The organism is Janthinobacterium glycogeni (genome assembly GCF_051380725.1).
Lineage (GTDB): Bacteria > Pseudomonadota > Gammaproteobacteria > Burkholderiales > Burkholderiaceae_D > Janthinobacterium.
On sequence record NZ_JBNYXP010000021.1, the window covers coordinates 1 to 48,138 of the forward strand.

The window sequence follows — 48,138 nt, forward strand, 5'->3', positions numbered from 1 at the left end:
CATGCTGCCTGTTGTTTGAACTCAGGGGAAAACGTACGTCTTTGCTTGCTCATCAAACACCTCTCCATGGCGAGCATTCTCGCCTAAATCAGTGTCCGGGTACATTAAACCACTACACTCCATGCGCGAAAGTACTGACGACATAGTGCCTGTCTACGATACGGCCCGTCGGAAGAAAGGCTAATTATGGCAAATGGCTAGCAGCTCGGAGAGTAGAACGGATGATGATTTTCGGCTAATCGTCGTCCGTGGGGGGGGCCTATCTCCGTGCTTGTCTCATTAAGTTCATAACTTGTCGCACGGTCGTATCTCTTCCCACATATTGCAGCAAACTTCGAACGAAATATGAGTTTTTGTTATTGAGATAAAAGAAAAAAGAGGCCAACTTCCTGATGTAATCTCCTCTTTTCTAGAGCCTGTTACATCGACAACTTCGACAGAAAATATTGCCCTTCTTGCCTGTTTCATCAAGTTTATAACTTGTGGTACGGGGGTGTTAACGTCAAGGCCGGAAAAATTACAAAAGTCAGCTATCAACATATTGTGGAGGCGAGTTTGCTTTCTTCCTTCAGCATATTTAACTGTGGCATTCATTACTGCCTTCGCTTGGGACGAAATCCCTGCAGTATAAAGCTTATATGTGGTTTTTATGGTCATTGTTGCAATTTGCTCGGCCCATCGTCCGCATCTGGTTGATGCTTTAGCGGGCAACTCTATTGCTTGGAATTTTCGGCCTTAACGATAAGGCACGTCTCTGCTGGGACTGTTGATAAATGCAATGGCTCCTACTGCATGCCTTGCCGTTAGAGTTCAGAAATGCGTTGAGTGAGAATAGCGCATCCAAGTTAGAAAATGAAATGACAATTCTACGTTCTTCGTAGAGATTTTTCAAGCTGATCCTACGATTATCGTAGGATGGTGATGAAGCAACCGTCGACAGTATTCGGCAAACGATTGAAAAGCGCACGGCAGAGACTCGGTATCCCTCAGGACCGGCTTGGATGGGCGATTGGATTGGACGAGCACACAGCCAGCGCTCGTATGAGTCGGTACGAAACTGGTATCCACGAGCCCCCCTACTCTTTGGCACAAAAACTGGCAGAAGCTTTGGGTTTGCAGGTTGCGTATTTTTATGCAGATGATGATGAGCTTGCTGAGTTAATTCTGAGGTGGGGGACGTTAGGACAGATTGAGCGTACGCGACTGATGAGTTTGCTCCACACAGAGTTTGGTGACTGTGATGATTAACTGGCTTGCTTTCGACTCTTGCGATACCGTTCTGCGTTTTTATCCACAAATCTTGTATTTAAGGCATTCCAAGAGATCGGAAGCGATCACCTTTGATAACGGTAATCCCCCCACCAAATGATCGCGTTTAAAAGTAGAATTTTCCAAACTCAGATTTTTTGAAAGTTCTGCATGAAGACGTCCCGTTTTACCGATAGCCAGATCATCGCCATCCTCAAGCAAGTCGAGGGCGGCTCACCAGTCTCTGAGCTGTGCCGCGAGTACGGTATCAGCAACGCCACGTTCTACAAATGGCGCTCCAAGTCCGGCGGCATGGATGCCTCGCTGATGGCCCGCATGAAAGAGCTGGAGGAAGAAAATCGGCGCCTGAAGAAGAGATGTACGCCGAAGAGCGCTTGAAGGCCGAGATCGTCGCGGAGGCCCTGACAAAAAAATGGTAGCGCCATCTCAGCGGCGGGAGATGGCGCAATGGGCCGTGGCCCAGCGTTCAGCCACCATAGGACTGGCCTGTCAGGCATTTGGCATTAGCCAGACCTGCTATCGCTATCGCGCCAAGCTCGACGCGGAAAATGCTGTCGTGGCTAACTGGCTGGTACGCCTGACCAACAACCAGCGCAACTGGGGCTTCGGCCTGTGCTTCCTGTATTTGCGCAACGTGAAGGGTTTTAAATGGAACCACAAGCGCGTCTACCGGATCTATCGCGAGCTGGAACTGAACTTGCGGATCAAGCCAAGCCATCGGCTGGTGCGGGAAAAGCCGCTGCCGCTGGCCGTGCCTGCACAGATCAACGACACCGGGTCGATGGACTTCATGCATGACCAACTGGCCGACGGCAGAAGCATCCGATTGTTCAATGTGATCGACGACTATAACCGTGAGGGACTCGGCATCGAGGTCGATTTCTCCTTGCCGTCCGAACGCGTCATCCGCTCCCTCGACAGGATCATCGAATGGCGTGGTAAACCCCAGGTCATTCGCTGCGATAACGGCCCCGAGTACATCAGCGCCGTGACGCTGGCCTGGGCCGCCAAACGCGGCATTCGCATCAACTTCCTCTAGCCTGGCTAGCCGCAGCAGAATGCTTATGTCGAGCGCTATAACCGCGCGGTGCGCTACGATTGGTTGGCCCATCACCTGTTTGAAACGCTCGATGAGATCCAGGATTTCGCAACCCGCTGGCTGTGGACTTACAATCACGACCGGCCCAACATGGCACTTGGCGGCATCACACCAAAACATAAGCTTGCCTTGGCCGCTTAACCTCTACTTTTAGAGCGCTCTAAAAATGGGGGGATTGCCAGTGGCGAACGACTGGCACGTATTGATCAAATCGAGGGACGTGGAGTCACGCTGCATTGCCTATCTTTGAATCGAGCTCCATACGCTTGAGTTCCTCCTGCAACAAAGCCATGTATGCGTTGTTCATAGCTGTAAAAGCAGACTCAGGTTTGCAGTGAACTTGAAGTTTTCCCCAACGATCATTGATGCGTTTTTTCAGTTCAACTTCTCTCGCTTTCTCGGAAACTGCAAGATCTTGCATCGCTTCGACGAGTCCTGCAGCAAGTAACCTTAATGGCTCAAGTCGCTCCATACGATACTTAAAAAGTCCCAGCCTATTAAGACCATATATTGCGATCGATGCTTTACCGTAAGGATCCATTTCACCATCTCGAGTCTTCGGGAATAAAAAAGGAAAGACCCATTCGGACTCCCATAAATATGTGTCGGGTTCCCATTTGAATTTCCACTCCATATGGTCTTCTGGATTGCGAACAGATGGATTTATCAGAAGGGGGTCCTCGGCATCAATAGGACCTTCATTTTCAGCCCATTTTGCCCCATCCTTCATTGGGAATGCATTCCCCTTTCCAGAAGTTACATTACCTTCTACATATTGAAGTCTCGCGATGTCCTCCAACGTCATTCTTTCGTCGAAAATAGTGTGTGTACGTGCTTGATTGCACGCTAAGCAACTCGGTAACAGATTGGACCAAGTTCCAGCTAACCACCAATAGCCCCGATGGCCATCACATTCGTTCACGCCACCTTTGGGACGATAGTGTTCTATGTTTCTGGCAGCTAGCGCCTGATAATGGCTTTCACAATAGGCACATTTATTTTTGTAAATTTTGTCCAGCGCGGCAACCACCTTTCGGGTCTTGTATCGAGCAAACGAATAGCAAGTGGTTGGTGGAGGATCTGATTCATAGTATTCTCGTGCGTTATCGATCTCTGTCTTCTTGGTACCTCTCACTTTCCGCGCAAGTGCTCTGGTAATTTCCTCATCAGGCTCATCATCGCGTCCCACGAAGATCATTTCAGATGTCCAATTTTGTTCAGTTCAGAAATCATCGAAACCATTTTTGAAACGGCTTCTTTTTGAAAATTTTTACGCTCTATTGCTGGCTGCTGTCTAGCTTTCAGCAGAAGTTCCGTAGCTGCCTGATGAATCAGTTGTTCTTGGGGAGTGGAACCAAGTACTAGCTGTGATTTAAGTTTTCGCCCCAACGACTTCATTTTCGTCTTCCCCGCAGCGTCAAGTTCTGGTGCCATTACTAGGGCGCCGTATTCGATTAAGGTCTCTTCCATTTCGGGGTCTTCGCTACTGAGAAGTCCGAAAAAGTCGGAAGTAAGCAACTGCTGAACGCTAAGCCCTTGCACTCCGGGAAGATCTGCAGCTACGGCGATTTGTCCGTTGGTGTTACGTTCAAGTACTTGTACCTCGCCGTTTCGAGCCCCCCTGAGGCACAGCGGATCATGGGTTGTCACGATGAACTGTACTTTAGGCATTGCTCGCCGCAATCGACGTAAAATTCTCATTTTCCAGCGTGGATGCAGGTGCGTCTCTAGCTCATCGATCAGTACTACTCCTTGGGCTTGTTCAAGCGATGGCCAATACAGCAGTAGCTCATGGATCGTATCAATCGCAGTTGCCATCATTGATCGATATCCTTCGCTTAGTCGCGAGATCGGAGTGTTGATGTTATTTACACCTACGGATATTTCAATGCCACCACCTTTTTTGACCCGCCGACGCGTGACCAGTGATTCGCTATTTAATCCGAGAATCTCCCGCAATGCTCGAATGGCTGAGTTGTAATCCTGTTTAGTACAATGCGAAAGCCAGTACTCGGGGTCAGTAATTGTGTAAAGTTGGTCGAAGAGAGATTTTACGCTTTCACGTTTTCCTCTTCGATTTCCCTTCGACGCTGGAACGAAGAACCGGCGTGGTCCGTAGCCGAGGACGACCACCTGCATTTGATCAGTGCCACTAAACTCTCCCGTAGTAGCATCGATGTGAAGCGACGCGCCAGGTTTTTCTTCATTATCGAAATAGATCCTTACCTGTGCATCCCGCCGTATCAATTCCCATTCATTATCTCTGGACAAATAGGCTTCTGCATCCAGGTGCAATCTTTTGATCTCTTTTACCCCCATTAGAGTCATAGCTGTTGCTTCTAAGACCGTGCTCTTTCCAACGGCATTCTCTCCCAATAGTACCAATGCATCGCAACTCTGGCCTTCTTTGATTACGTTATAGGGCACATCAATTTTTAACGAATTAATCGACTTAAAATTGTTAATCTCGATACGCGAAATTCTACTGGTGGGCCGATCTGGCAACATACGGCGACCCTCAAATTTTCCCCACTTCGTTTCCGTGATCGGCAACCTTTCTTCGACAGTAGAGTCTTGAATCGGATTGCTCGCGGTTCTAATTGGAGTCCACTTTAGCGCATTGATTCTAGAAATGAAGTTTCGCATCAAGTTAGGTTGGTTACCAGTGCTAGCAATTTTTTCCATCTCAGATGAAAGATAAAATCGAGCGGCACCTGCATATGGGGCAGATGGCGACGTTAGCTGCAGCATTTGCTGAAGAAGCGCCTCTTGGCGGACGTGGGCAATTTCTGAGTTACTGTTCTCCGCAGCTACAAGCCGATCAAACGTAGCTTTAACCAAAAGGTAAACCTGGTTTCGTGCTCTTAATAAGGAGTCGCGGTTAAGCCCAAATACTCGAATGCTAAGATTGCCACGCAGCGTCGTTCCTACACAGTTTCCTGTAGGGAGAAACGTCAGATGTTCCGTGGGTTCGTCAAAGCAAGGATCAAGTAGCGTCCCAACTTCAGCGGAACGACAAGCGTGAACGGGAGCTAACAGCGGAGCCAAGTCTCCATCCACCGGAAACTGATTGCCTTTGCCAGCTCGAGTTCCATCTTGGGATCCGTGGGGTTGAGCACAAGATGGACAAGCCAAGTACAAATTATCCCAGTCATATGCTAGCCAGCCGTAATGTCGGTTTGAGCTTGCCCCCTTCGTTTGCGTAGCACCACGCTTGGGACGGAAATGTTCAATATTCCCGCCAACATTACTGTGTAAGGCAGATTCACAGAATGCGCACTTGTTCTTAAAGAGCTCAACTAGAGCTGGTTTCGTTGATGACCAAATGGCCGGTACAAATTCAATGCGCAACTGCTCAAGATGATCGACCGAACGTTCCTGGTACAGCACAAACAGTTTGGCAATTTCGGCTTTAGCTTTTTTTGTGCGCAAGCCTTCAGGAAATGGAACGGCATTACGGTCAACGAATATCAAAATAGAGCTCCAGATAGTATTTTTTGAAATTTCTAATAATCACGAAGTGAATCGCCACGAGCCTGCTAGAAACCCGCGAGCCGTTCAAAATTCCTTTGCTCAAACTCTGTTGGCGAAAGCCTGTCATTAAATCCGTGACGGCGCTTAGATGCTCTGGATACTGACACCAAGCCGTTCAGCGACCTCGCCCGCCGGGTGCCCACGCTCAACAAGCTGCTTGACTAATGCGACCTTAAATTATTCCGTGTAACGCCTCCCACTCATGATTTCTCCTTTGCCTGTATTATGGCTCAGGAGTGTCTACGATGATCGTGGCGATTCACAAGGAAGACTTGGCTAGACCCAGACAATTTTCCCATCGCGCACCCAAAAGTGCGACTTACATCCCGTCGTTTTCCATACAGAAGGGGCTAACGTTGGACGACGACGCGCGTCGACGCGGATATCCCATCGCGGTTTTACGTTGTGAAGTAGAGGTAATTCAATAGTGTCACCACAGCCACACGGACAGCGGAATCCGACCGACCAGTTTTCCCCATCATCCTGAAGCAGAACCAGATCACGTTTTGGCAATCTCGCTGGCAACATATCGCCGACCTGAAAAACGACCTTGCGTCGTAACGTGAGCCATTTCCTGATCGTAATCCAGCACTTCTCGATCCATCTAATCATCACTTGCACCCTTATTTATCGAAAACAGGCAATCCGAGAAGCGGCCATTTTGTACCACGCGCAAGCAGAGCATTCTTGGCCTTGTCCCAGTGAGCTTCAGAAAAGAACTCTTCTTCACACGCGGCCAGGCTGAACGACGCTCTGGCACGTTGAGCGTTGGGATCGTGGCGAAACGGAAAGGCGCGTGCAACGAGCTCCATCACACAAGCACTTGCTGCTCTCATGTTGAGCGCGATTACCGATGGGGCCTCCTCATGTGATCCAGGCATATAGCCTTCCTTAACCCGTTCAGCGTGTGCAGCCGCATCAACTTCGGCAAGACACTCAGCTGCGACAGACTCCGGCGTGAACACACCACGATCAGCGAGCGTTGTGCCACCCGGCCATACGTAGTCAATACGGCCGCAAACATCCAGGATCGCGAATTGGTCGGGGCCACACTGCCGGACCGGAATAGTGACACCAACATCGAAAAGCGGCTGCATAAACGCGCTAGCCATCAAATCGCATATCTGGCGCCCTATATGACTATCTACACAGCAAAATACGACGTCAGCCATCGCGACCTTCAATATGGCGTCAACGCAATCAATTTTTGAAGGTACCGCTTCGATGCGAACATCCTCACGATAGGCTTGGATTGATTCGCACATGACATCGACCTTGAGGCGTTCAGCTTGAGCATCGCTTAAAGTAGAGTTCAGAATGCGGTTCAGATTTTTCATGGCCATCCGATCATGGTCGACCAGGATGACATCGCCAAAACCTAAGCGCGCTACCTGTTCAGCAACGATACTGCCGGTACCAGAAACACCGACGACGCAAACAGAAAGACGGCTGAGTTCTTCGCGCATGCTTTCGGTAAACGCCATTGGCCGCGTAGGAGCGCTGCCTGGAAAGCTATCCGGGTTCCAGAAGAACACGATATCGTCGCCGTAAACACCGATCATGTCGACAGGCTCACACTGATGATGCTTGTCGTACAGGTTGGCACGCATGCTACCGTCTTCCAGCATGATCGCGCTGCCATGCCACGTTTGATCCAAGTGACGTGCCGCACGGCCAGCGAAGATAGCTGGGATCACCTGACTGTCAGATTCGCGATCAGCCTTGGAGAACTCGAACAGCCCGCCTGGATGGGAGTGCGCGAGTACGATCGACAGGTCATCCTGCTCCGACAAGTCGAGTGCGTGTTCAATGGAATCACCAGGCCAGCTCAAGAAGTCAGGCCATCGTTCACATGCGTCGTGCGGAACGAGCACAAAGTCACGCACAAGCAGCTTGAGACGGTCGCCACAAATTCGCGCACAGAGCAAGATCACGGCAGCCTCCTTACCATCCCCAGGAAAAAGATGCGCCTTGAGCGTTGCATGCTGCTGTCCGGACAAGGACAGGCTGACACGCGGCTTCATTGCACCACCTCGCGCTGCAGCGCCTCCTCAACCAAGCCGAGATGAGTGATTACCGAGTCACATGCAGGCGACCACGCCTGACTTTCGCGATGACGGGACCAGCGTTGATAAATCGCGCCCAAAATGGTCTGCTGGAACTCGGTCTGCGGGATGGCAGCATCTGTGTTCAACGACAGTGCGGGAGCGCAATAAAACATGTCCAGCTCTGCCGTGGGGTAGAGAGCCGGGATGTCGATCGCCAGCGTCGTTGTCGTCTGATGGTAGCCGGCTGGCAACTGGTAGTCATGCAGCAACAACCAGCGGCGGTCAGCATCGATGATCGTTTCCCAGTGATAGGCCGCAGAATTAAGAAAGCGTGCATCGTTTTCCAGCAGCGAGAACTGACGACGGGGGCCAGGGCCCTCACCGTTGTTGATGACCTTCGGCATAACACGCAGGCGTTCAATGCCTGGCTTGGTCAGGTCGATAACTGTGGTCAACTCAACCGACTCCTTTTTGCCATCAATTTTCAGGATGAAATTCCACGGCCGATCGGGATCAATTTTTGCGAGCTCGAGTGCTTGCCGAACGGTGATGCGTGGCTGCGCCGAAGTCACTATGACGCCTTGAACATCCAACTGCCAAGTCGGTAATTTGGTGTAAAAGCGCTCGATGCCATCGCCTTTCAGGCTCACGTTCTGACCAGGCTCAATCTGCTTATCGACTTCGCTACGGCGTTCCATCCAGATCTGCGCATATTCAGGCACGCCTGCCAACATACGCAGGACAGACTCGTTTACCACCGCTGCCCAAGGGTACTTATTGTCGTTCAAAAGGAAGTAGAACAAGCTATCAGTTTGCAGCGCGAAGAAGCTTGTTTCGGCCTGGTTCATTTGCGCAACTTCCTCTGGTGAAATTTCTTCCAGACTGCGATCAGGGAGAAGCTGCAGCAAAGAAAATTCGACCGTTGGATGGCATTGTGCTGCGTTGAGGATCTGACGGCCAGTAGGCGTTGTGTCACGCAGCACGATTTCCTGTCCGTTTGCTTCAACCACCAGTTGTGCAGCATGCGCAACGTCACGCTTCACCTTGATTTGAATAAAGTTGCTATTATTCATTTTATATACCTCGGGAATAAGTAAGTTTTTCGAGAGCACATCGTGAAGCTGCACGACATGAGCCCACCTAAAGAGATAGTCTGAGCTGGATGAAATTTCGGACACATCGGATAGAAATTTTTTCTTGAACAGCTTTTTTGCGAATAAGTGTCCGAATTTATGTTCTGCCCAGACAAACTAATAGGGGGGTGCGTATACGGCGTATCCACTGACAGAGAGGTGGGTCTTGACGGATAGAAATCATATGTATGCGACCCAAGAAGAGGTAATAGCAGCTCTGACTGCTTTGACGCCGGATGAAATTCGTCTTTTGGACTACAGGGCCAAGCGACTAGCATTCGGTACGATTTACGCCACAGGCCCCGCGCTGTTCAGCGAAACCGTTGATCGTACGCTGCACTTGCAGCGCCAATGGTGCCCCGCGCAGGTTCCGTTCGTCGAGTTCATAAGTAATGTCATGGCAAGCATTTCGAGCAACGACCGTACGAGTTTTCATGCTCGGAAAATCACTAACGTTTCCGCTATGGCAGCAGCAGGTGATGACGATGAAATTGACCACGATGCCCTGCTCGATACATTGGGCGAGCTACCGAAAAACAGTGTGACTGACGTTCTGATCAAGGCTGAAGAAGCTGAGGCAGTATTACGTGATTACGATGCACTGTATACATTCTTCAGTGATGACGAAGAAATCTGGAATATTCTGGACGGTATAGAACAAGGTCTATCAGGTGCAGCCATCAAGGCGCACTGTAGGCTCGACGATCACAGCTATGACGCGGCACGTAAGCGGCTCAAGCGTGGGGCAGCGAAGTTGAAAGGCCAGAGGATAAAACAATGAACAACCAAGACACAAAACGCCTAGCGGCAGCGATGGCATTGCGGTCTGCATTTCGTACTGAGGCACTCAATGAAGTGCCCAGTAATGAAGATATTTCTACAATGCTGATGGCGAATGGTGAAGATCCCGATGCCGTTGCCCGACAATACCAAGCGCTTATCGCGGAGAGAATCCGTGCGGCCAATAAACAACGCATGCAACGTTTCAGGAGAGCAGAGGTACAAGGCGTCGGCTTCGCGTTACGCGGCACAGTTGCACTAACTCCCGCCCTGCCAAGTCCAGAAATTATGCGTAAGCGAATAGAGACTATCAGCTCGTCACCTGATTTTGATAAGAGTAGCCTTGCGATCGCGTATAGGAACGGAACAAGTCAATCGGATAGCGACATCATCTCTCTATATCAGGATCTACTGGACTTAGGAGTCATACAAGATGATTCGGATTGACGAATCACGTCTATCGCCAGGTGAGAAACTGCTGTGGGCGTATGGTATCGACTCCCCGGAAGAGATTGATCTGGAGGCGATAGCCGCGGACCGCGGCATAACTGTCAAACGACGCCACCTCGACAGCGCCGATGCACGCTTAGTTGCTACAACAACTGCAGGCATTATCACCGTCAACTCATCAACCAGTGAAAAGCGTCAACGGTTCTCAATTGGCCATGAAATCGGCCACTGGGAGCGAGATCGGAAACATGGACTGATCAATCTATGCACCAAGTCTGATTTGGCACAACATAATCAGCAGGCAAAAAACAGCGAAGCGGAGGCCAACGTTTTTAGTGCGGATCTGATTCTTCCACCCTACCTGTTCGCCCCAAAAATGCACGGAAGGGAAGTGTCAATTGATCTCATCCTTGGTCTATGCGAAGAGTTTCGAGCCAGCCGTGAAGCTACCAGCATCCGCGCGGCCAGACTGGCGCAATGCCCAACGATGGTCGCAGTATTTGGTCAGCACGGTCGCAAGTGGGCAATCAAAAACTCAGCGTGGCCCCACTACGTCAATCCAGCCAATGCTGTACATCATGACAGTCCGTCGATGGATCTACTATTTGCTGGCACCAAAGGGGCAAAAACACGAGACCAAAAAGAACCAGCTGTACGGTGGCTTACTGGCGATAACTTACGCACGGTCGATGTCAAAGTTCAATCCGTCAAATTGGCAAGCAACGACATTCTTTCCATCGTACGGTTGTGATCTAAGCCAAGCCCCTTTTGCTCCGTCACATTGAATTTGCCCTAACGATCAGCTCTCCCTTTGTTCACCAGCCTGCAGGCGAACCTCTTGACGAATTTCGACGGGCTGCAGCGTTTGATAGCGTTGCCGAATATTGTTATAGATGCCCGGCGTGTTCTCAACAGAAACTGTCACGATCATCGCGTAAGGTAGTCGCGGCAATGTACTGTTGTCAACAGCCTGGCCATCTTCACGGGCCCCGTACGTGATATCGAACAGCGGATCGTTGAGCGTTGTCGCATTAAACTGATGCTCATGTCTTAGAGTCGTTTCCCATTTGTGCTCACCGGTTCGGGCCTCCAGTTCCGTGGTGTACATTTTCGCAGCACTGAAGAACGACACGGTCTGTTTGACGTTCTTCTTCGGGCGCAAAACCACGGTCAGTCCCGCACGAGTATAGTTCACGGCATGCTCGGGATCGGTATTGCTCGCAAAACACAGCGTGGCACGCAGGGTTACGCGCCCGTTAAGCGGAATGGTCGGAAACGGAATCGGCGCCCGCATATTTTCGCCCGCCTGCAATGTCCCCTGATAGATCACTCGCACCTCGTTATCCGAGCAATTCAAGACCTCATCTACAGTTTGAGGAAATCGGCCGTGGCCAACCTCGCTCATGGGCATATTAGGGCTACGATAGGCATGATGACTCATCAGGGCGCGCAGAGCCAACATTTTCATTGGGGACGTCAGCGAGGCCTTCACACCTATTGCCGTGCGCATGGTTGCCGGCGCGCTAAAACTTGTGCCTTGCACCTCCGTGAGCTGGCCTGAAAGGGCGTTGTATACAACAAACGGCTCGGCATTAGACCCACCAAAGCTCAGGCCGTCAGGTTTGATTAGTCCTGGACTACGGCCGGGACCGAAAGAACTATATGCTGCCCGTTGCCAATTATCGGTCACGCTATCACAAGCCCCTACAGCAAGTGCGTTGACCATATCGGAAGGTGGCTGCACGCGCGACATCGGCCACGGTTTATCACCATCATTACCGACTGCTACCGTAGCAAAAATATCTCCCGTTGCCAGATGCTTGTCGATCAGCGCAGTCCATGGATGGACTTCATCATCGTCCATCGGCATGTATGGTCCCAAACTAAAATTGACAAAATCAAGAGGCTGATTAGTGAGGACGGTATCAATATTCTGTAATACGTTGTAAAGGTCAATATCCGGCACCCCTTGGTCCTCAGTTATACCTGGACTAATGCACCGAAAATGACGAACGTTTGCGTAAGGACGTGGAAACGCTGCTCCCTTGTCCAAAGGACCAAAGAGCACAGTGCTTGTCACGCCATTACCGTGCCCAAAACAATCTGCTGTCGTGTTGTGCGTGCCTGGCAAGACAACTTCACTCACCCAAGGAGCAAGACTTGTATGGCCCACGCCTGCATCGAAAATACCGACTCGCAAACTTTGATCAAGCGCCGGCTGAGTTGGTAGCGCGAAGCTCGGAGCGCCGATGGCCCGCATGGGTCGGCCGCCCATGCGCAGTGATGGCATAGCACGAACTACACGCACGAACTGGAATAGTCCTAAAGCATCAACCTGGCTTGCATCTAGATTAACGGGTATGAAGGTCAAACCAGAGACGACAAGCATCCGCTGCGTGTCGGCTTTTCCGCCCAGCGAAGCTACGTAAGCGATGAATGCAGCAATGATGTATTGGTCCTCCTTTGCCGCATGCAACACCACTTCAAGCCGTGACTCACCCTGCGCCTCGTGACCGAGGTAGTTTTTTTCGATAGCCGAAAACGGAGCAATTAACTCCAATTTTCGTAACGCTTCCTGATGTATCTTGGCTGTGCGCTGTGAGCCGAGAAGCGAGCTTATATGATCAAAATCTTCTTCACGCCCAGCCACAAACAGCACCGCAGTGTAAGTTGGCTCGGGCAGTCTGTTGGCCCGCGGCTCCTTACGTGGCGTAATCGACGTGGATCTGCTTCCGATACAGCGTAATCCAGTTGCCGCGAATAAAGCATTCGGATGGTGGCTTTTCGCCAGGAAGGTCGGATGCAGGGTAACTTTCACTACATTTTCCCCGTGCGGCTTAGCAAGCGCTGGCACAGCATTCGAACTCTGACGAAGCTCCTTCAATTGAGCTTCTAACCAGGGTCGCTGCTCCTCAATGCTATAAGGGTACTTTTTGTCCCCCGAGCCACGTTTGAGTTTGTGCTCATGTGTAAGCGTTTCTCCGTAGCCGAGAATTATATTCGTACCCTGCATTGTCCTACTCTCCTAAGTAACGTTTGACGACACTACTGATAGTGGGATGCGTTTTACCGAAATGCCCAGCGATCTCACGCATGGAGGCACCGTTCAATCGCATGAGCAACATCTCTGCGTCGAGTGGTTTTTCCATTTGACCGCGATCTAGTACTGACCGAACAACTAACTTGATGAACTGCTGTGAAAACTTCGACTGTTCCAGCAATGCGCGCTTACGCGCTGACATTACCAACGCTCCAATGGCACTGAATGACTCTCCGACCAGCATCTTTGCCATCGCCAACCTGGCCGTATCGTTGAGTGACGCCTCCTGCAAGTACTCGGCAATCAACTCAGCTCCTGGCTTTTCAAAATTGATGACACTGTCAAAGCGACGCCAAACTGCAGGGTCAAGCAATTCACCATGATTTGTAGCAGCGACAAGCATTGAGTTTGCAGGCCAGTCATCGAGCGCCTGGAGTAATACATTCACTAGCCTTTTAAGCTCACCGATATCGCTCCCATCATCACGCCGTTTCGCGATCGCATCGAACTCATCAAGAAGTAGGACACAAGGACGGGTATTCGCATGATCAAAGACCGCTTTCAGATTATTCCCTGTCTTCCCTAAATAGCTACTCATTACAGTAGCCAGATTGAGGGTCAACAACGGCAGCTTCAGCTCTTGGGCCAACCAGTGTGCAGCCATGGTCTTACCAGTGCCCGGCAGACCACAAAAAAGCAACATGCGCGCCGGCGCCAATCCGGCCTTGAGAAGGATGTCCATGCTAGCCCACTCTGTTAGACACTCATCAAGCATCTGCTTGACCTTAGGGGCCAACACCGGTGCCTTATCCAAAATAACTGGGTACAACACCTCAACTAACTGCATACGCGAATCGTTATCGACTGGAGCTGGAGCGAATGAATCGCCACTCCTTAACGCACTGCTACTGGGCAGCAGTGCGGATATCTCTTGCGCGAGTGCAAGATCAACATGCTTAAGCTTTGCAACCAAACGCCCAACTGAGAGCGCAAAGGCACTCGGGGAGCCATTGAGCCCAGTCTGAACAACTCTTGTCAACTCTTTATTGGGAAAATTTTCCACCAAACACCTTTTAAAACAGCAACTTATCAACGATGGTAAATTTCATTGATATCATTTTAATTTATATTTACCACTGAGGTAAAGTACTATGTTCAACCGTGCCGCAGTCCATCGCGAATCGGCCACACATGCACCTTCGTCCGAGCGCGACACGTCAGGGCTGCGTGGTGACGCGCAAGTACTGCATCAAGCGATGACCATATGGTCCCAGCTCAGGCGGGAGATGCACGTCCTCTTTGGTCAATGACAGTAGCACATCGCCAGACGCAATTTGCAAGTGGTCGATCGATAAATTTTTAACCTCTCGCTTTGACAGTCCCAGGGCAGTCGTGACAATTTGCTCAACAACTGCCCGCGTAGCATTTTCCAATCGAACGCTCTCTACTTTCCTGATGAGCACCGTGAGCTTTTCGGCCGATTTGAGCGGATCTCTGATCGGTGCAATAACCTGACCTTTGAAAGGCATTGAGACGTCCCACAGCTTGATTTCCTACAGAAGGTGACAAAACGCGAAAGGTTATTTCGTGTACTTGGATTTGCCTCCAAAAATGACTCAATTTGACCCTGCTTCCATGAAGACTCAGCGAGCTCCACTGAACGTGCAAATTGGCTGGCTGTTGACAAGTACATTCGAATGCTACGCAGTGACAGATTCTCGTTGTTGAGTTCTGCTAGGTAGAGGGAATCTTTAATACGCTTTGCTCAGAGAGGCGGGTAACCGGCCCCAAGCCTGTGGACGGGAACCCGGGCGAGCCAAGTCCCCGGTGCGGGGAGCGTGTGTGACCGATGCAATCGCCGACTCTGGTACCCACAAATCTAGGTTGTGAAACCGCACCGGCACGTAAAGCAGCCTTGCTATGGTAACTACCAACATTCTGTCGGCTGGGTACGCTCGAAAATGGCCATCAATCACTCATGCGCAGCGCGCTACCAACAGTTTTTAGTACGTATAAAAGATCTGGAGCCTCATTACCTGCGGCGTATAAACCACCAGCAGGATGATCGAGGCGCGCCGGATCAGGACCGGCTAGCTTTTGACCGCCGATCCCGCTTCGTCAAAATCGCTTGCATGTCCGTCGTTAACGCACAATGTAGACTACGCGAGGTCTTCGCTAGGATGAAACCACCCGATCTTCAAGGATAGGCCGATGCAATAGTCTGTTTGGGATCGTTGCCGTGGCAATTTTCACGCTAGTGCGCTTTAATCCGAAATAGAACCAGGGTGGAAGTCGTCAGCATGGCTATACCCAGATCGGACTTTTTTCGCGAAAATTTCCCATAGGGATCGACATTGGACTAAAGTAAGCTTTTAGATTACGTGAGGCATCATGAGTAAACCGAAAGTATTTATAGCATCGTCAGTCGAAGGGTTAAATGTTGCTTATAACACTCAATCGAATCTTGAGCATGACTGCGATGCAACGGTTTGGCCGCAAGGGGTATTTCGCATTTCGGTATCCCCACTCGACTCGCTCGTCAGACAGGTTGAAAATTCGGATTTTGCCATCTTCGTTTTTACTCCAGATGATGCAGTGACAATGCGGAAAGAAAGTGTCAATACAGTTCGGGATAACGTCATATTTGAGTTGGGCCTATTCCTTGGTCGACTTGGCAGGGAGCGTTGTTTTATCGTGGCACCCAATGTACCCATGCATATACCAACCGACCTGGTTGGGGTGACGCCTGCGATTTACTCCGCAGAACGTGATATTGCAGAAATAGCGGCAACCTTGGGTCCAGCTTGTAACGAAATTCGTATGGCTATGAAACGACTTGGTCGTGTGCATCCTGCATCACCCGAGTTGCATGTGCCAGTAGCAGAATCGGATAACTTTACCGACGATGATAAAAATATCCTTCTACGTGGTTGGCTAAACACTGCCCAGCCCGATATCGCTTACAAATTTGACGATGTTGACAAAGAGTTAAAGGTGGATCGTGGTACAACAAAAAGATTGCTGACAATCGTGGTCCAAAAAATGAAGTTGATGAAAATTAGCGATCAAAGCAATTATTTTTTTTCGCTTGAGTGGCCAGATAGCGAGACATGGTGATGAAGGACGCTAATGTTGGATGTGAAAAAACGGATACAGGTAATTTCTGCTCTGCTTGAGCAGGGCACACCTGAGAGTACCTCCTACGCTGCTCTGGAATGCCGGCTAGCGATCGAATACTTGTGCTATGAACGGATGCAAATGGCGCTTGACTTGGCGTCATATGCAGACATGGGGGGCTGGCAACCGAACAAGGTGGTTCGGGCAGTTGAGGAATTAGTGGATGAAGATATTACAAGTTTAGTCACGCTGTCGATTGCACGCGAACCTAAGCTGTTACCAGGTCAAGTTCTGAGTTTGGCAGAGCGTGAGAAATTGGAGTATCACCCAATCGGTACCCAAGCTCCATTGGATCTCAAGAAACTCACCAAACTATGGAATGCTCTTGCGAGTTCAGCCTTACATGTACAGGTGCCGAAACTGCGTACCGATCATCTGTCCATCTATGGAGACGTTTCGCGGATAACAGAGAAAGTGCATCAATGCCTTACAGAGTTGAGGAAGATTGGTGACGGCTCACTGCTCTCCAATGGATTTGGTCCGGAGGTGTCGATCACTTGCTATGGTTGCGGCCATCCTGTCAGACGAAGGGCGGAGCGACTTACCGATAAGCAAACCGTATCATGTGTCAATCCTGACTGCCCGGAGAGCTATACCGTTGAGAAAGTTGCCGTGAATGATTTCACGTTTGATCGGAGATTGGTATTTTTCGATTGTGTGGACTGCGGAACGCTAAACAATTTACCGTGGCGTAAAGTTGAAAAAATGAAAGTGTTCGAGGTTTCCGATGTCGCCTGTTCGGGTTGCAATGTACTCCATAAAATAGGCGCTCAGCTGGGAATTGTAAAGGCCGAGGTTACTGGCACTGGGGACTGAGAAAGATGGCAAGGCGGTGAGCCCGCGCTACAATTGGGCCGCTCGACTTGGAGCACTTGTTGCCGCGTCTTTTCTGCTTGATGACGGTTGTGACACAATTGGCGCGTCACCAGGAGCAGGGGGGGGCTGACGGGCCGATTGCCTGACAGCTGCGGCCTGGTCTTGCGCCGCTGATGCTTTTTCAATTGGAGGGCGACCATACTGCTGTCTCATGGGTTTGATCCGGAGGTGTCACCTGCTATGGCTGCGGCGTACGTTGTTCCGCTGGACACTCTTCAACATTTTGATAGCAAACAGTGATGCGCATCTGAAAAACTTTTCACTGATGGCAACAAAGGGGGGGCTAAGAGCTCGCAGCGCACTATGACCTACTGAGTACTGGAGCGTGGTCGCGGCCGGAGATGTTTGGCGCAGGAGAGGCGCAGTGGCCGGACATAGCTATGTCGTACCCGATTTCAGATGTGCTGCATTATAAGGACCTTCGGCGGGAGCATCTCGCTGAATTCGCGAAGCATCTCGGCATGGGCCCCACTAGCTTCAAGCGAGAATTTAACAAGCTCGTCGGCGGTATTGAAGCAGCAGCAGAACTAGCAGCGGCATATGAAGCACGCACAGATGGCCCTCCCAAGATTCGCGGATCTCAAATAAGGATGTTGCTAAGCATCCGCCACCTGCCGATTTCGACAATGAGTAGACAGCTGCAGCAACTGGGAAATAGGTTTGGCCGCAGCAAGCTGTGTGGCACAGATTGTGCGAGGCATGTAGAGTGGCGTTTCTAGCCCGTTGGCCAAGCGGCAGTTGGTGCGCGTCTTGGTCGGTGGGCGAGATGCGGTTCTTCACTCATCGAAACAACATCTGACCAACAGCTTCCGCGCCCCAGTTTGTGTGAAAACTTCAAAACTCGAAATATTTGCGGGTAGGATACCATTTCCGGCATCGAGAAAGCCGACTAGCGCACGTTTTGAGAGGCCACTTTTTGAGGGGCGAATTTCTCTTCGTTTTCACACTGCCTCGGTCGATCTCTGCCGCCCAGAAGTCAATTGGTGACTATCTAGCATAGACATCTTTGGGGCAGCGTGAGTGGTTCGAGATTACCCAGCCCCTCAATACTTAGGGGCAAGTCAAATGGCTGGTTTGGCTTCAGTACCATGCTGAATAATCGGGAAATGGATAGAGAAACACACACCGCTTTCGTCGACTAGGTCGGCCGCATTGATGGAGCCTTGCATTCGGTGGATATTGCGTTGAGCTTGCCATAACCCGATCCCCTTACCGTACCCTTTTTCCGGACGAGCGGTAGTTACTCCATATTTAAACAAGGACTCCTTCACTGACGGCTCGATGCAGGGCCCGTAGTTAGTAACAGTTATAGTCGCGTGCAGGTGTTCTGTCCGGAGTCCAATAATGATCGATGTATTTGGGTAACGGAGGCGATTGGCATTTTGGATGATGTTGTCCAATGCTACTGCGAGCAGGTCCGGGTCAACACGACAGATTACGTTGGTCGCCTGCATATCGAACTCGACGTTCTCAATGATCGTCCCAACGTTCTCCGCGATTTCCTGCAACAGTGCGTCCATGTCCGTCTCTTCTAAGGTCATGTCTCGTGAATCTACAGCTTGGTCGGGCGTGAGACCCAGTTGTAAATTGGGGAGCGCGACCAAAATGCGATCAATGAACGGCCGAGAGTCGCTGTCAGGTCCGTGTTTGTTGATTAGGCTTTGCAGCGGTGAGCGGATCTCATGACCTAGAATAGCGAGGTTTTCTAGCCAATTCTTTCTCTCGTTCTCAAACCTGGCCGCTTCGGTAGCAAGCCTAAATTGTCGTTCTGCATTTTCTTTTGCAATGTGTGTTCGCAATCTCTCGATCAGGTCATTGATCGTCTGCGCAAGTACCCCGATCTCAAACCGATAAGTTCTAAATGGGGCGCGTTCGAGGTCTGTTCCTTGGGCTGCAAATATCCTCGCTTCTCGCGTTAAACGGAAGACTGGGCGTAAAAGCATCCACCACGCAAACCCGATCCCAACCACACCACATATAGAGAGTAGCCCTAACAGGGCTGCAACGACCAAAGCCCCTTTCTCCACGACAAATTGTGGATGGACAGCTTGTGCTACCAGATCGGTGTCAGGAACATATTGAGATCGAACGATTGGTGCTCCCCAGATTACAAGGTCTTTTATCCAATCGGAATTGGAAGAAACTTTTTCACTTGGCCCAGGGAGTACATCTATCGTAGTCGATAGGTCTTGTGCTTTCGCCAGAACTTTTAATTGGAATTTGGCATATGTCTCAAACACCGGCGCAGCAAGTACTGCAATGGATAACGGGTTTCGAGCTACCTCGCTGTAGCTGATATGTCGCGGCAAACGTGAAGTATTTGTGTAGTCGTTCCTTGCCAGCGTAATTTGTAACCTATCCCAACCAGAAGCGGGCCAGACTTCATCGCTGCTCTTGTCTAGAAAATCGCGTACATCCAGCCGTGCGTAGATTCGAACTAATTGACTACCATCGTTCATTGATCGCACCACAGCCCATCCGTCGAGTCGGCGATCCCGCTCTTTGATTCCTTTATCTAGGATTCTGAACGCGCTCAACTCATATCGGTCACTAGTTCCTCCTCGAAGTAATGCAATGATCCACTTCCCAGTTCCAGTAGGAGCTCGCACAGTGAGCTCAAGGCTATCTCCAACAATTCTAGGATCTCCGTACTTGATAGGAACAATTGTCGGATCGTTGTATTCGACATTGAAGAACATGTATCTGCCGGGGAGCTCCGATTCGAGAAAATAGGAACAAAAGCGATCAGGGCTACTAGTGAGGACGCCTGTCGCAGAGACTTCCATAAGGTTCAAGTAGCAGTTTCGAGGCGGTTGACGCGGAAGGGTCTGGCTACGTGAGGCAGGCATGGGTTGGAAATATGGTCGAGGCAGCAAAACTGGTGTGATTTTCCGCGTTGCCTCGATCATCCTGCTGAGATTATTTTGAAGCACAAAGCGCTCATCGAGATCAAAGCGACTGATCAGGTCTCGCAAGTCTCTATCGCTTAATCCTGTTCGGATGCCTTGGGACTTGCGAATCGACTCGTTAAAATGAATTTGAAGCGTGAAAATAGTGACAGCTGTAACGAAACATAAGACAACGAGAGTAACGAAACTGATTCGATAATTTCGAGCAAACCGCTCGCCCTGAATGACCTTTCGAGCCACCGAATGAAAAAAAAGGTTACTCACCCCAGTAGTACCCCAACATATACTTATTTTTTATCTTATCAAATTCGTGATCTACATCACGAAAAGAATTTCGCATCTCACGTATATGAACGCGTAGGTTTTCCTTGTTCTTTCCTGAATCAACTTGTTCAAAAAACTGATCAAATGAGACTACTTCTCCGACCTTTTTTATCAGGAGGTTGAGCAAAAAAATCTGGGTAACAGAAAGGCTCACACGGCGCCCCTTCCATTTGACGACATCTCTGCTGTGCATATCGACAACTAGATCACCTATACCGTGTGATAGCGCTAATGGAGGCTTTGAGTTCAAATACGCTTGCCGAAACGCGATTGCTCTCTGGCATTGGGTGATAAAGTCAGCTTCGGTGACAGGCTTTTGTAGATAATCCCATGCGTTTAGGGCACGGAAGGTGTCCCGCTGTAAATCCGCCTGCGCGCTTCCTGACACAATGACAATTGGGGTATTGGTTTTTGAAACGGCAACGGTCACCCGTACGCCGCCGGCTCGCTCGCCTCCACCAAGGTCGATATCCGATACGACGAGATCGAATTCATGTTCTGTGAGATCTTTGGCTATTTGTTCGTAACTAAAATACTGCTGAACGTTGGCGTCTGGCCACGCCTTCTTGATAAGACGTGCGAATTCATCGTTATCCTCATTAACATCTTCAACAATGGCAAACTTGTACATGGCATCCCTCACTGTATAAGGAATTGTACATAACTCATAGATGATAGAGATAAGTCTTTGCTTATTAAAAATAAATGGCGGGGAGAGGTCTCCCCGCCGCTGGGGTTACGCGTAGCGTACCAGCTTCCACACGACGGCCTTACCGTTGTGTGGCGGCATTACATTGTGCACAGCAATCGGTGCGGTGGTCGAAGGGGTATCCTGCGATTCCCACACACCGCTTTCTGGGCAACGTTCGCTGGTGCGGGCAGTGGTTCCAATTGGCTTTTTCATGATGCTGTTCCTTATGAAGTTTGAAAGATCGGCTCGGTGCTTCAGGATCTGCTGTAACTGCACTTAACCTGGACTCTATGTTGCCGAAAAACGCATAAGGGCACATCCACGAACCCGGTAAGACTTTACTCATGCAACGAAGAATACATAAGAAACAACAACCTTAATTGAAGAGAAAGTAAGCATTGGCTTTTAATTTGAAGACTTCCCCACTTTGCCGGGGAGGCGATTGATCAGATTCAAGCATCGGTGCGATCCATTAATTGTTGCATTCGAAAGGTGTCGTCCTTGTACGCAAGCAGACCCGCCAAGCAAGACCACAAGATTGACGTGCCGGCCGCGTCGTCGTGCTCCAGTTTTACTGCTAACTTGGGGATCGTGGTGATGTAGTCGCGACGGAGGGGTTCTGGACGCTTGTCTTTGTCGAGAACTATGATCGGGCGGTGAGGCGTACGCATCGGTAACATCTTGAATACGAATGAATTTTATGACCTATTTGTAGTGGGCCTAGTTAAAAGTCCGATTATTATTCCCGGGTCGCTATGCGGCATTGCTTAAATTTTATTCATTTCTCCACTACCTCTTGCGGTATGCCTCTTGACCAAGTTGTCTACTTGAACTGACCACGAACAGTTCGTCTTGCAGTGTGTGTATGGCGACGTCCGCGCCCCCCATTCATCTGTACAGACATGCACCGCCTGACGGCGAGACATAAATTGGATCAGACCGCTTTTGCCACTTGCTAGCCACAACCTTCACCTGTTTTCTACTGCAGGATTCGTGCTTTCGGCGGATTTCGCTTTCAGACATGGCCGTGTCTCAGGGGGAAGAACGTGTGCTGCTGTGCGAGAGCGTGAAGTGGCACAATGAACTCAGGCGATGAGAGAAAAAATGTAAACAACTGCGTGAAAAACGGCTATTTATTGACATTTTTTCTCTATGATTCTGTGGAAGCCTTTAGTGCAAATGCTTACAAAGCTGTTTACACTTTTTGTTGCGCATAACCCTTTTAAGCACGCCGTTCTGACGCCTGCCGTCTGATACTGTCGATAAAGAGCTTGCTTCATCCGTGAAGCAGACTTTTTTTATGCGCACCGGTGGTAGAAGGCAATCCCGGGCCGCATTGTCCCATTCCGCAGCAAGAAGCGGATGGCGGCGCTGTCCGGATGCTGGTCTGATGGTGTTTTTGACGACACCGGAGAACAGCATGGATTTTCGTATTACGGGGCTGTTGCTCGAGCCTTTTTTGCCCTTTTTTTTCCTATCCGATGCCGAGTTAACGGCGCTTGGCATACGGCGCCAAGTGGTCGACCAATACCCCGGATTTCCTGACCGTATCACCCTGGAGGACGCCGCGCCGGGTGAGACCGTGCTGTTGTTGAACCACGTGTGCCAGCCCGCCATGACGCCTTACCGGGCTTGCCATGCCATCTTTGTCCGCGAGGGCGCCACGCAAGTGTACGATGCCATCAATCAAGTACCGGAATCGATGCGGCGGCGTTTGTTGTCGCTGCGTGCCTATTGCGCCGACGGCATGATGCTCGATGCCGATGTGGTGGAAGGCACTGCCGTCGAGGTCGTCATTGCACGACTATTCGGCAATGCGGACGTCAGTTATATCCACGTCCACAATGCCAAGCGGGGCTGTTATGCGGCCCGCATCGACCGCGCGGACTCCCTTGCCTAATCGCGCAAGCCCATCTCCAGACTGTAGCTGGCCGCCGCATTCCTGCGCGCCGCATTGCGCATTAAATACACCTGCACCGTGTACTCGCCATCGGCCGGCAGTTTCGCCTGGTAACTGTTGCCGCTGGTCGAGCCGATGAACAGGGCTTCATCCTGGCCGGCCTGGAGGATGTTGAAGTAATTCGATGCTTGATTGGTTTTCAGCTTGACGCTGAGGGTCTGGCCGGCCTTGCCTGCCAGCGTGTATTCGGCCGTGGCGTAGCCCTTGATCTTGCCTTTCACGCTGTGCGCGGTTTTGCCGGCCGTCAATTCCACTGTTTCCTTGTGGACAGGATCGGCGCTCCAGGCGGGCGTGGTCAAAACGAGGGCCGCCAGCAGCAGGCTGGCGCGGATGGGCAGGTGAGGATGCTGCATGGGGACTTCCCTTGAAGTGGTGCCAGCGCGTTTGCTGACGATGCTGGCGATGCTGGCGATGCTGGCGATGCTGGCGATGTTACGCCAGATGCCGCGATTGGCCAGTACGGCAGCGCTCGTATAGCGTATGCCGGTGCGTTTTTTTCCTCCTATCTTGACCTGTGCGTTTTTTTCGGGTGCGCACGTTTCAAGACGCGGAAAAAGACGAAATTCAGGTAGGCTGAAGCGTCTCTTCTCACAACACTGAAAGGAACGCAGAATGGGTATTTCCGGAAAAGTCGCGCTGGTCACAGGTGCCGCGCAAGGTATCGGCAAGGCCATCGCCTTGCGCCTGGCCAAGGATGGCGCCGATATCGCGCTGGTGGATTTGAACCAGGACAAGCTGGACACGGCCGCCGCCGAAGTGCGCGCGCTGGGGCGTCGCGCCGTCACCTTTATTGCCGACGTGTCGCAGCGCGATCAGGTGAGCGAAGCGGTGGCGTTTGCCGAGCAGGAACTGGGCGGCTTCGACATCATCGTCAACAACGCCGGCATCGCGCAAGTGCAGCCGCTGCTCGACGTCACGCCGGAAGAGGTCGACCGCATCATGCGCATCAATGTGCAGGGGACGCTCTGGGGCATCCAGGCGGCCGCCAAAACCTTCAAGAAGCGCAAGCAGAAGGGCAAGATCATCAATGCCTGCTCCATCGCCGGGCATGACGGCTTTGCCCTGCTGGGCGTGTATTGCGCCACCAAGTTTGCCGTGCGCGCGCTGACGCAGGCGGCGGCCAAGGAACTGGCGGCCGACGGCATCACCGTCAACGCGTATTGCCCTGGCGTCGTCGGCACGGACATGTGGGTCGAGATCGACAAGCGCATGGCCGAAGTGACAGGCGCCGAGCTGGGTGCGACGTATAAAAAATTTGTGGACGGCATCGCACTGGGACGCGCCGAGACACCCGATGACGTGGCGGGGCTCGTCTCCTTCCTGGCGGGGCCCGATGCCGATTACATGACGGGCCAGGCGCCGCTGATCGATGGGGGATTGGTGTATCGCTGATGGCGTTAATAGGGGGCTGACCCGGCGGGACTTGGCGTCCCTGTCAGACCCCATCGATTAATTGACGCTGACTTCCTTGCGGTTGTCGCGCGGGACCCTGTCGATCATCTTGTTGTACGGAACGACGCCCACTCGGCGTCTGCCGGTAGCCCTGACCCTGCCGATAGCGTTTCAGGGCCTGGTTCAGGGCTTCTTCGCCAGAACCGAGGGTGGTGCTACACTCGCCAACTCAGCGACGCCATGCGTCGGAAAGACAGGACCATGCCGATAGCTCAGAACATGATATTACGCGCCGTTGCCCCCGGCGAAGAAGGGGCGCTGGCGCGGCTATTCCAGCTGTACTGCTATGAGAATACCGCATGGAGCGGTGAAGACGTGCTGGCCGATGGCCGCTACGATGTGTGCGATGCCGGGCTGGCCGAGTATGTGCATGCGCCCGCGCATACTGCCGTCTGGATCGAGGTCGACGGCGCCCTGGCGGGGTTTTATATCACCGAGCCGGGCATGGCGGGGGAACTGGCGGTGCGGGAGTTCAGCGACTTCTTTATTCTGAAGAAATACCGGCGCCGGGGGCTGGCGCTGGAAGTGGTGCGCCGCGTGCTGCTGGGCAGCGCGCAGACGTGGCTGGTGGCGATGTTCCACGCCGATACCGCTGCTTGCGCGTTCTGGCGGCAGGCATTTGTGCGCCTGCCGTTTGCCAGGATCGAGGCGTACGAGGATCCGGACTTGCCGCAGTTCCAGATGACTTTGCTGAAACCGGCGGCCTGAGCCAGATTAGAAGCGTACTTTTACATATGCCGACGGTCCCGTCAGGCGAATGTTCAGGTCGGCATCGCGTTCGCTGTCGCGGTGCAGCTTGATTTTCGAGATGCCGTAGTCGGCCACGAAACCGATATTCTTGAACGGGAACCACTCCACGCCGACATTGCCGCCGTAGATGTGGCCGTTGATGCGTCCGCCGTTTTTCTTGATGCCCGACGCTTCCGCATACATGCGCAAATCCGGCGTGAAGGCATGGCGCCAGCCCACTTCCAGCAGCGGCGCAAACGCGTGCTCGCCGATGGAATCGCGCGCCGTCGCCGTTTCGCCATTGACGACGCCGGTGGCCGTGCCGTTCAGGTTGGCATGGTAGTAGGCGGCGCCCAGACCGATGCCCAAGGTGTCGTTGCCGCTGCCGAGCCACCATTTATAGGCCAGCTTGGCCAGGTCCAGTTTTAAATCGGCATTCGCCGTGGCCGTGCCCGTGACGGGCTGGCCATTGATGATGGTCTCGCCCGTCAAGCTTGGCGTGTAGGATTTGTCATAGCGGTAGTAGTCGAATGCCAGGCCATGGCGGTCGCCGATCAGCAAGTCCGCCTTGATGCGCGGGATGGTCGTATGGCTTTGCTTCGATTCGGGCGCGTCGATGCGGCCAAATTGCGTGTCGGCGCCGATATTGATGCGCGGATCGGCGGAAAACGCGCCCACCGAGATGCTGACACGGTCCAGCGCGGGCGATGGCTCGGCCCGCGCCGTGGCCGCCGCCGTGGCAATGCCCAGCACGCCCATCATCATGGCGCCGCGCAAGGCGAGGTGGTGCGGGCGTGGTGGGGACAGGCGGGTGGACACGGACATGACAGACATGGGGTAACTCCTCAAAATAAAGTGAAAACTGTCGCGACGTTTTGGGCAACAGTGCAATGAGGAAATGGTAGCAATTGTTACTTTTGGATTACGTAGCCGCACGGCGCAAATTACCGTCGGATTTGTCCTACCGTATGTAAGACCTGGTTAGAGGAGAAGAAAACGATGCAAGCAATCATCGAGCTGGCGACACCGCGCTTGCTGCTGCGCCAATGGCGCGACAGCGACTTGCCGCCATTTGCGGCCCTGAATGCCGATCCCCGCGTGATGGCCTGTTTCCCGGCGGTCCTGTCGCGCGACGCCAGCGACGCGATGGCGCGGCGCTGCAGCGGATTGATCGCCGGGCGGGGCTGGGGTTTATGGGCGGTAACCTTGCGTGAAAACAATGCCTTTATCGGCATGACGGGGCTGCATAGCCCCGACGCACAATTGCCGTGCTCGCCATGCGTGGAAATCGGCTGGCGCCTGGCATTCGATTACTGGGGACAAGGTTACGCGCAGGAAGCGGCGCACGCCGCCCTGCAGGCCGGTTTCGAGCGTTTGCAATTGCCGGAGATCGTCTCGTTTACGGCCTTGCCCAACGTGCGCTCGAGCACCCTGATGGCGCGCCTGGGCATGCGTCGCGATGCTGCCACCTTCGAGCATCCGGCCCTGCCGCCAGGACACGCATTGCGCACCCATTGCCTGTATCGTCTGACGCGCGCAGAATGGTACGCACAGGAGGGAACATGAGAATCGCCGCCATTTCCGATATCCACGGCAACCTCGATGCGCTGGAGGCCGTGCTGGACGACATCGCCCGGCGTGACGTGGACGTGACCGTCAACCTCGGCGATATCGTCTCGGGCCATCTGCAGCCGCGCGCCACGGCGGCGCGCCTGATGGCCCTCGGCTTGCCCACCATCCGCGGCAACCACGAGCGCCAGCTGTTCGGCGACCCGGCCCGCATGGGCTTGTCCGACGCTTTTGCGCGCGCGCAACTATTACCGGAGCAACTGGACTGGATCGCCGCGCTGCCCGCCACCTTGCGCCTGCGCAAAGACGTGCTGCTCGTGCATGGCACGCCCAGCAGCGACCTCGTGTATTTTCTCGACAGCGTCACGCCGCAAGGCAGCCGCGCCGCCACGCCGCAGGAGGTAGCGGAACGCGCCGGCGAGACGGATGCGGCGCTGATCCTGTGCGGCCACACGCACATGCCGCGCCAGGTGCGTCTGGCCGATGGGCGGTTGATCGTCAATCCGGGCAGCGTCGGCTTGCAGGCCTACGACGACGACCACGGCTATCCGCACGTGATGGAAAACGGTACGCCGCACGCGCGCTATGCCATCGCGGAACAGGGCGCCGATGGCGCCTGGACGGTGCAGTTGCATGCGGTCAAATATGACTGGGACAAGGCGGCCCGGCTGGCGCTGGCCAACGGGCGGCCCGACTGGGTCGTGCCCTTGCGCACGGGATTCGTCGGGCCGCCTGATGTTGCTTAGCAGCTTGGCGCGCGCGTGATGGGCACGGGCACCAGTTCCGTCTTGCCGTCCTTGGCGATCACCCGGTTGATGCTGATGCTGCAGCGCTTGCCTTCCCACGAGAACGCCGCTTCGTAATCTTCGCCCGCGCGCGGCGTGAAGGTGATGTCGCCACTGCAGCTGGGCGAGACGGTTTCATAGTTGATGCCGTTGACCACATAAAATGGCGAAACGTCCTGGAAGCCGATACGCAGGCTGCTTGGCTTGTCGGCTGGAACTTCATATTCGCGGAAATAAGCTTTCGAGAAAATCCCATCCTTGCGCGACAGGTTTTTCGACGTTTCCGTCTCCGGGATGCCCAGGCTGGTATTGCTGACACTGCCGATCAGGGAACCGAAGGCGGAACTCATGCCGCCACTGGCCTTTTCCACGCCATCGCTGAACATGCCGCGGATGCAGCTGCTGTCGCGGTACAGGAAGGCCGTGGCGCCATTCTGGCCGAACAGGCGCAGGCGGCTGATGGCCGATGTTGCCGGCGCCGCTGGCGCGCTGGCCGCTTCGGTGGCGGCGGCAGCGGCGGGTGCTTCGGCGGTGGCGGTATCCTGGGCAAAACTGGCGCTGCAGAGCAACAGGGAAAAGAGGAAAACAGGTTTTTTCATTGGTTTTAATAAATTATCAAAAAGAAACAATATATACCATGCGGCAATATTTTGTTGCTTTTTTGAATCGCTTCGCCTCCCTCCAGACGCCTAGCGGAATTCTTCCGCCACCAGGTTGTACTTCTGCATCTTGTGATACAAGGTTTGTTTCGGTAATCCGAGCACTGTGCTCACTTCGCTGACGTTGCCCGCATATGCGCGCAGTTCCTGCTCGATCAGCGCGCGTTCGAAGCCGTTCACTTGCTCCGCCAGCGACAACGGGCTGGACTGGGCGCTCGCCAGCAGGCTCGAGGCGCCGCCGGCGATGCCGAGCACGAAGCGGTCGGCGATATTGCGCAGTTCGCGCACATTGCCGGGCCAGGAATGGGCCATCAGGTTGCGCATCTGGGCGCTCGAGACGACGGGCGCGGCGCGGTTGTAGCGGGCGGCGGCGGCCAGCACGAAGTGTTCGAACAGGATGGGAATATCCTCGCGCCGTTCGCGCAGCGGCGGCAGGTGCAGCACGATCAGGTTCAGGCGGTAGTACAGGTCGCTGCGGAATTTCTGCTGCTGCGACAAGTCTTCCAGGTCCAGCTTGGCCGCCGCGATGACGCGCACGTCGACGGGCGTGGGCACGTTCGAACCGAGCCGTTCGATATAGCGTTCCTGCAGCACGCGCAGCAATTTCACCTGCAGGGACAGGGGCAGGCTTTCGATCTCGTCGAGGAAAAATGTGCCCTGATCCGCATGCTCGATCTTGCCCACTTGCCGCTTGGCCGCGCCAGTGAACGCGCCCGGTTCGTGGCCGAAGACTTCGCTTTCGAAAATGCTTTCGGGAATCGCGCCGCAGTTGACGGCGACAAAGTTGTGCTTGCGGCGGTGGCTGAAGTCATGCAGGCAACGGGCCACCATTTCCTTGCCCGTGCCCGTGTCGCCATAGATCAGCACATCGGCCGGTTCATTGGCAACGTCGAGGATCAAACGCCGTATGTCGCGCATCGCCACGGAATTCCCCAATAGGCGCGCTTCGATGCCGCCGCCGTCTTCCAGCTGGCGGCGCAGGCTGTGCACTTCCAGCGTCAGGCGCCGGGTTTCCAGCGCGCGCAGGATGACGTCGACCAGCTGGTCGGATGAATATGGTTTTTCGATGAAATCGTAGGCGCCCGTGCGCATGGCGTGCACAGCCATGGTGATGTCGCCGTGGCCCGTGACGAGGATCACGGGCAGGTTGGCATCGAGCGTCTTGACCGCTTGCAGCAATTCCAGGCCGCTCATGCCGGGCAGACGCACGTCGCTCACGACGATGCCTGGGAAATCGGGTGTCAGCAGTTTATAGGCCAGCTCGGCCGAGTGGAAGGCCAGCACGTCCAGCCCGGCCAGTTGCAATGCCTGCTCGCTGCCTTCGCGTACGGTGGGGTCGTCTTCGACCAGCAAGACCTTCAAGCCGTCAAACATGTTTTTCCTCCTGCGTTGCAATCTGTAGTTCGATGGTGAAGATGGCGCCGCCGCCGGGGGCGTTTTCGGCGCGCAGCACGCCGCCGAACTGGCGCGTGATCTGTTCGGAAATGGCCAGTCCCAGCCCCAGCCCCAGGCCTTGCGGTTTGGTCGTGAAGAACGGTTCGAACAGGTGTTCATACACTTCCGTCGACAGGCCCGGCCCCGTGTCGGCCACGTGAATCAGCACCTGCTCCTGCGTGCATTCGACGGACACGCGCAGGCTGCGCACCTCGCTGCCGTTCATGGCGTCGAGCGCATTGGCGTACAGATTGACCAGCACCTGCTCCAGGCGGTTGCTTTCGCACATGGCGAAGATGTCCTCGGGCGGCAGTTGCAAAGTAAAACGCACATTTTCCACCTGCAGCCGGCGTTCGACCAGGAACAGGGCGTTGCTGATCGCCGTGGGGATCGAGACGGAGGTCAGGCTGGTCGTCGATTTGCGCGCAAAAATCTTCAATTGGCCCGTAATGGTCCCCATCCTGGCCGCAATTTGCGAGATCTTCGCCAGGTTGCGCCGCGCATCGTCGAGCCGTCCCCGCTCGAGCAGGATGACGGCATTGTCGGACATGGTGCGCAGCGCCGTCAGCGGCTGGTTGAGTTCATGCGTGATGCTGGCCGACATTTGCCCCAGCACGGCCATCTTGCCGGCCTGGAACAATTCGTTTTGCGTGATGTGGAGTTTTTGCTCGGCCTTGCTGCGCACCTCGATTTCCTGGCTCAGGCTTTGCGTCATGGCATTGAGTTCCGAGGTGCGTTCCTCGACCATGGCTTCCAGATTGTCGTAGGCATGCTGCAAGTCTTCGCGGGCGCGCAGTTTTTGCGCCACGGCCGCGCGGCGCTGGCGCAGGTAAAAGAACAGCAGCATGAAAAAGCCCAGCAGCACGCAAGAAAAGGCGGCCGCCGCGCGCGCGCTGGCCTTCGCCTGCGCCAGGTCGGACAGATAAATAAACGTCCAGCCTTGCGGCGACTTGAGCTTGATCTGCGTCATGACGCTCGAGCTGATCTTCGGTGGCGTGTCGGCATGTTCCTGCTCGCGCACGCTGATCACGCGCGCGCCGTTGCCCAGCTGGCGGTCGGAAACGAAAGGGATGGCTTCCAGCTGCTTCGAATAGTACTGGCGCGTGCGGTTGAGTTCCTCGACGATGGCGGGCGACAGCGGCGCCAGGGTCTTGTATTTCCAGTCCGCCATGGAACTGAGGAAGATCACGCCGTGCTCGTCGGCCAGCATCACCTTGTCGGCGCCTTGCACCCAGCGTTTTTCCAGGTTTTCCAGGTTCACCTTCACCGTTGCCAGGCCGAGCATGTGGCCATTCTGGTAGATGCCGTGGGCAAAGAAGTAACCGGGCTCCAAGCGCGTCGTACCCACGCCATAGAAGCGGCCCGGCGTGCCGCGCAGCGCATCCTGGGCGTAGGGGCGGAACGAGATGTTGTCGCCAATAAAGCTGTCGGGCTGCTGCCAGTTGCTGGCGGCCCGCGTGTTGCCGTCGAGGTTGCTGATGAAAATGGTCGAGGATTTCGCCTGAGCATTCATCTGCTCGAGGTAATGGTTGACGGTGTCGACCAGCACCGGGTCTTCCGGGTGCTGCAGCAGGCGGATCACGTCGCGGTTCAGTTCCAGCGTCTTGGGCAGGAAGTCGTATTTTTCCAGCGCATTTTCCAGGCTGCTGACATACACCTCGAGGCGCTGCGCGCCGCTCGCCTGCAGCTTGCCGATGGCGATGCGTTCGGTCCAGAAATACACGAGCCAGACGGTGGCCAGGCAGGCGGCCAGCACCACGCCCCAGGCCAGCGTTTCGCGGCCCGACCGTTGCGACAGGCGCTGGCGCCAGGAAAGGGTGGGTTTCGTAGTACTGCTATTCATAAACTCAGCTGCCATCTTGCAAGAACCCACAGTATCGCATTTAAGAGCCTATCCCAGTAGGGAGCGTCTTCTGCTGGCAGCACATCAGGAGCGCGGACAAGGCGTGAGGAGGATGCGTGGCGCGCCACGCGACGACGATCAACGCAGTCCCCGCTTCTGAGGGGCGCTAGCAGCGGATGTATTCATCTACTGGGATAGGCGCTAAGTAATCGCGGAAATAAAAAAGCCGCCGGATATGCATCCGGCGGCTCACGCCTATATTTCACGGACTTCACGACGTCCGACAAAATCGTAGCGAGCGGCAGTGATTTGTGGCCGAGAAGCGCAACCGTACTCTAGTACGGTGAGCATCGCCGGCCGCAAAGCGCGCCGCGCAGTAGATTTTGGCCGACGTCCTTAGAACGTGTGGCGCATACCTAAATTGAAACCGCTGGTGCCGGTGCCATCGTCGGTGGCATTGCCAACCTTGTAGGAAGCGCCGTTCTTGTTGCTGATGTGACCGTAACCTGTGTACAGGTCGCTGCGCTTCGACAGCGCGTAGAAGGCGCCGATGGCCCACTGCTGGGCGTCACGGTTGGCATTGCTCTTGTCGTTGTGGCGGATGTACGACGCGACCAGCTTGGTGGCGCCGAACGGGGCGCTGAAGCCGACCAGGATGTCATTGCTCTTGCTGTCGTCGAGGGCGCGGTTGTCGGCGTAGCCGAAGTTGCCTTGCAGCACGCCAAAGTCATAGCGCGTGGCCAGCAGGGTATTGCGGGTTTGGTGGGTCGCCAGCGCATTTTCCTGGCGGTGATGCGTCAGGGTCACGTTCAGCGGGCCGTCGATGTAATGCACGGCGCCGCCCATGCTGCGGTTTTTCGCATTGTCGCCGGCCACTTCGCCAAAGCCATACGCCAGGTCGGCCGACAGCTTGCTCCAGGTCGGCGTGCTGTATTGCACCATATTATCGATGCGGTAATTCGTCGCCATGATGTTCGACGCCGTGCCGGCCAGGCCGATGACAAACGGATCGGCCACGTCGCGCAGGGCCAGGTAGTACGGCGTATATTGGCGGCCCAGGGTGACGGCGCCGGCGCTGCCGGTCAGGCCCACGTATGACTGGCGGCCGAACAGCCGGCCGCCCTGGCCCGAGGTGCCGGTGTCGATATTGAAACCGCTTTCCAGCACGAAGGTGGCGGCCAGGCCACCACCGAGGTCTTCCTTGCCTTTGAAGCCGATGCGCGAGCCCGAGGCGACGCCGGAGGCGACGCGGTTCAGGCGGTCTCCGGCCGCATCCTTGTCGAACACCAGGCCGGCGTCAGCCACGCCATACATGGTCACACTCGATTGAGCCATGGCGCCGGTGGAGGCTGCGCCGAGGGTCAGCAGGGTAAACAGGACTTTTTTCATGAAAATCTCTCTAATAAGTTGGAATAACTACTGATCGCACTACCTGACTGCTTGTTACTCAACATCGACAACAAATAAATAGCCCGCTTGTGGCGGGCCATGGCGCTATCAGGCTTTGCTAGCGTGATCCGCTTCGCCCCAATGGCTTTCCGTGTTCTGGTTGGCCGCGTTGGCCGCAGCCGCTTCTTCCTCGGTGGCAAGGCCGCCTTCCCACTTGGCGACGACAGCCGTGGCGACGGCATTGCCGACCGCGTTGGTGGCCGAACGGCCCATGTCGAGGAATTGGTCGACACCCATCAGCAGCAACAGGCCCGCTTCCGGAATATTGAACTGGTTCAGGGTAGCGGCAATCACCACCAGCGAGGCGCGCGGCACGCCGGCCATGCCTTTCGATGTCAGCATCAGCAGAAGCAGCATGGTGATCTGCGTGCCGATCGACAGGTCGATACCGTAGGCTTGCGCGATGAACAGCACGGCGAAGGTGCAGTACATCATCGAGCCGTCCAGATTGAAGGAGTAGCCCATCGGCAACACGAAGCTGGAAATCTTGCGGTCCACGCCGAACTGGTCGAGCGCCGTCAGCAGTTTTGGATAGGCCGCTTCCGAGCTGGCCGTCGAGAATGCCAGCAGGAAGGGTTCGCGGATCAGGCCGACCAGTTTGAAGATGCGCGGGCCGATGACGACGAAGCCGGCGCCGATCAGCAGTGCCCACAGGCACAGCAGGCCCACGTAGAAGCCGCCCATGAACTTGGCGAACGTGACCAGCACGCCCAGGCCGTGCGTGGTGATGACGGAAGCCATCGCGGCGAACACGGCCAGCGGGGCCAGGTTCATGATGGTGCCGGTGATGCGCAGCATGACTTGCGCCAGCTGATCGACGACGGCCGTCAGGGTCTTGCCCGACTCGCCCAGGCCGGCCAGTGCGCCGCCGAAGAAGATCGAGAACACCAGCACTTGCAGGATTTCATTGTTGGCCATGGCCTCGATCGGCGACTTCGGCACCAGGTGCGTGAAGAAATCTTTCAAGGTGAAGGCGGCCGTTTTCAGGTTGGTCGAGGCGTGGATGTCCGGCAATGGCAAGCCCAGGTTGGTACCGAGCTGCATCAGGTTCGACAGCACCATGCCCAGCGCCAGCGAGACCAGCGAAGCGACGACGAACCAGCACATGGCTTTTAGGCCGATGCGACCGGCCGTCTTGCCGTCGCCCATGTGGGCGATGCCGACCGTCAGGGTGGAGAACACCAGCAGCGCAATGATCATCTTGATCAGGCGCAGGAAGACGTCGGTGACGATGGAAATATTGCCAGCGATTTGAGCGCTGAGCTTGGCATCAGGGAAGGCGGTGTTGCATCCATAACCGACGGCAATGCCGAGGATCATGGCAATCAGGATGTACAGGGTTAATGGCCGTTTCTTTTTCATTTTGACTCCTCCGGTGAAACGCCGCTGTGAGCGGATTATTGATAGCGAGCAACTCAAGCTTGGAGTCAATATTTCTCAAAAACAAGCCCTTGCGTGCCAGCGATTATTTGCAGCAAAACCTGTACATAGCAAAGGATATGCCTGAAATGGGAATTTGGAACCTAACTTCTTAAGTTGTTGATTTAAGGAAGCTTTTTTTGTTGTTTAGATGTCGCAACTTGGCGTGCTTGCGCGAAATATTGGACGCGCAAGCACATCGCTGTATGACTTTTCATACGCTGGTCGCGGCAGGGCGGCGGTGCGCCAAAAAGACAAGATTATCAGGACAATAAAAAAGCCCCTCCGAAGAGGGGCTTGCTGTGACGCGATGCGTGTTCTCTTGATGTCAGAACTTGATATTCGCCGTCAGGCTGAACGAACGGGGCTGGCCCGGGGTGTAGCGGAAGCCGGACTTGTTGATGGCCGCCACATAGGTCTTGTCGGCCAGGTTGTAGGCGTTCAACTGCACGTCGAGGTTCTTGTTGACGGTGTAGGTTGCCATGGCGTCGAAGACCCAGTAGGCATCCACGCGGGCCGGCGTGCCGACGGCGCCATCGGTGCCGCGCAGCATTTCACCCACGTAACGCGCGCCGCCGCCGATCTTCAGGCCGAAGGGCAGGGTGTACGAAGTCCAGCCGGTGAACGCCTGTTTCGGTGTGTAGCTGAGGTTATTGATGCCGCTGGCCGTGACGACCTTGCCCGACTCGACCTTGGTATTCATGCGCGTGTAGCCGGCGCTGACCAGCCAGTTCGGCATGATCTCGCCCACCATGCCGATTTCGACGCCCTGCACGCGTTTCTTGCCATTCTGATAGTAGATCAGGTCGACGGGATCTTGCTCTACTTCATTTTTCACGTCCGTCTGGTAGACGGCGGCCGAGAACGACAGTTTTTGCTTCAGGAAATCCCACTTGGTGCCGATTTCCTTGGTGGTGGTTTCCTGCGGATCATAGATTGGGTTTTGCGCGCTGCTGGCGCCCGTGCTCAGCGTGAAGTTGGTACCCGGCGGCGCCTTCGAGGTGGCCCACAGCGCATATACGCTGCTGTCCGGCGTCGGCTTGTACAGGGCCGAGATCTTGCCGTTGGCGAAGGTGTCGTTCAGGGTGATGTGAACAGGAATAGGCGTGCCCACCGGCAATTTTTGCACCTGGCCTGCGGCGACGGCCGTTTGCAGGGTGACGGCGTCATACGTGGTGTTGAAGTGATCGAAACGCACGCCGCCGTTGAAGATCCATTTGTCGCCGAACTTGACGGTGTCGAAGACATAGACGCTTTGCGTGTTGACTTCGCCTTGGCTGTAGGCGCCGCTGCGCACGGGCTGGTAGCCGGTGACGGGGGCGCGCGGGTCCGGATGGTACAGATTGGCGTCCGGCATGGTGCCCAGGCTGGCGGGCACATAGCTGTAATTGGTCTGCTTTTCGCTGGTGAATTCGGCGCCGGCCACCACGGAGTGCTTGAGCACGCCCGTATCGAATTGCGCGCTGACCACGGTCTGGTTGGTCAGAATCGTGTTTTCCTGATCCTTCACGGTGCGCAGCGAGCGCGCCAGGGTCCAGGTCGACGGATCGGTAGCCACCGGCGTCTTCAGGTTGGCGGTGCTGCCCATGAAGGCCGTCAGCAGGTAATCCTGCTGGGTCTTGCCGTAGCGCGTGGTGTTCTGGATCTGCACGTTGGGCAAGAAATCATGATCGATGCGCAAGGTAGCCATATCGGCCTTGACCTTGTCGTGGTCCGCGGTGGAACCGTAGAAATTCTTCGGATCGACCTTGGCGGCGCTATTCAGGAAGGTGCGGATGACCTTGTTCGTCGGCGTGATACTGTCCGGCGTGCTGTAGCCGGGCAGGCCGATGGTGGGCACGAAGCCGTCGGGCACATTATTTTGATCCACGTGCAGGTAGCTGGCCGTGATGCGCGTCGGCTTGCCGATGCCGAAGGTGACGGTAGGCGCGAAGGCCCAGCGCTTGTTCTTGACTTCGTCGCGCGCCGGATTGCCGCTGTCCTGCGTCATCAGGTTCAGGCGGAAAGCCGTGCCGGAATCGGCGTCGATGATGCGGTTCCAGTCGGCCGTGGCGCGTTTCTGCTTGCCGCTGCCCGCCGTCAGCAGCGAATTGAACTTGTTTTCCAGGGTGGCCGTCTTGCTGACCAGGTTGATCGAACCGGTCGGCGAACCGCGGCCGCTGTCGGTGCCCGCCGGGCCTTTCAGCACGTCGATCTGTTCGATGTTGAAGACGTCGCGCGAGATGGAGCCCACGTCGCGCACGCCATCGACATAGATACTGCCCGACGCATCGAAGCCGCGCATGTAGACCGCGTCGCCCGTGTTCGTGTTGCCGTTTTCACCGAGGAAGAAGGTACCGACGCCGGGCGTGTTGCGCAGCGCATCCGTCAAGGTCAGCGCGCCTTGCTGTTCGATCAATTCCTTCTTGATGACGACGATGGTTTGCGCCGTGTTGACGAGATCTTCCGTGTATTTCGGCGACGAGGCTTTTTCGGCCTTGAAGTCATTTTCCTTGGAGCCCACGACCTTGATTTCGTTCAGGGTTTGCTGCGATGCCGGCGCGCTTTGCCCGACGGGGTCGGCCGCCTGGGCGGCGACGGGCAGCAGCATGACGGCCAGGGCGGCGCCGATGTGCTGGTTGAAACGGGTTGGGGCGTGTTTGCGGCTCTTGATTGCCATCTTGCTCTCTCGAAAAGGTCAGGGTAGTGGTTCCTGGCTGGCTCTGCGCCGCAGTGCTTGGACACGCGGGCATGTGGCTGGCGATGGAGACGGAATAGGCGGTATTGTAATAACCGGGCGCTATTTCGTAAATGAGAATCGTTATCAGTATCGTTTACGCAACGGATTGGACGTAACGCAAAAAAAACACGCTCATGGCTCATGAATGCTTGCTTTGCGGCCCGGCCGCTGCTATGCGCGCAAGCCTACGGCGGCGGGAGTATGATGAGCAACCTTTACAAATTTCTTCCCAGCATGCTGCGCACTCCCCTTGCCTTCGTCCCCCTGATCGACACGCCCGAACCGGCCCCGGCCGCCACCGAGACGCTGACGCTCGTCTTTCACCGCGGGCGTTTATTGTTGCGTACGCCCGAGCTGACCCTGCCCACTGCCGCCGAGGCGGCCGCGCTCGATATCGACCTGAGCCGCGCCCAGCCCGTGGGCTGGTGGCAGGGCCGCTATTGCCAGACGGTCTGGACGGATGCGGAGTTGTTGCCCGCCGATAGCGGCCTGGCGTATCACGGCCTGCGTTCGCTATTCAACGCCGTCGACGATGACTTCCTGGGCCTGGCCAGCCGCGCCGCGCAGCTGGCCGAGTGGGCGCGCACGCACCGCCACTGCGGCGTGTGCGCCACGCCCATGCAGCGCACGCGCGGCGAACGCTGCTTTACGTGCGCCGCCTGCGGCATGCTCGCGTACCCGCGCATTTCGCCCGCCATGATGGTGCTCATCCGCAAGGGCGACCGGGTGTTGCTGGCGATGCATAAAAATTCGCCATCGCAGCGCTTCAGCCCGCTGGCCGGTTTCCTGGAGGCGGGCGAATCGATCGAGGAAGCCGTGCACCGCGAGGTGATGGAGGAGGTGGGCTTGCGCGTGCATAACTTGCAGTACTTCATGAGCCAGTCCTGGCCGTTTCCCCATTCGCTGATGATCGCGTTTACGGCCGATTACCTCGACGGCGAGATCCGCCTCGACGAGAACGAGATCGCCGAGGCGCGCTGGTTCGGCCCCGGCGATGTCTGGCCGGAAGCGAGCTCTAGCGTGTCGATTTCGGCGCTGCTGGTCGGCGCGCACCGGCCGCCGGCGCGGTACTAAACCAGGGGCTGCCCAGGCAGCCTGCCGCATTTTCTATATACTGGCGGCAATTGAAAATTTTAGGATGGTTTAGCATGTCTCAAGAAGAATTCTCCGAAAACGACTGGCGCCGGCTGATCAGCAGCCTGGGTGAAGATCCGCAGCGTCCCGGCCTGCTGGAAACGCCGGCGCGCGTGGCAAAAGCCTGGAAACATTGGACCTCCGGCTATGGCCAGGACCCGGTGGACTTGCTGAAAGCCTTTGAAGATGGCGCGGAACAGTACAACGAGCTGATCGTCGTGCGCGGCATCCCCGTCTACAGCCACTGCGAACACCATCTGGCGCCGTTCTTCGGCAAGGCCACCATCGGCTACGTGCCCAACGGCAAGATCGTCGGCCTGTCGAAACTGACGCGTCTCGTCGATTGCTTCTCCAAGCGCCTGCAAGTGCAGGAACGCATGACGATGCAGATCGCCAATGCCCTGATGGAAGTGCTGGAACCGAAATCGGTGGGCGTGGTCGTACGCTGCCGCCACCTGTGCATGGAAAGCCGCGGCATCCGCACGCCGGGCGAAGAAACCATCACCTCGGCCATGCTGGGGGAGATGCAGCCGAACCTGGCGCTGCGTACGGAATTTCTGGCGCTGGCGCGCGAAGTCTGATTTTCGAAGACGATGCGTGACGAAGGCGGCATATGCCGCCTTTTTTCATGCGCGTCCGGATTCCCGTTCCGCCAGGTAGCGCGCCGGCGGCTTGCCCACGGCCTTGCGGAACATGGTGACAAAACCGCTGGTGTTTTCATAACCGAGTTCGAGCGCCACCGCTTTCACGCTGTGGCCTTGCGCCAGCCGCTGCAAGGCCAGGATCACGTGCAGTTGCCGGCGCCAGCGGCCCACGCTCATGCCCATTTCCTCCAGCGACTGCCGGGTCATGCTGCGCTCGCTCATGCCGATGCGGCTGGCCCACTCGGCCAGCGTGCTTTTATCGGCCGGCTGCGCCAGCAGCAGGGCGGCCAGGCGGCGCAGGCGCGCATCGCGCGGCATCGGCAGATGCAAGTCTTCCACGGGCGCGACCGCCAATTCGTCGAGCAGGGTGGCCACCAGGCGCTCCTGCGCGCCCTGCAGCGCGGCCAGGGTGGGAAAACCGGCCGCCTTGGCGATCAGTTCGCGTAGCAACGGCGAGACGGCCACGGTGCAACAGACGGCCGGCAGGGCCGGCGCCATGGCCGGTTCGACAAACAGGCAGTAGCATTCGGCCTCGCCCACGCCTTGCGCCGAATGCATCAGGCCGCCCGGTATCCAGACGGCGCACTGGGGCGGCACGATCCACACCCCACTTTCTACTTCACAATGGATCACGCCCCGCGTGGCGTACAGCAGCTGCCCCTTGCGGTGCTGGTGCGGCGCCTGTTCCGCATCTTCGGGCACGCTGGCCAGGCCCACTGCCAGCAGGGGCCGCAGCACGCCGTCGACGTCGAAATCGATGATGGCGGCGCCGGTGTCCAGACCCAGGTGGGCCGTCAGCATGCTGGGCAAGAGGGGGTGGGGCATGGGAATACTTTGGCTGGATTGAACAATATTGTGGCTATTGTATGCAATGACGTCGGACGCCGTCATCGGTATCGTATGGCTATCCGCAGCCCCGCTTCAACGGCAACCGCCGCCGCCAGAGTTCTGATGAAGGCCAGGAGGAACGGCAACCCCCTTGAAGGAGTCTCTCATGCAACTCGATATCACCGATTTCCCCCTCGTCTGGATGCGCCGCGATCCAGCCGCAGAGCGCCACGACGAAGCCTTGTTCGCCCAGTTCGAATCCCTGCTGGCGCGCCAGCAGGCGTTTGTCATTCTCAGCGAAGAAGGCCTGGACGAGGATGGGCATGAGCATCCGCAGGAACAGCGCAAGCGCGCCGTACTGTGGATGAAACGGCACAAGGCCGCCCTGCGCGCGTATATCCAGGGCATGGTGCTGGTCGAACCGAGCGCCGCCAAGCGCCTGGCCGGCAAGGCCTTTGCCGTCATGTTCGGCCAGTTCTGGGGCTACCCCCTGCATTTCGGCACCAGCCGCGACGACGCGCTCGACATCGCCCAGCATTTGATCAAGGCGTGGCTGCCGCCAAGGGAGGGCTGGGAAACTCAAGAGCACCTGACAAAACCGTAGCGAGCGGCAGTGATTTGTGGCTAAGAAGCGCAACCGTATTTCTAGTACGGTGAGCGTCGCAGGCCGCAAAGCGCGCCGCGCAGTAGGTTTGGTCAGGTGTTTTAGTGGCGATAATCGTTGACAAAGTGTTTTGTAAAGTTGTACTTGCTGCCGCCGTCGAGCAAGTCGACCAGGCGTTTCGGCGCCGAGGCCGACATGAAGGCGTCGGCGGCGCCGCCCGTGCTGCGGAACTTCATGCCCGGGCTGAGGATCTGGTTGGCGCCGATCTTCAGGTGCTGAAAGCTTTTCGTTTTCTCATTGTTGAGAATGAAGTGCAATTCCTGCTTGAAGGTCAGGAAGGGGATCTTCAGCCACCAGCCTTCGTCCGTGCCATAGCTGGCGACGCTGGCAAAATGCGTGTTCTTGTCCGTCAGCGTGGGTTTGCCCAGGCGGTCGTTAATGCGTTTCATGGCTTCATTCTTGGTCATGCTGTGCTTTCGTGATTCGATCTATGCGGCGTGCATTCTGACACAGGCGCGCCGTCGCGTGCCATGGAATGCCTCAGAGTAGCAAAATCAGCGAGCCAAGCACGATCAAGCCGCCCCCGGCCGCCGCTTTCAGGGTGAACGGTTCGCCCAGCACCAGCCAGCCGGCCAGCATCACCAGCGCCACGCTGAGCTTGTCGACGGGCGCCACCAGCGAGACGGGGCCCAGCTGCAGCGCGCGGAAATAGCACAGCCACGACAGCCCCGTGGCCACGCCTGAAGCGATCAGGCAAGTCCAGCCTACCCAGTTGCCGCCGCTGGGGCGCTGCCACTCCGCGCGCAGCGAGATGATGGCCGCCGTGACCAGCAGGATGACGCCCGTGCGTATCAGGGTGGCCATGTTGCTGTTCAGATGGGCTACGCCCAGCTTGCCGAGGATGGCTGTCAGGGCCGCAAACACGGCCGACAGGATGGCAAAGCCTTGCCAGGTAAACGTGGTCGACATGGAACTCCCTGCGCGGTAAGGAACTGCAGTGACTGTAGCCCAAAAGAATGGCGGCCGCTGGCCCCTTTTTTATTGCGACGCAACATCAATTCTCATCAATTGTCGCAACGCATTAACAACACCGAGCAAAAATCATTGCCTTCCGGCATTGTAAATGTCGGTCGTTCAAGCGTATGCTGGAGTCGTCTGAATGGTGTCGCCAGAGCACCGTCGTCGCCGCATTCCGGGCTTGCCCAGCTGGAAGCGGGCCACGCCCCATTGCCGCAAATAGATAGTTGGAGACACAGCATGAAGAAATTGACGTTCCAGCAGAAGTTATGGATTCCCCTGATTTGCAGCTTGTTGTGCATCACCGTTATTTTTGTCTATAACGCCCTGGAAATCCGCAAGATCCGCATCGAAGAGCGCAGCGCCGACCTGAGCAATGCCGCCGACCTGGGCCTGGGCGCCGTCAAGATGTTCGGCGACCTGGCCGCCAGCGGCGCCTTGACGAAGGAAGAAGCGCAGAAGCAGGCCGCGGCCGTCATCAAGAGCATGCGTTTCGGCGAGACCGGCTATTTGTCCATCATCAACCTCGATGCCGTCGTCGTGATGAATCCCGCCGCGCCGCAAACGAATGGCAAGAACATGGCGGATTTTAAGGATGCCAACGGCACCTATCTGTACCGTGACATCGTCGCCGTCGGCAAGAGCGATGCGGGCAAGGGCTTCGTCCATTATTATTTCCCCCGTCCCGGCCAGAAGAATCCCGAGCCGAAGATGAGCCGCGTGGTGGCCTACAAGCCATGGGCCTGGACCCTGGTGGTGGGCGTGTACATGGACGATATCGACGCGGCCTTCCGCCAGTCGCTGATCACCTCGCTGGGCGTGCTGCTGCTCGTGTGCGCGCTGCTGGCCGCCGTCGTCGTGGCCATCAACCGCAGCCTGCGCCATGCGCTGGGCGGCGATCCCGAGTATGCGGCCGACGTGGCCGCCCAGATCGCGAATAACGATCTGAGCGGCGCCGTGCGCACGCATGCCAACGACCGCCACAGCGTGCTGTACGCGATGAAAACCATGCAGGCCAACCTGGTCGACGCGATCAGCGAAATCCGCCATAGCGCCGAGACGATCGCCACGGCATCGAGCGAGATTGCCAGCGGCAATATGGACTTGTCGGCGCGCACGGAAATGCAGGCGAGTTCGCTGGAAGAAACGGCGGCCTCGATGGAGGAATTGACCTCGACCGTGACGCAGAACGCGGGCAATGCCGTGCAGGCGAATGAACTGGCGCAGTCCGCTTCCGCCGTGGCCCGCCAGGGCGGCGCCGTGGTGGCGCAGGTGATCGGTACCATGGACACCATCAACGCTTCGTCGCGCAAGATCGTCGACATCATCGGCGTCATCGACGGCATCGCCTTCCAGACGAATATCCTGGCCTTGAACGCGGCCGTGGAAGCGGCGCGCGCGGGCGAACAGGGACGCGGCTTTGCCGTCGTGGCGTCGGAAGTGCGCAATCTGGCCCAACGATCCGCTGGCGCAGCGAAGGAAATCAAGGAACTGATCGGCGCTTCCGTCGACAGCATCGCGGCCGGCAGCACGCTCGTCGCACAAGCGGGCACGACCATGGATCAGGTGGTGGCCAGCGTGTCGCGCGTGACCGACATCATGGCCGACATCACGGCCGCCTCGCACGAACAAAGCACGGGTATCGGCCACGTCAACCAGGCGATCACGGAGATGGACAGCGTGACGCAGCAAAATGCGGCACTGGTGGAAGAGGCGGCGGCAGCGGCATCGAGCATGCAGGATCAGGCGGCCGTGCTGGCGCAGCTGGTGGCGCGCTTCAAATTGTCGGCGCAGGAACCGGGAACGTCGCCGCGTCTGGCGGCAAGCTCGGCAGGCGCGCCACGCGCCGTGGCGAAAAAGCCGCTGCGCAGCCTGGCGGCGCGCTAAGGACTTACTGGGCTGGCGCCGCCGCTTGCGGCGCCGGTTCGAATTCCAGCTTGTCATCGACGACCACGAATTGCCCGACCGGCTGGCCCAGGTCGGCTTTCGGGTCGTTTTCCATTTCCGTCAGCGCATTGCAGGTATTCGTTTCCGCCTGCCACAGCTGCTTGCCCATGCGGATATTCCACAGGCCATCGCCGGCCGCGAACAGCTCGACGGTGATGTCGGCCGGCGCATCGGTGGACAGCGTATGCAGGCGCTGGCATTGCGGCAGATTGGTGGCCATCAGCTGCACTTCCACGGTATCTTGCCAAAAATAACGTTGCTGGCGACGCACGGTCAGGGAATGGTCTTGCCCATCGAACATATAGATGGCGAAGTCCTGGACACAGCCTGACAGCAGGACGGACAGCGTGACGATCAGGAGTTTGCGCATGGTCGGCTTTCTTGGTTGGTGCTCTGGAATGTCGGGATGCCTGCGTGACGGCGCTAGTGAATGCTTGCGCTGCCTGGACGCCGTCTTGTTTTTCGCTTACGTGGCATTATATCCATGCATATCAGTTGCGGCGCGACAATAGTTCTGCCAAGTTCGCCTGCCCTACTTATCTACCTGGAAAGACCACGATGATCGACCTGTATTACTGGACCACGCCCAACGGGCACAAGGTGACGATGTTCCTGGAAGAAGCGGGCATCCCCTACAACATCATTCCCGTGCATATCGGCAAGGGCGAGCAGTTCAAGCCCGAGTTTCTTGCCATCGCGCCCAACAACCGCATCCCCGCCATCGTCGACCAGGCGCCGGCCGATGGCGGCGCGCCGCTGTCCCTGTTCGAGTCGGGCGCGATCCTGCAATACCTGGCCGAGAAAAGCGGACAATTCCTGCCGGCCGATGTGCGGGGACGTGCCGAAGTGATGCAATGGCTGTTCTGGCAAATGGGCGGACTCGGTCCCATGGCCGGGCAAAACCACCATTTCGTGCAATATGCGCCCGAACCGATCGACTACGCCATCACGCGCTACGTGAACGAAACGAACCGGCTATACGGCGTGCTGAACAAGCGCCTGGCCGACCGCGCATTCGTTGCCGGCGATACATACTCCATCGCCGACATGGCGATCTACCCGTGGATCGTGCCGCATGCGCGCCAGCGCCAGAAGCTGGAAGATTTCCCGCACCTGGCGCGCTGGTTCGCGGCCATCGCCGCCCGTCCCGCCACCGTGCGCGCGTATGCCCGCGCCGCCGACATCAATGTGCAGCCGACGGTCAGCGAGGACGCGAAAAGCGTGCTGTTCGGGCAGACGGCGAAGACGCTGGGCTGATCGGCCGTCAGTTACCCCGGTACGTGGAAAAACCGAAAGGACTGAGCAGCAGCGGAATGTGATAGTGCTGGTCGGTCTTTTCCACGTGAAATTGCACGGGGATTTCCGGGAAAAAAGTTTCCTGTTTCAGGCGCGCATAGTGTTCGCCTGTTTGAAACACGATGCGGTAGTCGCCCGCCTGCATGGGCGTCCCGGCCGGATACATGGCCGCGATGCGTCCCTGCGCGTTCGTCACGGCGCTGCCTAATTGTTGCCAAGCATCCCCTTTTTTCTGCTCCAGGGTGACCGTCACGCCCGCCGTCGGCTGGCCGCTCTGCAGGTCGAGGATGTGCACGCTCAAGGGATTGGCGGCCAGCGCCATGCTGGACAGGCTGGCGAGGGTCAGGGCGGCGGTGATTTTTTTTAAATAGGTCATTGTTGTTGCTTTCAAAGGGTGGGCGAATCGAGTTCAGGAATGGCGGCCAGGGCGGCATGGGCGCAGGCGCGGTCTGGCAGGGCGCCACCGCCACCGGCGACGCCGATGGCGCCGACGACTTCGCCCTTGGCGCGCAAGGGCAGGCCGCCGCCCAGCAGCAACAGTTCCGGCACGGTCGTCAAATTGGCCATGTCGGGATTGCCGCGCGCGGCCACGGCGAGCGCCTGGGTATCGTTTTTCGTCGACAGGGCCGTGTAGGCCTTGCGCCGGCTGGCCTCCGTGTTGTGCGGCCCGACGCCATCGGCGCGCTGCACGGTCACGACATTGCCGCCACGGTCGAGTACGGTGACGACGATATGCCGGCCTTGCGCCTGGCACGCGCCGATGGCCGCATTCGCCAGTTTGTTGGCCGCCGCCAGCGACAGGTCGTCGACCTTGCGCAGCTGGGCGTGGACGGGGCTGGCCAGCAGGCACAGCAGGGTACTGCCGAAAAGTAGGGTTTTCATGTGGCTGTCCGTTGAAAAGGTAGCGCCAGTATGGCCAGTGTTACCCTACGAGAAGATGATCGCCGCATGACATTTTTATCATCCGCGGCGGTCTGTGCGCGGCGTAGAATGGTTTTATATTCTCCTTAGAAAGCGGCCATGCGTATCCTGGTAATCGAAGACGAACCGAAGACGGGCGACTATCTGCTGCGCGGCCTGGCCGAGTCCGGCTTTACGGTGAGCCTGGCGCGCAATGGCCGCGACGGCTTGCATATGGCAAGTACGGAGTCACCCGATCTCATCGTGCTCGACGTGATGCTGCCCATCATGGACGGCTGGCAAGTCTTGCGCGCGCTGCGCCTGCAGGAGGGCGGCGCGGACGTGCCCGTCATCTTCCTCACGGCGCGCGACGAAGTGCAGGACCGGGTCAAGGGGCTGGAACTGGGCGCCGACGATTACCTGGTGAAACCGTTCGCCTTTGCCGAACTGGTGGCGCGCATCCGTACCCTGCTGCGGCGCGGGCCGCCCCGCGAAGACGACGTGATCCGCATCGGCGACATGGAAATCGACGTGATGAAACGCAAGGTCAGCCGGCAAGGCCAGCGCATCACGCTGACGGCCAAGGAATTCGGCTTGCTGCATTTACTGGCGCGGCGCCAGGGCGAGGTCTTGTCGCGCTCCATCATCGCCTCGCAAGTGTGGGACATCAATTTCGAGAGCGACACCAACGTCATCGACGCGGCCATCCGCCGCCTGCGCAGCAAGCTCGACGATCCGTTCGAACCCAAGCTGATCCACACCTTGCGGGGCATGGGCTATGTCTGCGAATTGCGCGCGCCCAGCGCTCCCGACAGCGGCGCCGCCGCATGAAATTCTCGCAACTGCGCCGCTCGCTGACCCTGCGCGTCACGCTCGTCTTCGTGCTGATCGTGGCGCTCGTGTCGGCCGGGCTGGGCATGCATCTGTACCGCTCGTTCGTGGCGGAAATCGAGCGCCGCGACGATATTCTATTGCTGGGCAAGCTGCGGCAGATCCAGCAATTACTCGGCAATGCCGGCACGCTGGACATCATCCGCGAGCGGCCCCAGTATTTCCGCGACACCATGAGCGGGCAAGAAAATTCCCTGGTCCGTATCGTGCGCGCCGATGGCACGCGGTTGATCGATGTCAATCCGAACGGCGAGACGGTGGCGCATGCTGTTCCCGTCGCCGTCGATGCGCCCGTGACGGCTAGCGACATCGTCAGCTGGACCAGCCGCGACGGTTATCCGGCCAGGGTCGTGGCGGCCAGCGCGCGCATCGGCGATCCGGCGCAGATGGCCGATATTGTCGTCGCCCGGGTCTACGGCGACCGCACGGCCATGTTTGCCGCCTACCGCTGGCAGATCGTTGTCTCGGTGGCCGTCAGCGCGCTGGTGGCGGCGTTGCTGGCCAGCGTGATGCTGCTGCGGGGACTGCGGCCGTTGCGCAATATCGCCGCCCATGCGGCCCTCGTGCGGCCCGGCAAGCTGGGCCAGCAGCTGGAGGCGCGCGATGCGCCCACGGAACTGCTGCCCCTGATCCAGGCCTTGAACGCCATGCTGGCGCGCCTGCAGGAAGGATATGCGCGGCTGTCGCAGTTTTCCGCCGACCTCGCGCATGAATTCCGCACGCCTGTCACCAATCTGCTGGGGCAAAGCCAGGTCATGCTGGCGCGCCCGCGCAGTGCGCACGAGTATGAACAGCTGGTGTCGTCGAATGTGGAGGAGCTGGAACGGCTGTCGCGCATGATCGACAGCATGCTGTTTCTGGCGCGCGCGCAGCAGGAAGAGATGATCCTGATCAAGCAAGCCTTGCCCGTGCAGGAAGAGTTTTTGCGCCTGGCCGATTTCTTTGAAGGCCTGGCCGAGGAGCGCGGGCTGGCGCTGGCCTGCCACGGCAGCGGCATGGTGACGGCCGAGCCGCAACTGCTGCGCCGTGCGCTCGGCAATTTGCTGTCGAACGCGATCCGCCACGCGGCGCCCGGCAGCACGATTTTATTGCGTTCGCACGCGGCCAACGAGGGCGTGGAACTGAGCGTGAGCAACCTCGGTCCCGCCATTCCCGCCCGCCACCTGCCACACCTGTTTGAGCGCTTCTACCGCGCCGACCCGGCCCGCAGCGACTCGGCCGCCTCCACAGGTTTAGGTTTGGCCATCGTCACGGCCATCATGCAATTGCACGGCGGCAGCGCGACGGTGGCATCCGACGCGGCCGCCACGACGTTTACCTTGGTTTTCCCGGCGTAATATTGACGGTGGTGGTGTCGGATTACGCGCTTGCGCGCTAATCCGACCTACGTCTTGGTTTTCCCGGTGCAGCAACGTAGATACTGTTATCCCCGTCAAGCGGCGTGCAAGGCCGGATCAAATATTTTTCCCGACCTGAGCACGCCGAATGCCACGTGCACCAGCTTGCGCATCATGGCGCCGATGATCAGC

General features: G+C 56.5%; 46 protein-coding genes and 2 pseudogenes. 21 read left to right on the forward strand and 27 right to left on the reverse strand.

Features of this window, described 5'->3' with window-relative positions; all coding sequences use genetic code 11:
* Nucleotides 1-285: 285 nt before the first annotated feature.
* On the reverse strand, nucleotides 286-657 hold the full coding sequence (locus ACQ4W4_RS26760) for a hypothetical protein (protein ID WP_436544541.1): 372 nt from the start codon (nucleotides 655-657) through the stop codon (nucleotides 286-288).
* Between the two features lie 264 nt (nucleotides 658-921).
* Between ACQ4W4_RS26760 and ACQ4W4_RS26765 the strand changes: the two genes are divergently transcribed.
* Together ACQ4W4_RS26765 and ACQ4W4_RS26770 are read left to right on the forward strand one after the other, a co-directional pair.
* Entirely contained in the window at nucleotides 922-1,248 is a 327-nt protein-coding gene (locus tag ACQ4W4_RS26765; protein WP_436544542.1) for a helix-turn-helix domain-containing protein, read from the forward strand.
* 171 nt (nucleotides 1,249-1,419) lie between these two features.
* A pseudogene (locus ACQ4W4_RS26770) lies at nucleotides 1,420-2,509 on the forward strand (IS3 family transposase).
* An 85-nt stretch (nucleotides 2,510-2,594) separates the two neighbouring features.
* On the opposite strand, the gene ACQ4W4_RS26775 reads toward ACQ4W4_RS26770, so the two are convergent.
* The 6 genes and pseudogenes from ACQ4W4_RS26775 to ACQ4W4_RS26800 form a co-directional block, all read right to left on the reverse strand.
* Complete coding sequence (locus ACQ4W4_RS26775; RefSeq protein ID WP_436544543.1) at nucleotides 2,595-3,566, reverse strand: HNH endonuclease; 972 nt, start codon at nucleotides 3,564-3,566, stop codon at nucleotides 2,595-2,597.
* Nucleotides 3,563-5,842, reverse strand: coding sequence for an AAA family ATPase (locus tag ACQ4W4_RS26780; RefSeq protein ID WP_436544544.1), 2,280 nt, complete (start codon nucleotides 5,840-5,842; stop codon nucleotides 3,563-3,565). Before ACQ4W4_RS26780 ends, ACQ4W4_RS26775 begins: the two co-directional genes overlap by 4 nt.
* A gap of 147 nt (nucleotides 5,843-5,989) precedes the next feature.
* Nucleotides 5,990-6,106 (reverse strand): annotated as a pseudogene (locus tag ACQ4W4_RS26785) (transposase); the annotation flags it as partial.
* Between the two features lie 72 nt (nucleotides 6,107-6,178).
* Nucleotides 6,179-6,514 carry a ubiquitination-like system serine protease family protein gene (locus ACQ4W4_RS26790; protein ID WP_436544545.1) on the reverse strand — a complete coding sequence of 112 codons (336 nt, stop codon included), beginning with the start codon at nucleotides 6,512-6,514 and terminating at the stop codon, nucleotides 6,179-6,181.
* Between the two features lie 11 nt (nucleotides 6,515-6,525).
* Entirely contained in the window at nucleotides 6,526-7,926 is a 1,401-nt protein-coding gene (locus tag ACQ4W4_RS26795) for a ThiF family adenylyltransferase (protein ID WP_436544546.1), read from the reverse strand.
* Entirely contained in the window at nucleotides 7,923-9,023 is a 1,101-nt protein-coding gene (locus ACQ4W4_RS26800; protein ID WP_436544547.1) for a multiubiquitin domain-containing protein, read from the reverse strand. Before ACQ4W4_RS26800 ends, ACQ4W4_RS26795 begins: the two co-directional genes overlap by 4 nt.
* Nucleotides 9,024-9,267: 244 nt before the next feature.
* Between ACQ4W4_RS26800 and ACQ4W4_RS26805 the strand changes: the two genes are divergently transcribed.
* The 3 genes from ACQ4W4_RS26805 to ACQ4W4_RS26815 are packed head-to-tail and all read left to right on the forward strand — an operon-like array spanning nucleotide 9,268 to nucleotide 11,064.
* Nucleotides 9,268-9,864 (forward strand): hypothetical protein, encoded by a 597-nt coding sequence (locus ACQ4W4_RS26805; protein ID WP_436544548.1) that lies wholly within the window; start codon nucleotides 9,268-9,270, stop codon nucleotides 9,862-9,864.
* Nucleotides 9,861-10,310 (forward strand): hypothetical protein, encoded by a 450-nt coding sequence (locus ACQ4W4_RS26810; protein WP_436544549.1) that lies wholly within the window; start codon nucleotides 9,861-9,863, stop codon nucleotides 10,308-10,310. The genes ACQ4W4_RS26805 and ACQ4W4_RS26810 overlap by 4 nt, the downstream gene beginning before the upstream one ends.
* Entirely contained in the window at nucleotides 10,297-11,064 is a 768-nt protein-coding gene (locus tag ACQ4W4_RS26815; RefSeq protein WP_436544550.1) for an ImmA/IrrE family metallo-endopeptidase, read from the forward strand. Before ACQ4W4_RS26810 ends, ACQ4W4_RS26815 begins: the two co-directional genes overlap by 14 nt.
* A 48-nt stretch (nucleotides 11,065-11,112) precedes the next feature.
* Here ACQ4W4_RS26815 and ACQ4W4_RS26820 read toward each other — a convergent pair whose 3' ends face one another.
* The 3 genes from ACQ4W4_RS26820 to ACQ4W4_RS26830 all read right to left on the reverse strand — a co-directional run bounded on the left by ACQ4W4_RS26820 (nucleotide 11,113) and on the right by ACQ4W4_RS26830 (nucleotide 14,882).
* Nucleotides 11,113-13,131, reverse strand: coding sequence for a S8 family peptidase (locus ACQ4W4_RS26820; protein ID WP_436544551.1), 2,019 nt, complete (start codon nucleotides 13,129-13,131; stop codon nucleotides 11,113-11,115).
* A 199-nt stretch (nucleotides 13,132-13,330) separates the two neighbouring features.
* Nucleotides 13,331-14,416, reverse strand: a complete 1,086-nt coding sequence (locus tag ACQ4W4_RS26825; RefSeq protein ID WP_436544552.1) for an AAA family ATPase — start codon at nucleotides 14,414-14,416, stop codon at nucleotides 13,331-13,333.
* Between the two features lie 154 nt (nucleotides 14,417-14,570).
* Nucleotides 14,571-14,882 (reverse strand): hypothetical protein, encoded by a 312-nt coding sequence (locus ACQ4W4_RS26830; RefSeq protein ID WP_436544553.1) that lies wholly within the window; start codon nucleotides 14,880-14,882, stop codon nucleotides 14,571-14,573.
* Nucleotides 14,883-15,744: 862 nt separating this feature from the next.
* On the opposite strand from ACQ4W4_RS26830, the gene ACQ4W4_RS26835 reads away from it, so the two are divergent.
* From ACQ4W4_RS26835 to ACQ4W4_RS26845, 3 genes are all read left to right on the forward strand, one after another.
* Entirely contained in the window at nucleotides 15,745-16,470 is a 726-nt protein-coding gene (locus ACQ4W4_RS26835) for a TIR domain-containing protein (protein WP_436544554.1), read from the forward strand.
* Nucleotides 16,471-16,482: 12 nt separating this feature from the next.
* A complete protein-coding gene (locus ACQ4W4_RS26840; RefSeq protein WP_436544555.1) occupies nucleotides 16,483-17,346 on the forward strand; it encodes a hypothetical protein in 864 nt (287 codons plus the stop codon).
* Between the two features lie 211 nt (nucleotides 17,347-17,557).
* Nucleotides 17,558-17,713, forward strand: a complete 156-nt coding sequence (locus ACQ4W4_RS26845; protein WP_436544556.1) for a HipA domain-containing protein — start codon at nucleotides 17,558-17,560, stop codon at nucleotides 17,711-17,713.
* A gap of 754 nt (nucleotides 17,714-18,467) precedes the next feature.
* Here the strand turns inward: ACQ4W4_RS26845 and ACQ4W4_RS26850 are convergent.
* From ACQ4W4_RS26850 to ACQ4W4_RS26860, 3 genes are all read right to left on the reverse strand, one after another.
* Nucleotides 18,468-20,105: a sensor histidine kinase gene (locus tag ACQ4W4_RS26850; protein ID WP_436544557.1), complete on the reverse strand. Its 1,638-nt coding sequence runs from the start codon at nucleotides 20,103-20,105 to the stop codon at nucleotides 18,468-18,470.
* Nucleotides 20,106-20,571: 466 nt separating this feature from the next.
* On the reverse strand, nucleotides 20,572-21,270 hold the full coding sequence (locus ACQ4W4_RS26855; RefSeq protein ID WP_436544558.1) for a response regulator transcription factor: 699 nt from the start codon (nucleotides 21,268-21,270) through the stop codon (nucleotides 20,572-20,574).
* Nucleotides 21,271-21,375: 105 nt separating this feature from the next.
* The gene (locus tag ACQ4W4_RS26860) at nucleotides 21,376-21,543 is read right to left on the reverse strand and encodes a hypothetical protein (RefSeq protein ID WP_436544559.1); all 168 of its coding nucleotides are present in this window, start codon (nucleotides 21,541-21,543) and stop codon (nucleotides 21,376-21,378) included.
* Between the two features lie 1,207 nt (nucleotides 21,544-22,750).
* Between ACQ4W4_RS26860 and ACQ4W4_RS26865 the strand changes: the two genes are divergently transcribed.
* The gene (locus ACQ4W4_RS26865) at nucleotides 22,751-23,230 is read left to right on the forward strand and encodes a DUF1203 domain-containing protein (RefSeq protein WP_436544560.1); all 480 of its coding nucleotides are present in this window, start codon (nucleotides 22,751-22,753) and stop codon (nucleotides 23,228-23,230) included.
* Here ACQ4W4_RS26865 and ACQ4W4_RS26870 read toward each other — a convergent pair.
* The gene (locus ACQ4W4_RS26870) at nucleotides 23,227-23,643 is read right to left on the reverse strand and encodes a hypothetical protein (protein WP_436544561.1); all 417 of its coding nucleotides are present in this window, start codon (nucleotides 23,641-23,643) and stop codon (nucleotides 23,227-23,229) included. The two genes, ACQ4W4_RS26865 and ACQ4W4_RS26870, sit on opposite strands and share 4 nt — an antisense overlap.
* On the opposite strand from ACQ4W4_RS26870, the gene ACQ4W4_RS26875 reads away from it, so the two are divergent.
* The 3 genes from ACQ4W4_RS26875 (at nucleotide 23,642) to ACQ4W4_RS26885 (ending at nucleotide 25,450) form a co-directional block, all read left to right on the forward strand.
* Entirely contained in the window at nucleotides 23,642-23,767 is a 126-nt protein-coding gene (locus tag ACQ4W4_RS26875; protein ID WP_436544562.1) for a hypothetical protein, read from the forward strand. The genes ACQ4W4_RS26870 and ACQ4W4_RS26875 overlap by 2 nt on opposite strands.
* Before the next feature lie 135 nt (nucleotides 23,768-23,902).
* Nucleotides 23,903-24,682, forward strand: coding sequence for an acetoin reductase (locus tag ACQ4W4_RS26880; RefSeq protein ID WP_436544563.1), 780 nt, complete (start codon nucleotides 23,903-23,905; stop codon nucleotides 24,680-24,682).
* Between the two features lie 261 nt (nucleotides 24,683-24,943).
* Complete coding sequence (locus ACQ4W4_RS26885) at nucleotides 24,944-25,450, forward strand: GNAT family N-acetyltransferase (RefSeq protein WP_436544564.1); 507 nt, start codon at nucleotides 24,944-24,946, stop codon at nucleotides 25,448-25,450.
* A 6-nt stretch (nucleotides 25,451-25,456) separates the two neighbouring features.
* On the opposite strand, the gene ACQ4W4_RS26890 is transcribed toward ACQ4W4_RS26885, so the two are convergent.
* A complete protein-coding gene (locus tag ACQ4W4_RS26890; RefSeq protein ID WP_436544565.1) occupies nucleotides 25,457-26,305 on the reverse strand; it encodes a porin family protein in 849 nt (282 codons plus the stop codon).
* A gap of 165 nt (nucleotides 26,306-26,470) precedes the next feature.
* Between ACQ4W4_RS26890 and ACQ4W4_RS26895 the strand changes: the two genes are divergently transcribed.
* Together ACQ4W4_RS26895 and ACQ4W4_RS26900 are read left to right on the forward strand one after the other, a co-directional pair.
* The gene (locus ACQ4W4_RS26895; RefSeq protein WP_436544566.1) at nucleotides 26,471-27,037 is read left to right on the forward strand and encodes a GNAT family N-acetyltransferase; all 567 of its coding nucleotides are present in this window, start codon (nucleotides 26,471-26,473) and stop codon (nucleotides 27,035-27,037) included.
* The gene (locus ACQ4W4_RS26900) at nucleotides 27,034-27,786 is read left to right on the forward strand and encodes a metallophosphoesterase family protein (protein ID WP_436544567.1); all 753 of its coding nucleotides are present in this window, start codon (nucleotides 27,034-27,036) and stop codon (nucleotides 27,784-27,786) included. Before ACQ4W4_RS26895 ends, ACQ4W4_RS26900 begins: the two co-directional genes overlap by 4 nt.
* Here the strand turns inward: ACQ4W4_RS26900 and ACQ4W4_RS26905 are convergent.
* The 6 genes from ACQ4W4_RS26905 to ACQ4W4_RS26930 all read right to left on the reverse strand — a co-directional run bounded on the left by ACQ4W4_RS26905 (nucleotide 27,783) and on the right by ACQ4W4_RS26930 (nucleotide 37,288).
* A complete protein-coding gene (locus tag ACQ4W4_RS26905; RefSeq protein ID WP_436544568.1) occupies nucleotides 27,783-28,424 on the reverse strand; it encodes a hypothetical protein in 642 nt (213 codons plus the stop codon). The two genes, ACQ4W4_RS26900 and ACQ4W4_RS26905, sit on opposite strands and share 4 nt — an antisense overlap.
* 90 nt (nucleotides 28,425-28,514) lie before the next feature.
* Nucleotides 28,515-29,858 carry a sigma-54-dependent transcriptional regulator gene (locus ACQ4W4_RS26910; RefSeq protein WP_436544569.1) on the reverse strand — a complete coding sequence of 448 codons (1,344 nt, stop codon included), beginning with the start codon at nucleotides 29,856-29,858 and terminating at the stop codon, nucleotides 28,515-28,517.
* The gene (locus tag ACQ4W4_RS26915) at nucleotides 29,851-31,761 is read right to left on the reverse strand and encodes a sensor histidine kinase (RefSeq protein ID WP_436544570.1); all 1,911 of its coding nucleotides are present in this window, start codon (nucleotides 31,759-31,761) and stop codon (nucleotides 29,851-29,853) included. The genes ACQ4W4_RS26910 and ACQ4W4_RS26915 overlap by 8 nt, the downstream gene beginning before the upstream one ends.
* A 396-nt stretch (nucleotides 31,762-32,157) precedes the next feature.
* Entirely contained in the window at nucleotides 32,158-33,150 is a 993-nt protein-coding gene (locus ACQ4W4_RS26920; RefSeq protein ID WP_436544571.1) for a porin, read from the reverse strand.
* Between the two features lie 108 nt (nucleotides 33,151-33,258).
* Nucleotides 33,259-34,572, reverse strand: coding sequence for a dicarboxylate/amino acid:cation symporter (locus ACQ4W4_RS26925; protein ID WP_436544572.1), 1,314 nt, complete (start codon nucleotides 34,570-34,572; stop codon nucleotides 33,259-33,261).
* A 385-nt stretch (nucleotides 34,573-34,957) separates the two neighbouring features.
* Nucleotides 34,958-37,288 (reverse strand): catecholate siderophore receptor Fiu, encoded by a 2,331-nt coding sequence (locus ACQ4W4_RS26930; RefSeq protein ID WP_436544573.1) that lies wholly within the window; start codon nucleotides 37,286-37,288, stop codon nucleotides 34,958-34,960.
* Between the two features lie 294 nt (nucleotides 37,289-37,582).
* Between ACQ4W4_RS26930 and nudC the strand changes: the two genes are divergently transcribed.
* Together nudC and folE are read left to right on the forward strand one after the other, a co-directional pair.
* On the forward strand, nucleotides 37,583-38,422 hold the full coding sequence (gene nudC / locus ACQ4W4_RS26935) for an NAD(+) diphosphatase (RefSeq protein WP_436544583.1): 840 nt from the start codon (nucleotides 37,583-37,585) through the stop codon (nucleotides 38,420-38,422).
* A 74-nt stretch (nucleotides 38,423-38,496) separates the two neighbouring features.
* Nucleotides 38,497-39,063, forward strand: a complete 567-nt coding sequence (gene folE, locus ACQ4W4_RS26940) for a GTP cyclohydrolase I FolE (RefSeq protein ID WP_034781250.1) — start codon at nucleotides 38,497-38,499, stop codon at nucleotides 39,061-39,063.
* A 45-nt stretch (nucleotides 39,064-39,108) separates the two neighbouring features.
* Here the strand turns inward: folE and ACQ4W4_RS26945 are convergent, their stop codons facing one another.
* Complete coding sequence (locus ACQ4W4_RS26945) at nucleotides 39,109-39,951, reverse strand: AraC family transcriptional regulator (RefSeq protein WP_436544574.1); 843 nt, start codon at nucleotides 39,949-39,951, stop codon at nucleotides 39,109-39,111.
* 169 nt (nucleotides 39,952-40,120) lie between these two features.
* Between ACQ4W4_RS26945 and ACQ4W4_RS26950 the strand changes: the two genes are divergently transcribed.
* Nucleotides 40,121-40,558, forward strand: coding sequence for a hypothetical protein (locus ACQ4W4_RS26950; RefSeq protein WP_436544575.1), 438 nt, complete (start codon nucleotides 40,121-40,123; stop codon nucleotides 40,556-40,558).
* A gap of 101 nt (nucleotides 40,559-40,659) precedes the next feature.
* Here ACQ4W4_RS26950 and ACQ4W4_RS26955 read toward each other — a convergent pair whose 3' ends face one another.
* The gene (locus ACQ4W4_RS26955) at nucleotides 40,660-41,007 is read right to left on the reverse strand and encodes a hypothetical protein (RefSeq protein WP_436544576.1); all 348 of its coding nucleotides are present in this window, start codon (nucleotides 41,005-41,007) and stop codon (nucleotides 40,660-40,662) included.
* 91 nt (nucleotides 41,008-41,098) lie between these two features.
* Nucleotides 41,099-41,527: an EamA family transporter gene (locus tag ACQ4W4_RS26960; protein WP_086139382.1), complete on the reverse strand. Its 429-nt coding sequence runs from the start codon at nucleotides 41,525-41,527 to the stop codon at nucleotides 41,099-41,101.
* A gap of 288 nt (nucleotides 41,528-41,815) precedes the next feature.
* Between ACQ4W4_RS26960 and ACQ4W4_RS26965 the strand changes: the two genes are divergently transcribed.
* Nucleotides 41,816-43,462 carry a methyl-accepting chemotaxis protein gene (locus ACQ4W4_RS26965; protein WP_436544577.1) on the forward strand — a complete coding sequence of 549 codons (1,647 nt, stop codon included), beginning with the start codon at nucleotides 41,816-41,818 and terminating at the stop codon, nucleotides 43,460-43,462.
* Between the two features lie 4 nt (nucleotides 43,463-43,466).
* Here ACQ4W4_RS26965 and ACQ4W4_RS26970 read toward each other — a convergent pair whose 3' ends face one another.
* A complete protein-coding gene (locus tag ACQ4W4_RS26970) occupies nucleotides 43,467-43,892 on the reverse strand; it encodes a hypothetical protein (protein ID WP_436544578.1) in 426 nt (141 codons plus the stop codon).
* Nucleotides 43,893-44,080: 188 nt separating this feature from the next.
* Between ACQ4W4_RS26970 and ACQ4W4_RS26975 the strand changes: the two genes are divergently transcribed.
* Nucleotides 44,081-44,779: a glutathione binding-like protein gene (locus ACQ4W4_RS26975; protein ID WP_436544579.1), complete on the forward strand. Its 699-nt coding sequence runs from the start codon at nucleotides 44,081-44,083 to the stop codon at nucleotides 44,777-44,779.
* A 7-nt stretch (nucleotides 44,780-44,786) separates the two neighbouring features.
* Here ACQ4W4_RS26975 and uraH read toward each other — a convergent pair whose 3' ends face one another.
* Nucleotides 44,787-45,194, reverse strand: a complete 408-nt coding sequence (gene uraH / locus ACQ4W4_RS26980) for a hydroxyisourate hydrolase (protein ID WP_436544580.1) — start codon at nucleotides 45,192-45,194, stop codon at nucleotides 44,787-44,789.
* An 11-nt stretch (nucleotides 45,195-45,205) separates the two neighbouring features.
* Nucleotides 45,206-45,700 (reverse strand): GlcG/HbpS family heme-binding protein, encoded by a 495-nt coding sequence (locus tag ACQ4W4_RS26985; RefSeq protein ID WP_436544581.1) that lies wholly within the window; start codon nucleotides 45,698-45,700, stop codon nucleotides 45,206-45,208.
* A gap of 138 nt (nucleotides 45,701-45,838) precedes the next feature.
* Here ACQ4W4_RS26985 and ACQ4W4_RS26990 point away from each other — a divergent pair, with 138 nt between their 5' ends.
* On the forward strand, nucleotides 45,839-46,549 hold the full coding sequence (locus ACQ4W4_RS26990) for a heavy metal response regulator transcription factor (RefSeq protein WP_219135805.1): 711 nt from the start codon (nucleotides 45,839-45,841) through the stop codon (nucleotides 46,547-46,549).
* On the forward strand, nucleotides 46,546-47,946 hold the full coding sequence (locus tag ACQ4W4_RS26995; RefSeq protein WP_436544582.1) for a heavy metal sensor histidine kinase: 1,401 nt from the start codon (nucleotides 46,546-46,548) through the stop codon (nucleotides 47,944-47,946). Before ACQ4W4_RS26990 ends, ACQ4W4_RS26995 begins: the two co-directional genes overlap by 4 nt.
* Nucleotides 47,947-48,138 lie beyond the last annotated feature (192 nt).

What these genes read in the sequence shown, in the direction of transcription:
- ACQ4W4_RS26760 (WP_436544541.1), bottom strand. Translation starts at nt 657, where the DNA reads ATGACCATAAAAACCACATATAAGCTTTATACTGCAGGGATTTCGTCC.
- ACQ4W4_RS26765 (WP_436544542.1), top strand. Translation starts at nt 922, where the DNA reads ATGAAGCAACCGTCGACAGTATTCGGCAAACGATTGAAAAGCGCACGG.
- ACQ4W4_RS26775 (WP_436544543.1), bottom strand. Translation starts at nt 3,566, where the DNA reads ATGATCTTCGTGGGACGCGATGATGAGCCTGATGAGGAAATTACCAGA.
- ACQ4W4_RS26790 (WP_436544545.1), bottom strand. Translation starts at nt 6,514, where the DNA reads ATGATTAGATGGATCGAGAAGTGCTGGATTACGATCAGGAAATGGCTC.
- ACQ4W4_RS26795 (WP_436544546.1), bottom strand. Translation starts at nt 7,926, where the DNA reads ATGAAGCCGCGTGTCAGCCTGTCCTTGTCCGGACAGCAGCATGCAACG.
- ACQ4W4_RS26800 (WP_436544547.1), bottom strand. Translation starts at nt 9,023, where the DNA reads ATGAATAATAGCAACTTTATTCAAATCAAGGTGAAGCGTGACGTTGCG.
- ACQ4W4_RS26805 (WP_436544548.1), top strand. Translation starts at nt 9,268, where the DNA reads ATGTATGCGACCCAAGAAGAGGTAATAGCAGCTCTGACTGCTTTGACG.
- ACQ4W4_RS26810 (WP_436544549.1), top strand. Translation starts at nt 9,861, where the DNA reads ATGAACAACCAAGACACAAAACGCCTAGCGGCAGCGATGGCATTGCGG.
- ACQ4W4_RS26815 (WP_436544550.1), top strand. Translation starts at nt 10,297, where the DNA reads ATGATTCGGATTGACGAATCACGTCTATCGCCAGGTGAGAAACTGCTG.
- ACQ4W4_RS26830 (WP_436544553.1), bottom strand. Translation starts at nt 14,882, where the DNA reads ATGCCTTTCAAAGGTCAGGTTATTGCACCGATCAGAGATCCGCTCAAA.
- ACQ4W4_RS26835 (WP_436544554.1), top strand. Translation starts at nt 15,745, where the DNA reads ATGAGTAAACCGAAAGTATTTATAGCATCGTCAGTCGAAGGGTTAAAT.
- ACQ4W4_RS26840 (WP_436544555.1), top strand. Translation starts at nt 16,483, where the DNA reads ATGTTGGATGTGAAAAAACGGATACAGGTAATTTCTGCTCTGCTTGAG.
- ACQ4W4_RS26845 (WP_436544556.1), top strand. Translation starts at nt 17,558, where the DNA reads ATGGGTTTGATCCGGAGGTGTCACCTGCTATGGCTGCGGCGTACGTTG.
- ACQ4W4_RS26850 (WP_436544557.1), bottom strand. Translation starts at nt 20,105, where the DNA reads ATGTTCTTCAATGTCGAATACAACGATCCGACAATTGTTCCTATCAAG.
- ACQ4W4_RS26855 (WP_436544558.1), bottom strand. Translation starts at nt 21,270, where the DNA reads ATGTACAAGTTTGCCATTGTTGAAGATGTTAATGAGGATAACGATGAA.
- ACQ4W4_RS26860 (WP_436544559.1), bottom strand. Translation starts at nt 21,543, where the DNA reads ATGAAAAAGCCAATTGGAACCACTGCCCGCACCAGCGAACGTTGCCCA.
- ACQ4W4_RS26865 (WP_436544560.1), top strand. Translation starts at nt 22,751, where the DNA reads ATGGATTTTCGTATTACGGGGCTGTTGCTCGAGCCTTTTTTGCCCTTT.
- ACQ4W4_RS26875 (WP_436544562.1), top strand. Translation starts at nt 23,642, where the DNA reads ATGGGGACTTCCCTTGAAGTGGTGCCAGCGCGTTTGCTGACGATGCTG.
- ACQ4W4_RS26870 (WP_436544561.1), bottom strand. Translation starts at nt 23,643, where the DNA reads ATGCAGCATCCTCACCTGCCCATCCGCGCCAGCCTGCTGCTGGCGGCC.
- ACQ4W4_RS26880 (WP_436544563.1), top strand. Translation starts at nt 23,903, where the DNA reads ATGGGTATTTCCGGAAAAGTCGCGCTGGTCACAGGTGCCGCGCAAGGT.
- ACQ4W4_RS26885 (WP_436544564.1), top strand. Translation starts at nt 24,944, where the DNA reads ATGCCGATAGCTCAGAACATGATATTACGCGCCGTTGCCCCCGGCGAA.
- ACQ4W4_RS26890 (WP_436544565.1), bottom strand. Translation starts at nt 26,305, where the DNA reads ATGTCTGTCATGTCCGTGTCCACCCGCCTGTCCCCACCACGCCCGCAC.
- ACQ4W4_RS26895 (WP_436544566.1), top strand. Translation starts at nt 26,471, where the DNA reads ATGCAAGCAATCATCGAGCTGGCGACACCGCGCTTGCTGCTGCGCCAA.
- ACQ4W4_RS26900 (WP_436544567.1), top strand. Translation starts at nt 27,034, where the DNA reads ATGAGAATCGCCGCCATTTCCGATATCCACGGCAACCTCGATGCGCTG.
- ACQ4W4_RS26905 (WP_436544568.1), bottom strand. Translation starts at nt 28,424, where the DNA reads ATGAAAAAACCTGTTTTCCTCTTTTCCCTGTTGCTCTGCAGCGCCAGT.
- ACQ4W4_RS26910 (WP_436544569.1), bottom strand. Translation starts at nt 29,858, where the DNA reads ATGTTTGACGGCTTGAAGGTCTTGCTGGTCGAAGACGACCCCACCGTA.
- ACQ4W4_RS26915 (WP_436544570.1), bottom strand. Translation starts at nt 31,761, where the DNA reads ATGAATAGCAGTACTACGAAACCCACCCTTTCCTGGCGCCAGCGCCTG.
- ACQ4W4_RS26920 (WP_436544571.1), bottom strand. Translation starts at nt 33,150, where the DNA reads ATGAAAAAAGTCCTGTTTACCCTGCTGACCCTCGGCGCAGCCTCCACC.
- ACQ4W4_RS26925 (WP_436544572.1), bottom strand. Translation starts at nt 34,572, where the DNA reads ATGAAAAAGAAACGGCCATTAACCCTGTACATCCTGATTGCCATGATC.
- ACQ4W4_RS26930 (WP_436544573.1), bottom strand. Translation starts at nt 37,288, where the DNA reads ATGGCAATCAAGAGCCGCAAACACGCCCCAACCCGTTTCAACCAGCAC.
- nudC (WP_436544583.1), top strand. Translation starts at nt 37,583, where the DNA reads ATGCTGCGCACTCCCCTTGCCTTCGTCCCCCTGATCGACACGCCCGAA.
- folE (WP_034781250.1), top strand. Translation starts at nt 38,497, where the DNA reads ATGTCTCAAGAAGAATTCTCCGAAAACGACTGGCGCCGGCTGATCAGC.
- ACQ4W4_RS26945 (WP_436544574.1), bottom strand. Translation starts at nt 39,951, where the DNA reads ATGCCCCACCCCCTCTTGCCCAGCATGCTGACGGCCCACCTGGGTCTG.
- ACQ4W4_RS26950 (WP_436544575.1), top strand. Translation starts at nt 40,121, where the DNA reads ATGCAACTCGATATCACCGATTTCCCCCTCGTCTGGATGCGCCGCGAT.
- ACQ4W4_RS26955 (WP_436544576.1), bottom strand. Translation starts at nt 41,007, where the DNA reads ATGAAACGCATTAACGACCGCCTGGGCAAACCCACGCTGACGGACAAG.
- ACQ4W4_RS26960 (WP_086139382.1), bottom strand. Translation starts at nt 41,527, where the DNA reads ATGTCGACCACGTTTACCTGGCAAGGCTTTGCCATCCTGTCGGCCGTG.
- ACQ4W4_RS26965 (WP_436544577.1), top strand. Translation starts at nt 41,816, where the DNA reads ATGAAGAAATTGACGTTCCAGCAGAAGTTATGGATTCCCCTGATTTGC.
- ACQ4W4_RS26970 (WP_436544578.1), bottom strand. Translation starts at nt 43,892, where the DNA reads ATGCGCAAACTCCTGATCGTCACGCTGTCCGTCCTGCTGTCAGGCTGT.
- ACQ4W4_RS26975 (WP_436544579.1), top strand. Translation starts at nt 44,081, where the DNA reads ATGATCGACCTGTATTACTGGACCACGCCCAACGGGCACAAGGTGACG.
- uraH (WP_436544580.1), bottom strand. Translation starts at nt 45,194, where the DNA reads ATGACCTATTTAAAAAAAATCACCGCCGCCCTGACCCTCGCCAGCCTG.
- ACQ4W4_RS26985 (WP_436544581.1), bottom strand. Translation starts at nt 45,700, where the DNA reads ATGAAAACCCTACTTTTCGGCAGTACCCTGCTGTGCCTGCTGGCCAGC.
- ACQ4W4_RS26990 (WP_219135805.1), top strand. Translation starts at nt 45,839, where the DNA reads ATGCGTATCCTGGTAATCGAAGACGAACCGAAGACGGGCGACTATCTG.
- ACQ4W4_RS26995 (WP_436544582.1), top strand. Translation starts at nt 46,546, where the DNA reads ATGAAATTCTCGCAACTGCGCCGCTCGCTGACCCTGCGCGTCACGCTC.